The following is a 57,671-nucleotide window of genomic DNA, read 5'->3' on the forward strand; positions in this document are numbered from 1 at the left end:
CGCGATCGCCCGGATCGGCGACAGCCAACCACTGAACCTGATTTTCGTCGTGGAACCGGCAATTGCGGCGGCGCCGCAAGCACCTTTGGCTGCGCCCCCTGCACCGGTCGAGGCGCATTCCTCCGCCGCCGATGCCTCCGTTCCCGCACCGTCGCAGAGCCCGGAAGCCTCTCCGCCATCGATGAGGCCCTATCCGCATCAAGTTGAAGAAACCGTCGCGCATGCGCCCGCACCGCCCACAGACCCAAGCGATGAGGCGACAGGTGCCGGGAATGCCGCGTCGGGCTCTGATGCCCTCGATCGGTTTGAGTTCGACATCACGGCGCGTCCGGTCCGTTTTGCCTGGAAGATCGATTCCGGCGGGCTCTTCAGTGAAGTCTCGCCGGAATTCGGCAAGACGATCGGCCCCAATGCCGCCGATATCGTCGGGCGATCGTTCGAGGATGTCGCCACGGTCTTCAATCTCGATCCCGAGCGCAAGATCATCGATCTGCTGCACCGCCGCGATACCTGGTCCAGCAAGACCGTGATGTGGCCTGTCCAGGGCACCCCTCTTGTCGTGCCCGTCGATCTGGCCGCGCTGCCGACCTATTCGCGAGACCGTGCATTCGAGGGCTTCAGGGGCTTCGGCATCGTCCGCGTCGCCGAAGCTGTCGAAGATGCAGGTCGCCTTGGGCTCTCCCTCACGCCGCAGGCCAAAGTTTCGCCGACACCGCAGCCTTTCACACCGGAAGCGTCGCCACTGCCGGAACTGCCCACGATACCCACTCTCGATGTGCAGGACCCCGTCATCGAATTGCCGCTTCGCCGCCAGACCGAGGAAAGCCCGCCGGCGACGATCCCCGTGCCGTCCAACGACGACACTGCGCCACCAGCCTCGAACCATCGCGAACCGGATCCGATCGAGAACCCGTTGGAGGATCCGTTCCGCGGCGAGGTGCCGGCACTGCGTATCGTGGAAACACCGGCCAGGCGCTCGTCCGACAAGGTCATCGATCTCGACGAGCATCGCAGCCGCGGGCGCGAGGGCCTGTCGAAAATCGATCAGGCCGTGTTCCATCAGATCGGCGAGGAGCTCGGCCGTCGCCTGGCCAACCGTGATGCCGCCCGCAAGCATGGCGCGGATGCGAACCAAAACGCGGCGGCCCCGGCGGAGGCGAAGATGCCTGCTTCCGTGGCGCCCCCTCCCCCTGCCGAACCGGTCACAGCGGTGGAGCTCGTCGCGCGGGCATTGCCGACGGCAGTGCCGAAGGCCGAGCATGTCGCCGCCATCGCGCTGCCCGAGCCAAACCTGCAAGTTGTCGAGGCCAAGGAAGAAACGGCTGTTGAACCTTTAGCTTCCGACGCCGAACGGACCGCTCCGGACGGCACGGAGGTCGCGCCGGAACCATCGGTCGAATTCGCGAGCGAAGCGCCGAGACGTCCAGGCCGCACCTATCTCACGGCCGCATTCATCGATGCTTTGCCCGCAGCGCTGGCCATCCTGCGCGGCGAACGCATGCTGCACGCGAACTCGAATTTTCTTTCCCTCACCGGCTACGCCGGCAGCACGCATTTCGAAACTTCTGGCGGTCTCGATGCGCTGTTCCTCGACATGGAAGACAGCGCCCTTTCGGCGGTCGACCCAGCTACCAAGGGTCTTCGGCTCATGCGGCTGAACGGCGATCCCATCGAGGTCGACGCCAAGTTGCAATCGGTCGGCTGGGACGATGGCTCCGCGCTGCTGCTCGCGCTCGCACCGCTCCGCCAGGCGCCGCCAGCCGATACGGGGCAGGACCGTCGCACCGTCGCATCCAGTGCAGAAATCGAGATGGAGGAGCTTCGCTCCATTCTCGAAACGGCAACGGATGGCGTCGTGATCCTCGACGAGGATGGCTCGATCCGCTCCATGAACCGATCGGCAAGTGCCCTGTTCGACTATGAGAGCGACGAGACGCTGCACCAGCCCTTCGCCATGTTGTTCGCGCATGAGAGCCAGCGGGCCGTCCTCGACTATGTGGCAAGCCTTTCGGACAACGGCGTTGCCAGCGTGCTCAATGACGGCCGCGAAGTTATCGGTCGTGAGGCCTCAGGGGGCTTCATTCCACTTTTCATGACGCTGGGGCGCCTGCGGGGCTCAAACGGCTATTGCGCGGTGATGCGCGACATCACCCATTGGAAGCGGACAGAAGAGGAATTGCGGGCTGCCAAACGCAGCGCCGAAACGGCCAACGCCCACAAAAGCGAGTTTCTCGCCCGCGTCAGCCATGAGATCCGCACGCCTCTCAACGCCATCATTGGATTTTCGGAAATGATGTCGACAGAGCGGTTCGGCCCGCTGGGCTCCGCACGCTATCTCGAATACGCCCACGATATCGGCCGGTCGGGGCGTCACGTTCTGGATATCGTCAACGATCTGCTCGACATCTCGAAGATCGAAGCCGGCCAGCAGGACATGGATTTCTCGGCCGTCTCGCTGAACGAGCTTCTCGCCGAGGCCGTGTCGCTTCTCCAGCCGCAGGCAAATGCCGAACGGGTCATCATCCGCACCAGCCTGTCGACGGCACTGCCGGATGTCGTCGCCGATCCCCGCTCGGTCAAACAGATCGCGATCAATCTGCTGGCGAACGCAGTGCGGTTCACCCCGCCTGGCGGACAGATCGTCGTCTCGACGGTCTATGATGCCGGCGGTAAGGTCGTGATGCGCGTGCGCGATACAGGCATCGGCATGTCCCGCAGCGAACTTGATCATGCGATGAAGCCGTTTCGCCAGGGGCCGACCAGCCCGATGCGCCCGCGCGGCGATGGAACAGGGCTCGGCCTGCCGTTGACGAAGGCCATGGTGGAGGCGAATAGGGCGCATTTCGCCATCGAATCCGCGCCTGGCGAAGGTACGTTGGTCCAGGTGACCTTCCCTTCCCAGCGGGTCTTGGCAGACTGAGCATCTAAACGCCGCGCAAAAAAAAGGAGGCACGATGGCCTCCTTCAAGTCAAAATGCTGTTCGGCGGCTTGAGCAGGAACAACCAGCAGACCTATGGCGAATCGGCTGGTTGGGTCGCAACAAGTGGCTGCACTCAAGTTACACACAAGATGGCGCTTGCGACCTTACCAACTCCTTAACGGAATTTGTCAATTTTAACGGATCGGAAAGACTTGTCGTTGCTTGGTTAATTTGCCCGCAACGATCGGTTAACCATCCTGTTCCGAAATTCCCAGTCCTTTCAGTGACGGCCGCCAGCCACACAACTGATTTCGTCAGCTGCTGAGTTCCGGCAGGTCTGCGAACAAATCCAGCGCCTGCGGATTGGCGAGTGCCTCCTTGTTCTTCACCGGGCGGCCGTGAACGACGTCGCGCACGGCGAGTTCGGTGATCTTGCCCGATTTGGTACGAGGAATGTCGCCGACGGCGACGATCTTAGCCGGCACATGCCGCGGCGACGCGCCTTGGCGGATGCGCGAGCGGATCGACTTTTCGAGGTCCTCCGACAGGGTCTGTCCGGCGGCCATGCGCACGAAGAGCACGACGCGCACGTCCCCATCGAAATCCTGGCCGATGCAGATCGCTTCGGCGATCTCCGGCATCTGTTCGACGATGTTGTAGATTTCGGCGGTGCCGATCCGCACGCCGCCCGGATTGAGGGTCGCATCGGACCGGCCATGGATGATGAAGCCGCCATGCTCCGTCCGTTCGGCGAAATCGCCGTGGCACCAGACATTGTCGAAGCGATCGAAATAGGCCTCGTGGTACTTGGCGCCGTCCTTGTCGTTCCAGAAGCCGATCGGCATTGAGGGGAACGGTTTGTGGCAGATCAGCTCGCCCTTCTCGCCGACCACCGGTTCGCCGTCATCGTTCCAGACATCCGTTGCCATGCCGAGACCCGGTCCCTGGATCTCGCCGCGCCACACGGGCTTGGTCGGAACGCCGAGAACGAAGCACGCGCAGATGTCCGTGCCGCCCGAGATCGACGCGAGGTGCAGATCGTTCTTGATCCCCTCGTAGACGAAGGAGAAGCCTTCGGGCGAGAGCGGCGATCCCGTGGAGGTAAGCAGCCGCAGCGCCGACAGATCGTGATCGCGGCCGGGCGCGAGGTCCGCCTTGCGCACCGCATCGATGAACTTCGCGGACGTGCCGAAGACGGAGAAGCGCTCGGCGGCGGCATAGTCGAAAAGGACATTGCCGTCGGGATGGAAGGGCGAACCGTCGTAAAGGCAAAGCGTCGCCCCCACCGCCAGCCCCGAGACGAGCCAGTTCCACATCATCCAGCCGCAGGTGGTGAAATAGAAGAGCCGCTCGCCCGACCGGATGCCGCAATGGAGACCGTGCTCCTTCAGGTGCTGCAGCAGGATCCCGCCGGCCGAATGGATGATGCATTTGGGCACGCCGGTCGTGCCGGAGGAAAAGAGGATGTAGAGCGGGTGCGCGAACGGCAGCCGCTCGAAGGTGACAGCCTGAGGAGCGAAGGCTTCGATGAACTGGGCAAGCGTGGTCGCATTCTTCAATGCCCCGGCGACGCTGTCCGCCTTGCCGAGATAGGGAATGATCAGTGTCAATTCGGGCGCCAAGGCGGCTTCGATCGGCACGAGCTTGGCTGAAACGTCCTGCTCCTTGCCGTTGTACCAGTACCCATCGCAGGCGATGAAGAGCTTCGGCTCGATCTGGCCGAAGCGGTCGGTCACACCCCTTTCGCCGAAATCCGGCGAGCAGGACGACCAGATGGCGCCGATCGACGTGGCGGCCAGCATCAGCGCCACGGTCTCCGGCATGTTCGGCATCATCGCGGCAACGCGATCGCCGGGTCCGATCCCCATGGCGCGCATCGCCTGCTGCAGACGCGAGACCAGCGCGTGCAAATCATCCCAGGAGAGCCGCGTTTCGACCTTGTCTTCGCCGCGGAAGATAATGGCGTCGTCGTCGCCTGTCTGCGACAGCAGGTTTTCCGCGAAATTCAGCCGCGCCTGCGGAAAGAACGACGCTCCCGGCATGTGGTCGAGATGCTCCGCAAGCGCTTCGCCCTTCTCGCCCTTTACGTCGAAATAGTGCCATACGGACGACCAAAAGGCCGGAATGTCGGTCACCGACCAGGCATGAAGCGCCTCGAACGTATCGAACGTTTCGCCGGCGCGCGCACCGGCAAAGCGGGCGAATTCCATCATCCGGCTGGCGTCGATGTCAGCGCTCGATGGCGTCCAGAGCAGTTGGTTGTCGTCCGTCGGCATTCTTGTCCATCTCCCTTGGGCTCACGCGATACCCGCATAGCACTGTGCGGACCTCTGTTGAAGGAGCGGCGACCCCACCGGTTCCACGCCGGCGCTTTGATTGCATTTGGAGGGAGGAGGCTCTAACCACATGGAAGGATCATCGAATTCGGCTTTCTCGGAAACAGGCATTTGGTCGCTGACGACACATCCAGGCAAGGCTTCAGGCGCGTCCGATGGCTCCTTGTGCTCATCGTCGCCATCGCCCTCATCATCGGCGGGGCGCTAAGCATTCCCTTCTTCGTCTCGGAGCAGCGGATCGGCGAGCATCTTCGGATCGAGCTCGAGGACGCCACCGGCCACCGGGTCGATTTCGATCCGGCCGTGGAAGTCGTGTTCTTTCCGGTTCCGGGCATAAAGATCACCGACATCACGATTCATTCGGATTCGGATCCTGAACAGCCATTGCTCACCGCTGAGATCATGGAGGCCGATTTCGGTCTCGCATCCGTGGTTCTCGGCGATCCGGAATTCTCCGACATCGCCTTGCAACGCCCGGTCGCGCGCGTGGTGCTGGACGAAAACGGCCTCAGCAACTGGCATGATCCAGAGGATCTTTCGGCGACCGACGGAGGGGAACCCGGCGCCAACGGGGCCGAGTCCAGTCCATTCGCCTTCGACATGTCGCGGATCGGCAACCTGGAATTTCGCGACGGCACTCTCCTCTTCGACGACAGGCGCTACGAGCGTCGCGAAAGCGTCAGCGCGATCAATGGCAACCTGATCTGGCCGCGTGTCGGCATGGGCGCACGTCTGGAACTCGGCGGCGTTCTGCGCGGCGAGCCTGTGCGTATGGTCGTCAACGCCGACCGGCCGGTCGAACTGCTGAACGGCACGCCGGCGCCGCTGCGGCTCAATTTGTCCTCCGAACTGCTGACCATCAATCTGTCCGGGACGGCAGGCCTCTCTGGGGCATCGCCCTCCTTCAACGGAGATCTGGAGCTCTCCAGCCCGTCGGTGCGCAGAGCGCTGCAATGGTCCGGTACGGAACTGAAACCCGGCGAAGCCATCAGCGCGCTTGGACTGGAGGCCGAGATCCAGGCAGCCGCGGGACAGGTGAACCTCGCCAACGTCCTGCTCGACATCGACAACAACCGTGGCATCGGCGCGCTCTCGCTCAACTGGACCGAAGGCGCGCCACCTGCCATTTCCGGGACGCTTGCCTATAGTGCGCTCGACGTCGGTGCGTTCCTGAACGCGTTTGCACCGCTGCCGCTCGATGGCGGACAGCTGACGCCGTCGATCGACACCGGTTTTTTGCGTCAGCTCGGGCTCGATCTTCGCTTTTCCGCACAGACCGCGCGCATCGGACGCCTCGAACTGCAAAATCTCGCCGCGGCAGCGCGGATCGAACGCGGACGCGCCCTGTTCGACATCGGCGATGCCTCTGCTTACGGCGGCACCATCATGGGCCGCATCATCATCTCGGAGAACGGCTTCGATGGCGGCGGTGAAATCCAGCTGACGGCCGAGAACGTCGATTTCGGAGCCGCCTATCAGGCCGCCGGCGTAACCGGCCCGCTTCCGCGCGGCCGCGGCACGCTCAATCTCGCCGTCTCCTCCCCAACTCCCGTCTGGGCAACCACGGCGCGCGATCTGCAGGGCCGGCTGGAAATGGCAATCGGAGAAGGATCGATCCCCGGCTTCAACCTACAGACATTCCGCACGCTGGCATCTCAGGAACGGTTCTTCAGCCTTACGCGCGCTTCGGAGGGCGACCTGCCGTTCCGCTCCGCGCGCTTCGCAACGACTTTTGCAAACGGCACGGCAGAGATCGAAACGGCAGAAATCTTGTCCGGCAGCACGACGGTGACGTTGTCCGGCCTCATCCCGTTCGATCGCGGCAGTCTCGCGATGTCGGGAGCGATCACCGATGCACCGGCTCAGCCCGCTGAAGGCGCGGAAACACCCGCAGCACCGCCGGCCTTGCGGTTCTTCGTCGGCGGATCCTGGCCCGCCCCGGTGATCTCACCGGTGATGGGAAACTAAGCGACTGAAGCGGTTCCAGGTGAAGTGAGACCCGGTTCACCGATCGGAAATGTGAAGTTACGCCAGCCTCAGTTGGCACGGGCCAGTTGCTCGGCCCGCTCGCGCTGGACCATGCTGCGCTTGTTGATCACCGAAGCGATGATGACCGCTGTCGTCACAAGCGCGATCAGCACCGTGCACACCGCGTTGATCTCCGGCGTGACGCCGAGCCTGACCTGGCTGTAAATCCGCATCGGTAGCGTCGTCGCACCGGAGCCCGACGTGAAGCTCGCGATGACGAGGTCATCCAGCGACAGCGTGAAGGCAAGCATCCAGCCGGCGATCACCGCGGGAGCGATGACCGGCAACGTCACCGTCAGAAACGCCTTGAGCGGCGTGCAGCCAAGATCCTGCGCTGCCTCTTCGAGCGACCGGTCGAACGTCACCAGCCGCGATTGAACCACCACCGCGACGAAGCACATGGAGAACGTCGTGTGCGCCAGCATGACGGTGAAGATCGTGCGGTCGAGATTCATCGCGATGAAGAGCAGCAGCAGCGACAGGCCGGTGATCACTTCCGGCATGACGAGCGGCGCGAAGACCATGCCGGAAAACAGCAACCGACCGCGAAACCGCGTGACGCGGACGAGCACCACGGCTGCTAGCGTTCCGAGCAGCGTCGCCGCTGTCGCCGAAACGAGGGCGACGCGGAGCGTCACCCATGCCGCGTCGAGAAGCGCTTGGTTGCGCAGCATCTCGCCGTACCACTGGGTGGAAAACCCCGCCCATACCGTTACGAGCCGCGACGCGTTGAACGAGTAGATGATCAGAAGGATGATCGGGATGTAGAGGAAGGCGAAGCCGACCACCACCGACACGATGTTGAAGCCGGACCAGTGCCTGTTCATCGCGTATCGGCCTCGCGCGTCCGCGCCTGGTAATACTGAAAGATGACGATCGGCACGACCAGGATCAGCAGAAGCAGCGTTGCAACCGCAGAAGCGACCGGCCAGTCCCGGTTGGAGAAGAACTCCACCCAGAGCGTGCGTCCGATCATCAGCGTGTCCGATCCACCGAGGAGATCGGGGATCACGAATTCACCGACGGCCGGGATGAAGACGAGCATGCAGCCGGCGACGACACCGGGAAGCGACAGCGGGAACGTCACCTTCCAGAAGGCGGCGAGCCGGGTGCAGCCGAGATCCTGCGCCGCCTCGATCAGGCTCTCGTCCATCCGCTCCAGCGCCGCATAAAGCGGCAGCACCATGAACGGCAGATAGGAATAGACGATGCCGATATAGACGGCGATGTCGGTGTTGATGATGGCGAGGGGCTGGTCGATGACGCCGAGCCATTGCAGGAACTGATTGAGCAGGCCTTCACGCCGGAGGATGCCGATCCAGGCATAGACACGGATGAGAAAGCTCGTCCAGAACGGCAGGATGACAAGCATCACCAGAAGCGGCCGCCAATGCGCCGGCGCGCGCGCCATGCCATAGGCCAGCGGATAGCCGATCGCGAGCGCGAGCACCGTGGAGACGAAGGCGATCTTGAGGCTCGACAGATATGCGTTAAAGTAAAGCGGATCCTCGGTCAGCCAGAGATAATTGTCCAAGGACAACTGCCGCAGCTTTTCCAACCACCCGTCGAAGCCATCCGTCCAGCCGAAAACCGGCAGGTAAGGCGGGATCGCGATGTTGGTCTGCGAAAACGAGATCTTGAAGACGATAAAGAACGGAATGAGGAAGAAGATCAGAAGCCAGAGATAGGGAATGGCGATCAGAAGCCATCTGCGTGCCGCAGCGCCCATCGTCAGCGCTCCAGAACGACGCCGGCATCCTCGGCGAAGGACAGCCAGACGCGGTCGTGATAGGTGAAGACCTCCGAGCCGCTGCGCGACGCGTTGACGACGCTGGCCTTGACGATCTTGCCGCTGTCGAGCTTGACGTGGAAAATCGACATGTCGCCGAGATAGGCGAGGTCCCACACCTCCCCTTCCACCGCATTGACGCCAGACGCCGGCTTCGTGTGGGTGACTGAGATCTTTTCGGGACGCAGTCCGATCGTGAGCGTCTCGCCCACACCGCGCGATTGGCCGTCCACCGACCGAATGACGAACCCCTCCGGCGACTGCAATTCGGTCAGCGCCGCGTCGGAGCGGGTGACCTCACCGTCGAACAGATTGATGCTACCGATGAAGTCGGCGACGAACCGTGAATTTGGCGCTTCGTAAACCTCCGCCGGCGTTGCCACCTGGCGAATTTGCCCGGCGTCCATGACGGCAATGCGATCCGCCATGGTCATCGCTTCTTCCTGATCGTGCGTGACGACCACGAAGGTGAGACCGAGATCGTATTGCAGATCGGTCAGTTCGAACTGCGTTTCCTCGCGCAACTTCTTGTCGAGCGCGCCGAGCGGCTCGTCGAGCAGAAGCACCTTCGGCTGCTTGGCGAGCGCCCGGGCAAGCGCGACGCGCTGCCTCTGACCGCCGGACAATTGATGCGGCTTGCGACCGGCAAATTCCGACATCTTCACGAGCTTCAGCATCTGGGCGACACGCTCGGCGATGGCGGGTTTCGCCATCTTCTCCTGCTTCAGGCCGAACCCGACATTGTCGGCGACGCTCATGTGCGGAAAGAGCGCGTAGGACTGGAACATCATATTGAGCGGGCGGCGATAGGGCGGCACGCCCGTCAGGTCGACCCCGTCGAGAAGGATCGCGCCTTCGTTCGGCGTCTCGAAACCCGCAAGCATGCGCAAGAGCGTAGACTTGCCGCAGCCCGAGGCGCCGAGAAGCGCAAAGAACTCGCGTTCGTAGATGTCGAGGGAAAGGTCGTCGACCGCCGTGAAGTCACCGAAACGCTTGGTCACGTTTCGGATAGATATCATCGCCTTGGCGTTTGGGTCGGACCACGGCGCAAAAGAACGCCGAATATTGCCAAGGGATCTCATGCCGTTCTGCTGCCCGTAGTTTGCGGCCATTTGGCCAAGGGCGCGGGCGCGACCGATCGCGCCCGCGGATCGTGCTTATTGGCCGCTTTTGACCCGCGTCCAGGCGCGCGTGATCAGGCGGTTGGCCTGCGCGTCATAAGGCGGCTTGGTGAAGAGCTTTTCCTGCGCTTCGGCAGGCGGATAGATGGCGGGATCGCCGATCACGTCTTCCACCAAAAACTCCTGCGACGCCTCGTTACCGTTCGCGTAGTAGACGTAGTTCGACGCCTTGGCGATAACTCCAGGCTGCATCAGGTAATTGATGAATTCGTGGGCCTCCTCGACATTGCCCGCATCGGCGGGGATGGCGAGCTGGTCGAACCACATCTCCGCGCCTTCGACCGGGATCGCGTAGCCGACCTCGACGCCGGCCTCCGCTTCGGCGGCACGATCGCGTGCCTGGAAAACGTCGCCCGAATAACCGATTGCAAGGCAGATATCGCCGTTGGCGAGTCCGTTGATATACTCGGACGAGTGGAATTTCTCCACGAAGGGCCGGATCTGCATCAGGGCTTCTTCGGCCGCCGCGATATCTTCCGCAGACGTCGAATTCGGATCGCGGCCGAGATAGGCGAGCATTGCCGGGAAAATTTCGATCGGCGAATCCAGCATGTGGATGCCGCAATCGGCGAACTGAGCGGCGATCTCCGGATCGAACACGACGGACCAGCTGTCGATGCTGTCCTCACCGAGGATTTCCTGCACCTTGCCGACATTGTAGCCGATGCCGTTGGTGCCCCACATGTAATTGACCGAATAGGCATTGTCCGGATCGAAGACGGCGGTGCGCTCGGTCACCAGATCCCACATATTGCCGATGTTGGTGAGCTTCGACTGGTCGAGTTCCTGGTACACGCCGGCAGCGATCTGGCGCGACAGGAACGATGCCGTCGGCACGACCACATCGTAACCCGAGCCGCCGGCCAGGAGGCGGGTTTCGAGCATCTCGTTGGAATCATAGACGTCGTAGACGACCTGAATACCGGTTTCGGCGGTGAATTCCGCGAGAATTTCGTCGTCGATATAGTCAGACCAGTTGTAGACATTCACGACGCGGTCTTGCGCTCCGGCAGCCACCGTTCCTGCCAGCAGGATGGCGACTGTGCTCAAAACTCGGCTGTTCTTCATTATGGAGATTTCCCTGTTTGTCCGTTCTTGGCCCGTTTGTCCGTCTTCGCGTGACTGATGGATCGAGCACCCTGTTGGCTGAAAACTAGGCGGGAAAGCCGGGCCTCACAAGCTTAAATTGACGGCAGGCCGCGCCCGCTTTCCAAGCAGCCCCGCAGATCCTTCCAACCTGTGCAGCTCATTGAAAATCGAAAGCACTCAAGCCGGTGACCATTTCGTCGAGCCCGAGCGGGCGCGTTACGGGCGGCTCGGCGCGCGCAAGGCAACCCTGACGCTCGCAGAGCCTGCACGCCGCCCCGACCTTCGTGGTCTCTCGTGCCACCGAAGATCCCGCCGCACGTCTGAGGTCGATGGCGCCGCCATAGATGATGTCATCGCGAAATCCGATATCGCAGCCAAGCAGCAGCGCGGTGCGCCGCACCCGCTCGTTGAAGGCCGCTTGCGGCCCTTCGAGCGTGCGGGAAACGACGAGAAATTCGGCGCCATCGGTGAGTTCGACGGCATCAACGAGGATCTGGCCCGGCTGCGAGAAGGCTGCGTGGATATTGAGCTTCGGGCAATCGCCGCCGAAGCGCGCGTGCGGATAACCCTTGGCGCCTGAGCGCCGGAACTTGTGTCCGGCATTGTCGATTTCCAGCAGGAAGAACGGCACGCCCTCCTGCCCCGGTCGCTGCAGCGCCGTGAGCCGGTTGGCGACGTGCTCGTAGGACACGCGAAACCGCGACCTGAGAACATCGATGTCATAACGCGTACGCTGGGCTGCCGCGAGAAACGTGCCATAGGGCATCATCAGCGCATGCGCCGCATAGCGCGCGAGCTCGAAGCGGGCGAGCCGGCGCGCTTCGTCGCCTTCGAGGCCCAGCGTATCGAGCGCCGCGCCGATCTCGTCGCGCAGCGCGAGCTGGCACGCTTCCATGGCGATCTCACGCAACTGGTCGAACGGCGACAGACGTTCCGACAGGAAGAGCCGCATGGAATGCCGATCGTAGCGGCGCCGCAGATTGGGCATCGCATGAACCGGCAGAGCCCGCACGACGATGCCGTGCTCACGGCTCAGCCAACCCCGGATGGCGCCTGACAGATCCTCGCCTGGAGCCAACCGGTCATGGAAAGCCTCCGCGGCCTTGTCGATGGCTGCAAAATAGTTGGAGCGGCGTTCGAAGGTTTCGCGAACGACATCGATCGGCAGCTTGGCGCCCGCGGCGACCGTTTCATGTCCCTCGCGCGCCAGCAGGCTGGAGAGATCGGACAGGCGCTCCGCCTGCTCCCGATAGGCACGATAGAGCTTCACCATGCCCGCCGCCGCATTCGGCGCGGCCTCGGAAATCTCGATCAGTTCCTGGTCGCCGGGCAACTCACCGGCCAGAAGCGGATCGGAAAACACCTCCTTGAGCGCGGTCACCGAGGCAGGCGTTTCGCCCTGAAGCGCGTCCAGATCGATCTTGAACGTGCTGGAAAGCTTCAGCAGCAATTGCACGGTCAGCGGTCGCTGATTGCGCTCGATCAGGTTGAGATAGGAAGCCGATATGCCGAGCGCCTCGGCCATCGCCGTCTGGGTCATGTCCATGCCGTTGCGCAACCGGCGCACGCGCGGTCCGGCGAAAATCTTCTGATCGGCCATTTGTGAAGACCTTTACATTCAAGCCGACTTTACAGAATTGACAGATTTACAGAAGGCGCTTGTAAATTCAAGCACAGCATGACCCTTTTCACTATCGCATAAACCCTTATTTTCTGGCGACCTCCCGCAGCGCAATGTAAACCTTGTCACATCAACACAGCGCAACGGAGCGGCACAGAGATCGCCGCCTCCAGCAGTCGGAGAAGTGCCATGACAGATTTTTACAACCTCGTTCCTTCCGCTCCCGAAGGCCGCTTCGATGGCATCGAGCGCCCCTATTCGGCCGAGGACGTGAAGCGTCTGCGTGGCTCGGTGCAGATCCGCTACACGCTCGCCGAAAACGGCGCGAACCGCCTCTGGGATCTCATTCGCTCGGATGACTTCGTCAATGCGCTTGGGGCGCTGTCCGGCAACCAGGCAATGCAGATGGTTCGCGCCGGGCTCAAGGCCATCTACCTCTCCGGCTGGCAGGTTGCGGCAGACGCAAACACGGCATCGGCCATGTATCCCGACCAGTCGCTCTACCCGGCCAATGCAGGCCCAGAGCTCGCCAAGCGGATCAACAAGACGCTGCAGCGCGCCGACCAGATCGAGACATCGGAAGGCAATGGCCTGTCGGTCGACACCTGGTTCGCCCCGATCGTCGCAGACGCCGAGGCAGGCTTCGGCGGCCCGCTCAACGCCTTCGAGATCATGAAGGCCTATATCGAGGCAGGCGCCGCAGGCGTTCACTTCGAAGACCAGCTCGCATCGGAAAAGAAGTGCGGCCACCTCGGCGGCAAGGTTCTGATCCCGACCGCGGCCCACATCCGCAACCTCGACGCGGCGCGTCTTGCAGCCGATGTGCTTGGTGTCCCCTCGCTCGTCATCGCCCGCACCGATGCGGAAGCCGCAAAGCTCCTGACATCCGACATCGACGAGCGCGACCAGCCCTTCGTTGATTATGACGCAGGCCGCACGACGGAAGGCTTCTACCGGGTCAAGAACGGTCTCGAGCCGTGCATCGCCCGCGCCGTCGCCTATGCCGAACATGCGGACATGATCTGGTGCGAAACTTCCAAGCCCGATCTCGATCAGGCCCGCCGTTTCGCCGAAGGCGTGCACAAGGTGCATCCGGACAAAATGCTCGCCTACAATTGCTCGCCTTCGTTCAACTGGAAGAAGCACCTGGACGACGCGACGATCGCCAAGTTCCAGCGCGAACTGGGTGCGATGGGCTACAAGTTCCAGTTCATCACGCTTGCCGGTTTCCACCAGCTGAACTTCGGCATGTTCGAACTCGCCCGCGGCTACAAGGATCGCCAGATGGAGGCCTATTCGGAGCTTCAGGAAGCCGAGTTCGCCGCGGAGACCAACGGCTACACGGCGACCAAGCACCAGCGCGAAGTGGGTACGGGTTATTTCGACGCCGTATCGATGGCGATCACCGGCGGCAACTCCTCCACGACGGCCATGGGTGAATCCACCGAACACGCCCAGTTCCGCCCGGCGGCCGAATAAGATCGAAACCGCGTGGCGACGCCTCGCCGCCACGCCTCAAGCCTTCCATCAAATTGCGCCTAGGGCGCCTGAAAACGGAGATTACCGAAATGGCATCGATCTCACGCGTCAAGGAACGGGCTGAAGAGCAATCATCGGCCATGAGCGACGACCAGCAGAGCGCAATCCGCATGCTGGCCAACGACCTGCACCGCCTCAACCAGTCTGTCATGAAGGCCGTCGACGCCGGCGTATCCGTCGAACTGGTTCGCTCGGCCCGTCATCATTCCGAGGGCAATTGGGGCGACCTGATGATCCCGGTCATCGTCACGCAAAGCCGCTGACCTCCACCATCACGATGCGTGGCGAAAGCCCGTCGGCTCAAGCGGCCGGCGGGCCTTTGCGTTCCGCATGCCATGCGGCGCGGTCCCGCTCCTCTTCCTCCAGAAGATGCTCCTTCAGCATGCGGACATTGCGGGTATTGGCCTTGAACGCGACGTCGACGACAGTGCCGAGAACCGGAATGGCGCCGAAGATGTAGTCGAAAGCGATGTTGCTGATCATCTTGCGCTTGATGTGCCCCGGCACACCAAGCTTCTGTGCTTTCCAGTAGATCCAGCCCGCAGCGCCGGCGGCAACGGTGTCGCCCGCAACCGGCACGAGACCGAGCACGGCATCCCAGCCGAACCGAATGCCGAGGACGCTGAAATTGCGGTCGAACAACTTCTCGACCTGCTCGAGCCGCCTCAACAGTTCACGCCGCTCGCGCCCCTTGGGCGTATCATCGAAAAGTTCTGCGATCGCTGGTCCGTTGGTGCGGTCGTGATCGGCGACCTTTTCACCCGATGGCATCGGCATCTTCGACATTGATCCGTCTCCAAACGGCTTCGAGGATCGAATAGAGCGCGAAAGCCATGAGGCCGACGCCCATCGCACCCAGCAGGAACCCGCCGAAGGGCAGACCCTGAACGAAATCGAGCGCATCCTCGACACCGGGTGTGGGCGAACCTTCGTCGCCGGCATTCAGGCCGCGATAGAAAAGCAGGAACGCGACGACGAGAAACGAGAGCCCGCGGGCGGTCAGACCCGTGCGCGCGATGGGGTGTACGAAGTCCATTGCCCGAGGGGGCGCCTCAAAGTGTCGAGCGTAGCCCTTTCGCACTGCTTTCGCGATATGCGAGACGCCGACGCCGATGAAGACGGCCGTCAACGCCCAGGAGACCGCCTGGCTGCCGACGATGGATACGATGAAATCGACGATCTGCGATCCACCACCGCCCTCACCCTCGTCGCCCTGCGACCCGTTCCAGAGCCCGAATGTGAAGACCGCGAGAATGCCATAGGTCACGCCGGATGCGATGAGGCCACCGCGAATGGCAGCGCCCTTGAATCCCAACCCGTGATCGTCCGTATCGAAGATCGCCTGGATGAAGCGCCAGATGAGATAGGAGACCATGCCGCACATCAGAAGAATGGCCGTCACGTCCCCGAAGGGCGTAGCCAGGATCGTGCGCAGCGCGTCGCGCGATCCCTGCTGCTCGCCCGAGCCGATCGCGGCCAGAACGGCGAAGAAGCCGATGACGATGTAGACCAGCCCACGGGCGGCGTATCCAGTTCGGGCGAAGGGCTTGAACCAGACGTGGCGATGCGGAGACACCATTAAAGCGAGGCCTTGTCATTGCGGTGAAGATAGCCACGGGCCTGAATGCCCAGTTCAGCAAGCCGTCTGCGATTCTCGATCAACGCGACCGCGCACCAGACGATCGAGGCCCAGGAAAGTCCGAGCGCCCAACCGGCGATCACGTCGCTCGGCCAGTGGACACCGAGATAAACGCGCGTCAGCCCGATCGTGACGGTGATGACGAAGACGACAGTCGCGACATATATCACTTCGGCACGGCTGCGCGCATAGCGGATGAGCAGCGCGCCGAGCGTCAGATAGGTGACGGTCCCGACCATCGCATGGCCGCTGGGGAAACTTGCCGTGTGGATGACATCCAGTTGCTCGACGAGGTCCGGCCGCGGCCGCTCGAAGAAAGACTTGAGTACGGTGGAGAGGATCGCGCCACCTGCAACCGAGAACAGAACGTAGAACGCAGCCCAGCGCCTCGTCGCGACGCCGAGGTAGCCGGCGACGGCAAGAGTCAGAAGCCCGATCACCGGATAGCCGCCGAGCGCAGTCAATTCCAACGCCGTCTCTTCAAGCCACGGCGGACCGAGTGGATCGCTCGTATCCGCGGGATTGCGCAGAGCCAGAAGGAGGCTTTCGTCGAAATCCAGTCCCTCGCCCTCCATGATCTCTTCGGCGAGCTCGAGGAAAACGAAAATTCCGGCGCCCAGCACCGCCAACAATGCGATGGGCCACAACGCCTTCAAGGTCACTGCCGATCTTAAATCTGTCAGTCGCATGATTTCCCCTAGTCGATCCGTTGGAACGGATGGCAGGTTGAACGGTTCCGCCGAGCCCTTAAACGGCAGACGCCGGCGCGAAATCCGCGCCGGCGTCTTTGAATTTACACTCGAAGTGACGGGATCAGAACTCGGTCCAGCCATCGTCCTCCGTCGACGTTGCGGCCGCTGCGGCCGCGCCACCACCGCCGAAAGCACCGGCAAGCTTGCGCCCGAGCGCCCTTGCCGGAGATTCCCGGTTAACGCCGGCAGCGCTGTTGCCCCGGACGGGAATAGGTGCCGAAGGCCGACGCGCGACGGGAGCCGATGACGAGGCACTCGCAGCCCTGCGCTCGTAGCCTTGCGAAACCATCGAGCCGCGACCGGCCATCTCGAAACGTCCGACCAGACCGCGCAGCGACTGGGCCTGTTCCTCGAGGCTGACGCAGGCAGCATTGGTCTGCTCGACCATCGCCGCGTTCTGCTGGGTCACCTGGTCCATCTGGTTGACGGCGGTGTTGATCTCCTGAAGGCCAGCGGACTGTTCGCGCGCCGAGGTGACGATGGCCGCGATGTGATCCTTGATCATGTGCACATGCCGTTCGATCTGCTCGAGAGACGCGCCGGTCTTGTTGACATGCGCGACCCCCATGCCGACTTCCTCGCCCGACTTGCGGATCAATTCCTTGATCTCCTTGGCGGCAGCGGCCGAGCGCTGAGCAAGCTCGCGGACTTCCTGTGCCACGACGGCAAAGCCTTTGCCTGCTTCACCGGCGCGCGCCGCTTCCACCCCGGCATTGAGCGCCAGAAGGTTGGTCTGGAAGGCGATGTCGTCGATCACGCCGATGATCTGGCTGATCTGCGTCGATGATGTCTCGATCCGCTCCATTGCAGTGATGGCATCGCCGACGACAGCACGGGAATTGCGGGCCCCCGTCGTTGCATCCACGACCATGCGGTCTGCTTCTTCCGCCCGCTGTGCGCTGGCGCGTACCGTCTGCGTGATCTGGTCAAGCGCTGCTGCGGTCTCCTCAAGCGACGCCGCCTGCTGCTCGGTGCGACGTGACAGATCGTCTGCAGCCTTCGCGATTTCGCCGGAGCTGCCGCTGACCGACTGCGTGGCGTCGGAGATATCGGAAAGCGTTTCACCGAGCGATTTCACCGCCGCGTTGAAGTCGTCCTGGAGAAGCGCAAACGCGCTGTCGATGGTCTCGATCTGAACGGTCAGGTCGCCCTGCGCCAGGCGACGGAGCGCATCGCCGACGGTTTCCATCGCTTGCTCGCGGGCCTTGGCCGTGCGGACGGTCTCCGTCTCGTTGCGTTCGCGTTCCGCTTCGAAGGCGGCCCGCTGGCGAGCGGCTTCTGCTTCGGCTTCGCGCTTTTCCATGGCCGAAATCCGGAAATTCTCGAGCGCGTTCGCGACCACGCCGACCGTGTCGGCGCGGGCACGGTGCGGAACGCCGGTTTCAAGATCGCCGTCGTCCAGACGCTTGATGCGCGCCGTGAGGTCTCCGAGGGGACGTGTGACGATCGCTCTCAGTGCGAAAAGAAAGAGGCCAACGACCAAGAGAATGGACACGCCCTGCACCATGAGCGTCTGCATCCCGAAGCCGGCGCTGGTTGCAGCGAGCCCTTCCGTACTCCAAACGGTCGCGATGTGACCACGCGCATTGCCTTCACTGTCGGCTTCGAGCGGCGCGACGATCGTCACCTGCCCATCGCCGAGAGGCATGTCGTTCACGACGGTCTCGCTCGGCGGAGATGACATGACCGCTTCGATGGCCTGATGAGGGCCCGCCGGGTCGACGCCATCACGGGTCCAACCCGCAATTTCGCTACCAGCCGCATTGTAAACGAGGATTTGAACGAGATCGTGGTCGTCAGACGAGGCGTATCCCTTGTAAGCGTCCTCGACCGCTTCGGGCACGTTCCACTTGACGCCGCCCGCCGCGACCATACCGATCTGCTCGACCTCGCGGCTCCAATTGGCAAAGGCATCCTGACGCAAAGTCTGGCCGGCTGATTGATATAGCCACCATACCGTGGCGCCGAGGCCGATGAGGTTGACCGCGATGATGACCGCGGCGAGCTTCGTGGTCAGCGAGAGCCGGCCGAGAAAACTGACCGGACCGAGTGCTGCATCATTGGTTTTCATGTGTATGTTGTCCTTGGCGCGATCAGAGCTTGTTCAGGTTCAAAGAGACCGTGATCGCTCCAATGGGCTCGCCGGTGTCCGGGTCGATGATCGCGCTGTTCGCCTGGCTGATGACGAGGTGCGTATCGGGTTCGTATTCGATGTCGTCGATGAAAAGGCCGGCTTCCGGCTGAAGATACGTCTTCTGGAATTTGGCTTCGTCGCCCTGCCAGTAATCGGATGTCGGCGTGCTGACACCGACATTCATTCCCTTGCCGTCCATGACAATGATCTCGACGATCATCCAGTCGGCTGCGGACTGCTTCTGGCGCAGAAACTGAGAGATGGTGTTCTGGATCATGGCGTCGATCTGAGGACGCTCGATCTGACCGACTTCCGCGCGCCAGTCGGCGTCGGCACGATCTATGTCGGCTTGTGTCCATGCGGATGTCGTGCCGTTCTGCGCGCGCACAGCTTCGATGATTTCGGGGCTTTTGACCCACTCGGCCAGACTATCTTGAAAATACGCTTTGACCGCTTCTCGGTGGTCAATTCCGTTGGCGGATGCCTGGGACAATGGCGCAAAAGCTGCCCCCCAGAGCGCCGCGCACACTGCAAGCCTGCCCGTGGCGAGCAACGACATTCCCACACCCCTTGAACTCGGCGTGCATCAATCAAAGTGTATTTGATGAAAGTGCACAACCATAGACAAACAGACATGCCTATGATGGCGCGGCTTGGGACGTCATGTCGGCGCAAGTCGGAAACTCGCAACAGCCTGCTACAAATAATGCGCGAGCGTACTTGCCGAAAACTTAACGTAGGAAGGCGATAGATCGCATTTACAGTAGAATTTTGGGGATCCGGCCCGGAAATAAACGGGCCGGCAGACTGCGGGAGAGTGACTCTGTCTCGATGTCGCGAGACTTGAGTGTCGGCGTCAGAAAATTAGACTTAGCAAACCGATGACGACCAGAAGACCGATCAAGAAGATGACACCAACAGTGCCGCCGATAAATTTCAGCATGGGGATGATCCTTTTGCTTGCCCGTGATGAACGGATTAACGCGCAAGCGCCGCATTTGATCCGGCGGCGCGATCGGCCACGGATCAGATCGAGGATTAGGCTCAGGTCTTTCGCCCGTCACTTCGCCGGTCTATGCTCATATCGACATAAACTGAAACGGTGATTGATGCCTTCCAGAATCGAACTTCATCCGGACGCAGCAAGGACGGAACGTCCCCGCAAACGTCCAGCCTTCATCGACCAGAAACGTGGTGTAAAAGACTGGAAGCAAGCCAGCGAATGGCTGAAGTGGCGTGGTATCGAAGACATTGAATGCATAACGCCCGACATTGCCGGCGTGCCGCGCGGCAAGATGATGCCGACGTCGAAATTCACGTCCAACACGTCGCTATCGCTTCCCTCCGCATTGTTCAGACACACGATCTCCGGCGAATATCCCGAAGAGACGGGCGACTTCCGCTATGACCCGACAGATGGCGATCTGAAGCTCGTGCCGGACCTGTCGACGCTCTCGGTCGTTCCTTGGGAAACCGATCCCACGGCGCAGGTCGTTTGCGACATTGTCGATACCCAGGGCAACGAGGTCGGCTATACGCCGCGCAACGTTCTGAAGCGCGTCGTCAGTCTCTACCGCGAGCGTGGCTGGCAGCCGGTCGTCGCACCCGAGATCGAGTTCTATCTCGTCGCGAAGAATGATGATCCGGATTATCCGCTGCAGCCGCCGAAGGGTCGATCGGGCCGAACCATTGCCGGTGGCCAGGCCTATTCCATTGCAGGCGTCAACGAGTTCGACGAGCTGATCGACGACATCTACCATTTCTCCGAAGCGCAAGGTTTGGAGATCGATACGCTGATCCATGAAGAGGGTCCGGCACAGCTCGAAATCAACCTGCGCCATGGCGATCCGATCGAGCTCGCCGACCAAGTGTTCCTCTTCAAACGCACGCTGCGCGAGGCGGCGCTGAACCACAACATGTACGCCACCTTCATGGCCAAGCCGATGCAGGGCCAGGCGGGTTCGGCGATGCACATCCACCAGTCGGTCGTCGACATAAAAACGGGGCGCAACGTCTTCGCAGACGAGAAGGGCGAGGCCTCGCAAGAGTTCTTTTCCTTCATCGGCGGCATGCAGCACTTCGTGCCCAAGGCACTCGTCATGATGGCGCCATACGTGAATTCCTATCGCCGGCTGACTCCGGACATGGCCTGCCCCGTCAACAATGCCTGGGGCTACGACAACCGCACCACCGCCTTCCGCGTGCCAAGTTCCGATCCGAGCGCAAGGCGCGTGGAAAACCGCCTCCCCTCATCCGACACAAACCCTTATCTTGCGCTCGCCGCGTCGCTCGCTTGCGGCTATCTCGGCATGGTGCGCGGCGTAAAGCCTTCGGCACCAACCGCGCACACCGCCAATGAGGGTACGACGGTCGATCTCCCCCGAGGGCTGCTGGAAGCCGTGTCGTTGCTCGAAAGCGAACCCGCGTTTCAGGACGTGTTCGGCGCTGATTTCATCGCCACCTATTGCGGGCTGAAGCGCGGCGAGTTCGAAACCTTCATGCAGGTGATTAGTCCGTGGGAGCGTGAATACCTCCTGCTGAACGTCTGAGCGTTTCCAGGTGAAGTGGATACCGGTTCACCGTTCGGAAACGCGACAAATCAAAAACTCAGAGCAATTGAGCGATTCGACGAAAAGCGAAATTGCGCTGATCGGCCGGCGCGAAGCCACGACATGATGACGGAACAGACCATCGCCTATCAAAGCCCCATCTCGCCCGGCATCTCCTGGTACGAGGACGTGCTTGCCGAGCGGCCGTCCTTTCCAGCGCTTGATGGCTCCAGTCAAGCCGACGTCGTCATCGTCGGTGGCGGTTATACGGGTTTGCAGGCGGCCTATAATCTGGCCGTCGCCGGCGTCGATGTCGTCCTGATAGACGCTGCTCGTTTTGGCGACGGCGCCTCCGGGCGCAATGGCGGCCAGATCGGCACGGGACAGCGCGAAGACGTCACCACGTTGGAATCGCAGTACGGACTGGAGACATCTAAAGCGCTGTTTGATCTCGCCGAGGACGGCAAGCGCTACCTGATAGACTTCGCCGAGCGGCTCGGCATCGATATGGAGTTCCGTCCGGGCCAGCTCTCGGTGGCGCACAAGAAGCGCTATGTCGATGATTTCCGCTCCTATGTCGACATTCTGGCCGAGCGCTACGGCTACACCCAGGCGACGTTCATGCACGCCGCCGAGACCGCAGAACGCCTCGGGTCGACGCGCTTCTTCGGCGGCATGCGCGACATGGGCACCGGCCATATCCACCCGATGAAGCTCGTCGCAGGGCTGGCACGCGCCACCGATGCGGCAGGCGCGAAACTCTACGAGAATACGCGCGCGACGGGCATCTCCAGCGCCAATGGCATCATCACGGTCACGACCGACCGCGGCACGATCACTGCGAGCCACGCGCTTCTCGCCTGCAATGCCCATATCGGCGATCTCGAGCCGGTCACGGCTGCCCATGTGATGCCGATCCGCTCCTTTATCGGCGCGACCGTGCCGATCGACGCGGCGACGATCATTCCAGGCGGCGAAGCGGTCGACGACAGTCGTTTCGTGGTGCGCTACTTTCGCAAGAGCCTCGATGGTCGGCTGCTGTTTGGCGGACGCGAGGCTTACACATCGGAAAGCCCCACCGACATCAAGTCGCACATCCGCAAGCAGATCGCAGAAATCTACCCGGAGCTTGGCGATATAGACATGACCCATGCCTGGGGGGGGTCAGTCGCGATCACCATGCCGCGCCAGCCCTTCGTGCGCGAAGTGATGCCGCATGTGATCACGATCGGCGGTTATTCGGGCCATGGGGTGAAATTGTCGAACTACTGCGGCAAGCTCTATGCCGATGCGGTGCTGGGCGATCGCAGCCGGCTCGGCCAGTTCGAGCGTCTGAAGATCCCCGCCTTCCCTGGCGGGACGCGATTGCGCCAACCGTTGCTTTTCCTGGCGATGACATGGTTTTCGCTGCGTGACCGAATCTGACGTAAACCAAAAGTATCGCCACGCTCTGGCCTTTTTAAATCGATTAGATTAAAAGCCTCGACGACACCGATTGCAGGGACTTGATGCGATGAGCAGCCAGATCATTCCGGTCGATCCTTTCGACTATGTCGTGTTCGGCGGTACGGGCGACCTTTCCGAGCGCAAGCTCCTTCCGGCACTGTATCACCGCCAGGAAGCCGGCCAGCTGACCGAGCCGACCCGCATCATCGGTGCGTCGCGCTCCGAACTTTCCAACGACGAGTTCCGCGAGTTCGCACGCGCTGCGCTTGTCGAGCATGTCGGCAATGGCGGCCTTGATGAAGCCGAAGTGGAAAAATTTCTCGAACGCCTCTTTTACGTCGCCGTCGATGCCAAATCCGACAAGGGCTGGGGTGATCTCAAGGAACTTCTGGCCGAGGGCGAGGATCGCATCCGCGCCTTCTATCTCGCCGTTTCGCCTTCCCTCTTCGGTGATATTTCCCAGCATATCCGCGATCATGAGCTGATCACCGAGAAGACCCGGATCGTCGTCGAAAAGCCAATCGGGCGCGATCTCGCTTCGGCGCGGCAACTGAACGACACGATCGGCAGCGTCTTTCGCGAAGAGCAGGTCTTCCGCATCGACCACTATCTCGGCAAGGAGACGGTGCAGAACCTGATGGCGCTGCGCTTTGCCAACGCGCTTTACGAGCCGCTGTGGAATTCCGCGCATATCGACCACGTCCAGATCACGGTTGCCGAAAGCGTCGGCCTCGAAGGCCGGGCCGGCTATTACGACACCGCCGGCGCGCTGCGCGACATGGTGCAGAACCACATCATGCAGTTGCTCTGCCTCGTCGCGATGGAGCCGCCATCGTCGATGGACGCAGAGGCCGTGCGCGATGAAAAGCTGAAAGTGCTGCGCGCCCTTCGCCCGATCACCAGCCGCAACGTCCAGCAGATGACCGTGCGCGGCCAGTACCGCGCGGGAGCTTCGGCCGGCGGGCCGGTCAAGGGCTACCTCGACGAATTGGAGAGCGGCACCTCGAACACCGAGACCTTCGTCGCCATCAAGGCAGAGATCGGCAATTGGCGCTGGGCCGGCGTGCCGTTCTACCTGCGCACCGGCAAGCGCATGGCCGAGCGCGCCTCGGAAATCGTCATCGCCTTCAAGCCGATCCCGCACTCCATCTTCGACGAGAGCGCCGGCCGCGTCATCGCCAACCAGCTCGTCATCCGCCTGCAGCCAGACGAAGCGGTCAAGCAGTGGATCATGATCAAGGATCCGGGCCCGGGCGGAATGCGCCTGCGCCACGTGCCGCTCGACATGACCTTTGCCGAAAACTTCGACGTCCGAAATCCCGATGCTTACGAGCGCCTGCTGCTCGACGTCATCCGCAACAACCAGACGCTTTTCATGCGCCGCGACGAAGTCGAGGCTGCGTGGCGCTGGGTCGATCCGATCCTGAAGTCGTGGGACGATACCGGGCAGCAGGTCCAGGGCTATACGGCCGGAACGTCAGGTCCGAGCCAGGCGATCGCGCTGATCGAACGCGACGGCCGCACCTGGCATGAGCTCTGATCCGATGCCGGTGTCGCCGAAGCTCCACGAATTTGCCGATCGGGCTGCACTCGCCGAAGCGCTTGCCGACGCAGTCGCGGAAGCCTTGAACGCTGCCGTCAGTGCGCGGGGCCGCGCAACGCTCGCGGTGTCGGGTGGCTCTACGCCGAAGTCCTTCTTCAAGGCCTTGTCCGGCAAGGAGCTTGCCTGGGATCAGGTCACCGTCACGCTCATCGACGAGCGCTTCGTGCCGGAAACGCACGAGCGGTCCAACCAGAAGCTCGTGGTGGAAAACCTGCTCGTGGATCGCGCCGCACGCGCGCGCTTCGTGCCGCTTTTCAACGATGCGCCGGAGGTCCACCTCGCCGCGGACCGCGCATCGGGTGTGATCGACGCCTTGCCCCGACCGATCGACGTCGCCATCTTGGGACTTGGAACGGATGGTCATACGGCATCTTTCTTTCCGGGCGGCGACCGGCTGGCAGAAACGATCGACCCCGACATGCCGACGGCTGTTATTCCGATCGAAGCGCCCGGCGCCGGCGAACCGCGATTGACGCTCACGCTGCCCCGGATCGTTGAAGCGCCGCTTCTGGTGCTTCACATCGAAGGCGCCGAAAAACGCCAGGTCCTCGACCAGGCGATGGCCGGACAAGACGCGAACGACATGCCGATCCGCGCCGTGTTCGCTCATGCGCCGGCACCGATCCAAATCTACTGGGCGCCCTGACGCCCGATCTTCGCCCGGCTGAAGTCAGCCGAACCGAACTGACAACGGGATAGCGAAACCATGGCTGCCGATACACGCATCGAAACGATCACCCGCCGCCTCGTCGAGCGCTCCAAGCCGACTCGCGAAGCCTATATCGACCGCGTCCGCCGCGCGGCCAGACAGGGCCCGCACCGCGCGGCGCTCGCCTGCGGCAACCTCGCCCACGGCTTTGCCGCCTGCGGCCCCAACGACAAGGATGCGCTGGCCGGTGACCGCGTGCCGAACCTTGGCATCATCACGGCCTATAACGACATGCTGTCCGCCCACCAGCCCTACGAGCGCTTCCCGGACATGATCCGCGAGGCGGCACGGGAAGCCGGCGGCGTCGCCCAGGTTGCCGGCGGCGTGCCTGCCATGTGTGATGGCGTCACCCAGGGCCAGCCGGGCATGGAACTGTCGCTCTTCTCGCGAGACGTGATCGCGATGTCTGCCGGCATCGGCCTGTCGCACAACATGTTCGACGCAGCGCTTTATCTCGGCGTCTGCGACAAGATCGTGCCGGGCCTGATGATCGCGGCGATGACTTTCGGCCATCTGCCGGCCGTGTTCGTTCCGGCGGGTCCGATGACAACCGGCTTGCCGAACGACGAAAAGGCCCGCATCCGCCAGCTCTTCGCCGAAGGCAAGGTCGGCCGCGAGGAGCTGCTGGAGGCGGAATCGAAGTCTTACCACGGACCGGGCACCTGCACCTTCTACGGCACCGCCAACTCCAACCAGATGCTCATGGAAATCATGGGCTTCCATCTGCCGGGGTCGTCCTTCGTCAACCCGAACACACCGCTGCGCGATGCGCTGACCAAGGAAGCGACCCGCCGCGCCCTCGCCATCACCGCACTCGGCAACGACTTCACGCCGGCGGGCGAGATGATCGACGAACGCTCGATCGTCAACGGCGTCATCGGTCTGCACGCGACCGGCGGTTCCACCAACCACACCTTGCACTTGGTCGCCATGGCCCGTTCGGCAGGCATCAGGCTCACCTGGGAAGACATCTCAGAGCTCTCGGACGTGATCCCGCTGCTCGCCCGCGTCTATCCGAACGGCCTTGCCGACGTGAACCATTTCCACGCGGCCGGCGGCATGGGCTACCTGATCGGACAATTGCTCTCGAAGGGCCTGCTGCACGACGATGTGCGCACCGTCTGGGGCAAGGGTCTCGAACCCTATGCCATCGAAATCGGAATGGATGACGCAGGCGCAATCGAGCGCCGCCCGGCGCTCAAGGAAAGCGCCGAGCCGAAGATCCTTGCGACCGTGGACGAGCCGTTCCAGTCGAATGGCGGCCTGAAGATGCTCAAGGGCAATATCGGTAACGCCGTCATCAAGATTTCGGCCGTGAAGCCGGACCGCCATGTGATCGAGGCACCGGCAAAGATCTTCCACGACCAGCAGTCGCTGATCGATGCGTTCAAGGCAGGCGAGTTGAACCAGGACTTCGTGGCCGTGATCCGCTTTCAGGGACCGAAGGCGAACGGAATGCCCGAGCTCCACAAGCTCACGCCGTCGCTCGGCGTGCTGCAGGACCGTGGCTACCGAGTGGCGCTCGTCACCGATGGGCGCATGTCGGGCGCATCCGGCAAGGTGCCCGCCGCGATCCACGTCACGCCCGAGGCGGCCGATGGTGGCCCGATCGCGCGAGTGCGTGAAGGCGACATCGTCCGTGTCGATGCCGTCACCGGCGAATTGTCGGTGCTGGTCGACGCTGCCGAATGGGAAATGCGGGAGGCCGTCACGGCCGACCTCACCGAAAATGGCTTCGGCATGGGTCGCGAGCTTTTTGCGGCCTTCCGCGCAGTCGCCGGTCCCGCCAGCGAAGGCGCGAGCGTCCTTTACTGAAACAAAGACGCGCGGCTCTGGTCATAATGCCAAAGCCGCGCGTCCTTCCCAGGCCCCGTCTGAAATCGATAGGTTCAGTTCGGCAAGAGGACCGCATCAATGACGTGGATCACGCCGTTGGACTGATCGACGTCTGCCGTCGTGATGATCGCCATTCCGCCATTCTCGTCGCGCACGGCAAGGCCGTTACCGGATTCCACCACCGTCAGCGTATCTCCGCTCACGGTCGTCAGTTCCAGCTCACCGCCTGCCGCCTGAACGTCACGCAGAAGCTCGCCGCCCGAGAGATCGCCGGCGACGACGTGCGCAGTCAGCACCTTGACGAGCTGATCCTTGCTCTCTGGCTGAAGCAGACCTTCGACAGTACCGGCCGGCAGAGCCGCAAAAGCGTCGTTGACGGGCGCGAACACCGTGAACGGGCCTGCGCTCGAGAGGGTTTCGACGAGGTCCGCAGCCTGCACGGCGGCGACGAGCGTCGTGTGAATGGGGGAATTGACCGCGTTCTCGACAATGGTGCGATCTTCAAACATCGCTGCACCGCCGACCGTCGGATTAGACTGCGCATAAGACGCACCAGTAGCGAGCACCGCGACGATAGCCGCGGCCGCTGAAATCGACTTGATCATGATAGCTCCGTTTGGGTTCGGTCCTGTCAGCCAGGACTTGAGATTATACGGAGATGCATGCCGGAAGTTTCAAATCCCGCCTTTCGACGGGCAGCGCGTTAGGATCGATAGCTCTGCCCGCCCTCGTCGAAGAGATGAAGACGATCCCGATCCGCGGTGAAACGCACCGTCTCGCCGCGCCGCGCCGGCTGGTTGCCGGGAAGCTTCACGACGATCGGCTCGTTCTCGACCAGCCCCTCGATGTAGTAGAGGGTCACCTCGCCGAGCGCTTCGGACAGGGCGACCCGCCCCTCGAAAAGATAATCGTCCCCGCTCGCGACCGTCAGGTCCTCCGGCCGGACGCCGAATTTCGCCGGCTTGCCCTGCTGTGACGGATCGGTCGCGATATCGAGCTTGGCTGCCTTGCCGCCGGTCAGCGTCACGGTGGTCTCAGCGCCGGCCTGTTCGATCCGCGCCGGGATGATGTTCATGGCAGGCGACCCGATGAACTGGGCGACGAAGAGGTTGGCGGGCCGGCTGTAGAGCTCCATCGGCGACCCGACCTGCTCGATCCGGCCAGCGGACAGCACGACGATGCGATCAGCCAGCGTCATCGCTTCGACCTGGTCGTGCGTGACATAGATCATCGTTGTTTCAGGCATGGATTCATGCAGCTTGGCGATCTCGATGCGAGTCGCCACGCGCAGTGCGGCATCGAGGTTCGACAGCGGCTCGTCGAAAAGGAACACCTTCGGATCGCGGCAGATGGCCCGCCCGATGGCGACGCGTTGCCGCTGACCGCCCGACAGCGCCTTCGGAAGGCGGTCGAGATACTGGGTGAGCTGAAGAATGTCGGCTGCGGCACGCACACGCCGGTCGATTTCCGTCGTGCTTTCCTTGGCGATCCGCATGCCGAAGGCCATGTTGTCGTAGACCGTCATGTGCGGATAGAGCGCATAAGACTGGAACACCATCGCGATGCCGCGCTTGGATGGCGGGATGTCGTTCACCACTTGCCCGCCGATCGAAAGCGTGCCCCCGGAAATCTCCTCGAGACCTGCGATCATCCTGAGAAGCGTCGATTTTCCGCAGCCGGATGGGCCGACGAAGACGACGAACTCGCCCTCCTCAATGTCGAGATCGACACCATGGATCACATCCACGCTGCCATAGGACTTCTTGATGTTATTGAGCTGTACTGCGGTCATCTCGCTCCCCCGTCCGGGCGAATGGCCTTCGGGCCACCCGCACTCGACGTTTCCTCTCGATCCTCAGTCCGACTTGCCGAAAAACGCATCGAAAGCACCCAGATGGACGATGCCGTCGCGGTAGAGGCCCGAAAAATCATGATCGCCCATCGCCTGGATGCGAGGGTTGTCGAGCTTCAAGTCCCGACGCTCCTCAGACAGATTGAAGACGCACAGGATCGTCTCGTCTCCGGCCTTTCGCTCGATGATCAGGATACCGTCTTCGGCCTTCAGGATAGACATCGTGCCGACACGCAGGGCCTCATGCGCCTTCCGGAATGCCAGAAGCTTCCGGTAATGGTTCAGCATCGAGCCCTGGACATGGTCCTGCTTGTCGACTGCGAGGCCGAGATGCTCGCCCGGGATCGGAAGCCACGGCCGGCCGTTTGAGAACCCGGCGTTTGCATCGTCGCCGTCCCAGACCATTGGCGTGCGGCAGCCGTCACGACCCTTGAACTTGGGCCAGAAGCGGATGCCGTAAGGATCCTGCAGCTGGTCATAGGCAATGTCGGCTTCCGTCAGTCCCAGTTCTTCGCCCTGATAGAGGCAGAGCGAACCGCGCAGCGATGCCATGAGCCCGGCAAGCAGCTTCATATAGGCCGTGCGGTCGCGCACATGGTCGCCCCAGCGGGTCGCCGGGCGCACGACATCGTGGTTCGACATCGCCCAGCACGGCCACGCGTCTTCCGAAGCCTGGCGCAGCGTTGTAAACACCTCTTCGACACTCTCCGCCGTCGGTACTTCCGGCGCCAGGAAATCGAAGGCGTAGCACATCTGCATCTTGTCGCCGCCGCCGGTATACTCGGCCATCAGTTCCAGCCCGCGCTGGCTGTCACCGATTTCTCCGACAGCCGCGATCGCCGGATACTCGTTCATCAGCGCGCGCAAGCGGCGCAGGAACTCGACATTCTCCGGCTGGCTCTTGGAATAGAGATGTTCCTGCCAATTGTAGGGGTTCACCGCGGGCGCAGTCTTTGCGTTGCGGCGCTCCACCGGCAGGCTCGGATTGTCGCGCAGCTGCCGGTCGTGAAAGTAGAAATTGATCGTGTCGAGCCGGAAGCCGTCCACGCCGCGGTCGAGCCAGAAGCGCGCCACATCGAGCACGGCCGCCTGCACCTCTTCATTGTGGAAGTTGAGGTCCGGCTGCGAGGTGAGGAAGTTGTGCATGTAATACTGGCAGCGCGTGGAATCCCATTCCCACGCGGTGCCGCCGAAGATCGACAGCCAATTGTTGGGTGGGCTGCCGTCGTCCTTGGCGTCGGCCCAGACATACCAGTCGGCTTTCGCATTGTCCTTGCTGGAGCGGCTTTCGACGAACCAGGGATGGATGTCCGCCGTGTGCGAAATTACGAGGTCGATCATGACCTTGAGGCCATGGGCATGGGCCGTGGCGATCATTTCGTCGAAATCGTGCACGGTGCCGAACATCGGATCGACGCTCAAATAGTCGGAGACGTCGTAGCCGAAGTCTTTCATCGGCGAGGTGAAGAACGGCGAAATCCAGATCGCGTCCACGCCGAGCGATGCGATGTAGGGGATGCGCTGCGCGATCCCGGCAAGGTCGCCGACGCCGTCGCCGCTCGTGTCCTGGAAGGAGCGCGGATAGATCTGATAGATCACCGCGCCGCGCCACCAATCCTGGTCAGCGGCCTTTTCGGTGAGCAATGTCGCGTTTTCGGTCAAGTTGTTCATGGCAATCGTCATTTGGGAGGACTATCCGCCTTTCACGGAGCCCGCGAGGAGGCCGCGGACGAGGTAGCGTTGAAGGGTGAAGAACACGGCGAGCGGCACCAGGATGGTGATGAAGGCAGATGCCGTCAGGATTTCCCAGTTGCCGCCGCGTGATCCGAGAAGGTTGACCAGACGCCCAGTCAAAACGAGTTCGCTGTCCTGCGCGCCCAGGAACACCATGGCGACGAGCAGGTCGTTCCAGGTCCAGAGGAACTGGAAAATCGCAAAGGAAGCGAGCGCCGGAAACGAGAGCGGCAGCACGATCTTCGTGAAGATCTCGAAGTCGCTTGCCCCGTCGACACGCGCCGATTCCATGATCTCCCGCGGCAGCCCGGCGATATAGTTGCGCAGGAGATAGACCGCGAGCGGCAGACCAAAGCCCGTATGCGCAAGCCAGATGCCGAGATAGGTCTTGGCCGGCACGCCGAGGAAGGCACCGATCCCGTTATACATTCTGAGAAGCGGGATCAGCGACATCTGCAGCGGCACGACCAGCAGGCCGACGATGACGGCGATCAGGATCGCCCGGCCCGGAAACTTCATCCAGGCGAGCGCATAGGCTGCAAAGGCCGCGATCAGAATCGGAATGATCGTCGCCGGGATGGTCACCGTCAGCGAGTTGATGAAGGAGCGGCCGATGCCTTCGGACGCGAGCACCTCGCGGTAATTGTCGAGCGTGAAACGTGGCGGAACGGTGGTCGTGAAGAAGATGCGCGCGCCGCGCGGCAGTTCGAGCTCACTCTGCGACGTGATCGCATAAGTGCCATCCTCGGCGACGGTCAGCACGCCACCTTCGCGCAGCTCCGCTTCGGCGCCGGGCTCGTATTCCGTGGGGTTAAGGCCCGACGTGCCGAACGCCGACACGGTGCCGCTCCCCTCGCCGAAGACATTGCCCTCGAGGATGAAGACGCCGTCGCGCTCGACCTGGTCGTCAGAGGTTCCAGTGCGGGCCTGCAGGTTCTGGGTGGAGCCGGCGAGCGCCGTCCACCAACCCGAGATCGCCAGTTGGTCCTTGTCGCGGAAGGACGAGATGAAGAGGCCGGCCGTCGGCAGCGTCCAGAGGACGACCAGCAGCAACACCGAGAGATGAACGGCCCAGGTGAGCGGGGATTTTGCGGAACCGGCGCCTCCCATATCAGCGGCCCTCCATTTCGGCGCTGGCCCGGCGAATGTTCCAGACCATGATCGGGATGACGAGCAGCATGATCACCATGGCGATCGCCGCGCCGCGTCCGAAGTCGCCGCCACCGCGAAACATCCAGTCGAACATGAGATTGGCGAGAACCTGCGTGTTCCATTGCCCGTTGGTCATCGCCAGCACGATGTCGAAGACCTTGAGAACCAGGATCGTGATCGTCGTCCAGACAACCGCGATCGTGCCCCAGATCTGCGGGATCATGATTTTGAAAAAAATCTGGAAACCGTTGGCCCCGTCGATCACCGCCGCCTCGATGGTCTCGTCGGGAATGCCGCGCAGTGCAGCCGATAGAATGACCATCGCAAACCCCGTCTGGATCCAGACGAGGATGATCATGAGGAAGAAGTTGTTCCAGAAGGGGATCGTGATCCAGGCCTGCGGCTCGCCGCCGAAATAGACGACGAGCGCATTGAGAATGCCGATCTGCTCGGAGCCTGCGCCGCGGTAGTCGTAGATGAATTTCCAGATCACCGACGCGCCGACGAAGGAAATGGCCATCGGCATGAAGATCAGCGACTTGGCGATGTTGCCCCACCAGATGCGATCCGTGAGCGCAGCGATGACGAGCCCGAGAAACGTCGACAACGCCGGCACGAAAAGCAGCCAGAGCATGTTGTTGAACATGGACTCGCGGAAGCCCGGATTGTTGACCATCCAGACATAGTTGGAGAGACCGACGAAGTTCCGGCCCGACCGGTCGTGCAGAGAAAGTCTGAGGGATTCGAAGACCGGATAGACGAGGTAGATCCCGAGCGCGAGCAGCGCCGGCGCAAGGAAGAGCCAGGGGCGGATGGCATCGACGCGTCGCATGTTGCGCGCAGCCGTCACGGCATCGCGTCCCCGCGACGGAAAGGCCGCGTCGAGCAGCCAGTTCGAGCCGAAGAAATAGAGCGCACAGCCGAGAACACCGACAATGACGGTGAGGAGTGCGCCTGCGAACTGTTCCATGCGATCAGCCTCCCCTTTGGCCGCCCGCTTCGGCTGCCATGGCTTTGGTCTGGGTATGCTCTTGCCCGCGCATCTGCATCATGCCGCGCGTCGAGCTGGCCGGCTCCCTCGAAAGGGAGCCGGCAGCCTTGGTCGTGTTACTTGATGGAGTCCCAGGAATTCTGAACCGCCGTCGTCACGTCTTCTGCCGACGCGCCGCCGACATAGTCGATCATCGCCGTCCAGAAAGCACCCGCACCGATGGCGCCCGGCATCAGGTCGGAGGCATCGAAGCGGAATGTCGTTGCTTCCGTCAGGATCTCACCTTGGCGACGCAGCGCATCATTCGCGTAGGCATCGAGATTGGCGCCGGTGTAGGGCGTCAGGAAGCCCGACTGCGCCATCCAGACCTCATGGGCGATCGGCGTCTGCAGGAACTCGATGAAGGCGCGGCCGGCTTCCGTGTCCCGTGTCAGCATAGCAAGCGTGCCGGCACCGAGAACCGGACGGCCGAGATCGTTTTCAGCCGATGCCGGCAGGTAGAAGAAGTCCGCATCGAGACCGAGCTCGGTACCTTCGGGGAAGAAGGACGAGATGAATGATGCCTGGCGGTGCATGAAGCACTCCGGCGGCGATGCAAACATGCCGTTCGGGCTTTCACGGAAGTCGGTCGAACCGACAGCCTGGCTCCCGCCCTGCACGAAATCGTTATTCTTCGCGAAGAAGCCGAATTCCTCGATCGCGCCGATCACGGCAGGATCGTTGAAGGCGATCTCGTTGGTGACCCACTGGTCGTAGACTTCAGGCGCCTGGGTGCGCAGCATCAGGTCTTCAACCCAGTCAGTGGCGGGCCAGCCCGTCGCACCGCCTGAACCGAGCCCGATGCACCAGGGCGTATAGCCATCGGCAGCGATCTGCTCCGTAAGAGCTTTCAGATCCTCGTAGGTCTCGGGAACCTCGTAGCCGGCATCGGCGAAGTTGTCCGGAATGTACCATACGATCGACTTCAGATCGATCTTGTAGGGAAACGCATAGAATGCCTCGCCATCGGGCCCCTCATAAGTGCCGAGATCGACCCAGCTTTCGCCGGCGGCATAGTTTTCGAGCAGCCAGTCAGAGGCCTCGTCGCCAAGCGGCGTCAACTGCCCCTTGGATGCGAGATCGGCGATGAGGCCCGGCTGCGGCAGGATCGCGACGTCCGGCGGGCTGCCCGCTTCGGTGTCGATGACGATTTGCTGCTCGTAATTTTCAGAAGACGAATAATTGACCGTGACACCGGTCGCTTCCTCGAAATAGGCGGCGACGCTTTCGAAAAGCGCCTGGTCCTCGCCACGCCATGGTCCGAAGATCGTCAAGGTCTCGCCATCGAGGTTGTGCGCTTCGGAAAATGCCTCGAAGCTTTCCCAGTTGAAACGATCCTCTTCGCCAGGCGCAAAAATCAGTTCCTGAGCGCTTGCGGAGCCGGCCGTCAAAGCCACGGCGGCAACGCTCATCATGAGCCAGTTCTTCATCGGGTTCCCTCCCAGTCAGTTCACTCGTCTGAACGCGTTCTTTCGATCAGAGACCATAACGTTGAGCAAATGGCCACCGCTACGAGCGGCCAAAAATCCAAAGCGCTTTGGCCGAAGCGACAAGATTTGATGCCGCGGTCCAAGTCAAGGCACCTTATCAATAAACTCCTGAATTACGCCAATACCGATCCATTTTCAGTAGCATATGATGAATAAGCGCGTATCATCGCGCCGTGATCTGAAGCACCGCCGAGACAAGGGCACGTCTCGTCCCGACGCACGGCAGTGCGCTGGCCAAAGCGCTTTGGTGCAATGCAGCATGCCGGGCCTGAGGGAGTGACGGCCGTGAACCTGAAAGAGTTGGCCAAGCATCTGAGCCTCTCCCAAACGACGGTCAGTCGTGCACTGAACGGCTATCCTGAAGTCAATGAGCGCACGCGTCAACGCGTTCTGCAAGCCGTGCAGGCGACCGGGTACCGGCCGAACCGCGCGGCCCAGCGTCTGGCCACGGGCAAAGCCGGCTCGATCGGCGTGATCATGCCGTCCAGCCCGGGGCGCGATACCGACCTGCACTTTTCGGAATTCCTGTCAGGCCTCGGCGAAGTCTGCGTGTCGGAAGACATCCTGCTCGTGGTCCATCCGAGCCGGCCGGAAGATGAGGAAGCCACATTCCGCAAGCTCGCGGCCAGCGGCAGCGTCGACGCGATCTTCCTTGCCTATACGCGTCGAAACGATACACGCATCGATCTTCTCAAGTCCCTGAAGCTCCCGTTCGTCGTCCACGGGCGCGCGACAAGCGATGGGCCGCACGATTATCCGCTACTCGACATCGACAATCACGGCGCCTTCCGCGATGCCGCGGATCTCCTGTTGCAACTGGGACATCGCCGGATCGCGCTTCTCAACGGGCCTGACTATCTGACCTTCGCGATCGCGCGGCGCGCGGGGCTCGAAGAAGCGCTCAAGAGCCGCGACCTAAGCCTGAACCCGGCGCACTGTCAGGAGTTCGCCATGACCGAGGAGAACGGGTACCGCGGCATGGTCCGCTGCCTGGAGACGGACGAGCCTCCAACGGCCGTCTTGTGCTCGAGCATGCTGCTGGCACTCGGCGCCGTCCGTGCGATCAACCAGCGCGGCCTGAAAGTCGGTCGCGACATCTCGCTGATCGCGCATGACGACGTCTTCCCCTACCTGAAGCCGGAAAACTTCACGACGCCGCTGACGACGACGCGCTCTTCGATCCGGGCTGCCGGTGCGCGCATCGGCGAACGGCTCATCGACGCCGTAGCCCGCTCGACGCTCGATCAGCAACAGGAAGTGTGGCCGGTAGAGCTGATCATGCGTGCCTCGACCGGTCCTGCCCCGACCGAGCTGGACATCGGTCGTCAGCAGCGAACGGGCTGAACCACCAGTTCTTTCCTTCAGAACACCGGCGGTTCGCGGCCTGCGGCCCGGTGGGCCGCGATCAGCGTATTGGCCATCAGCATGGCGATGGTCATTGGGCCGACACCGCCCGGCACCGGCGTGATCGTGCCCGCGACCTCTTCGGCCGCCTGGAAATCCACGTCGCCGACCAGGCGCGTCTTCCCCTCGCCGCGTTCCGGTGCAGGAATGCGATTGATGCCGACATCGATCACGGTGGCACCCGGCTTGATCCAGTCGCCCTGGACCATCTGCGCACGGCCCACCGCAGCGACCAGGATGTCCGCACGCCGGCAGTGGGCAGCGAGATCTTTCGTTCTCGAATGAGCGGTCGTCACCGTTGCATTGGCCGCAAGCAGAAGCGCCGCCATCGGCTTGCCGAAAAGGTTCGACCGGCCGATGACCACGGCGTCGAGGCCTGAGAGATCGTTGCCGTGGACGCGGCGCACGAAAACCATGGCGCCGGCCGGCGTGCACGAAATCAGCCCTGTCTTGAGGTCGCCGGTCATCAACTTGCCGGCGTTGGCAACGCCGAGCCCGTCGACGTCCTTGGCTGGATCGATCGCCTGGATGATCGCGTCGGCATCGAGCCCTGCCGGCAGGGGAAGTTGGACGAGGATGCCGTGCACCGACTTGTCTGCGTTGAGTTTCGCGATGAGAGCCGCAAGCTCGTCCTGGCTGGTCGTTGCCTCCAGCGTGAACTGGCTCGACCGGAAGCCGCACTCTTCAGCCGTGCGGCTCTTGGATGACACGTAGACGTGGCTTGCCGGGTCGTCGCCGACGATGATGACCGCCAGCCCCGGCGTCACGCCCGTCTCACGCACGAGCGCATGGGTTTCCGATTTCACCCTGGCGATCACGCCCTTGGCGATCTCTTTGCCATCGAGGATTTGCGCCGTCATCCTGGTCTCCGCATTGTGCGTCAGCCAGGCGTTGACGCTATCGCGACGAGAAAATCAACTGTCGAGTCTCGAAATTCGGGCTCTAGGCTCAATGGGCAGCAGGTTCTTCCGCCGCCGCGGGCTCAGTCGCCGCAGCCGCCGCTGCAGGCGCGGCCGGACGACGGCGCTGAGCGTTCGAGCGGATTTCTTCCTTAGTCAGGTAGTCCACCTGCTCGATGATGATCTCGTGGAAGATCTTTTCCCCGACGCGCGCGTTCAGCGCATCGCGCACCCCTTCGCGGAACAGCGTCAGATCGAACGTCTCCATCGCCGTGAAATCGATGTTCGGGTTGCCCATCAGGTGTGTGTAGAGCTCGTCGGTGATCAGCGTCTGCGGCTCGATCGAAAGCTTCGAAAGTTTCTCTGGCTCGGCAGTGAAGACCAAGCGAGCGAGGAAATAGCCCTGCACGGCGCCGTCGCGAACGACCGGAACCGAAATCACCTCACCGCGCACATAATCGAGCCCACCGAAGAACGGAGGCGGCACGGCGGCTTCCGCTTCGTTGGTCGAGGATGTCTGGATCGCGAAATAGACCGCGCCGAGTGTGACGGCGCAGATCCAGACGGCGGTGAGCGCAAGCTTGATCATTGTGCCGCGGGCCTGAAGATGTCCATGGAATAGGTGCCATCGGCTTCGGCAGCCTGGGCGGCCTCGTTGATCAGGTCCGTCACGTCGCGCACGGCTTCCATATGCGCTTTGACGCGTGTGGCATTCGTGTCGACCACGCGACGAAGACGGATCAGACGATCCCCAGCGGCGCGAGGAAGCTCTGCCGGTTCGAGCGATTTGATCAGCAGATTCAGTTCATAGAGGCAGCGGCTCTTCTGTGCGTTTGATGCGGTGATATCGAAACGAGCGTCGGTGCCGATGAGCGAATTCTCGCGCTCCAGTACGGCTTCCAGCCGGCCCAAGACGCCGGAGATTCTCAGTTCAGTGCCGTTGGTTTCCATGTCTGGCCTTTTCATTGTTATCGGCAAAGCAAATGGTTGACTGAAGCTTAGGCGAATTTGTCCGCAGCTTCAGTGCGTTCCTGTCCCTCAAGATCTTTCCAGTCGTTCAGCGTCGTCCGTTGCAGCTCTTCAAGCATCATGGTCGCGCGGTCGCGTGCAGCGTCCGGTGTATGCGGCGATACCATTCGGCCCTCGGCCGTGATGCGTTCGCCATTCGGTGCAAGCTGTTCGGCAATGCCGATGCCGCCGCCCTCGGAAATCATCCGGCCGAGCTGTTCGGCCATCATGCCTTTCCAGATTTCGCCCGCCGTCCCCTCGCCGAACATTTCCTCGGCATCCTGTGGAAGCATCGATTTGACGAAAGTCTGCAACACCATGGCCTCGAAGTCCCGATAGGTCTTCATCGCATCGTCGGCCGGCGACATTCCGCTGCGGTCGATGCGTGAGGCTGAGCTCCCATCGCGAGCGATCGAAAACTCGATCGACGCCGACTGCGCACCATTGGCGGCCTTGGCCGTCAGTGCGCGGTGAGCTTCGCGCACGCTCGACGGATCTGCTGCGTTGATCACGTCGAGAACGATGTCGCTCGCGGTGGAGATAGCCAAGATATGCACCGTCGCTTGAGCGCTGCGCCGTCCATCATGGACAGGCCTTCAGTGCTGGAACGTTCCGGCGCGATCTGCATCGACGCACCGTCAAATCAACATGGCGTGACTATGGTCGATGAAACTTACGGGAGGCTTGAGCGTCGATTGCACCAATGCATTCAAGCAGTTGCTCAAGTTCTAGGTCCTGCTTCTCCCGCTCGACGACTTCGAGCGCCTCGGCCGTCACTTCGTCGAGACGATCCGCCTTGGCCTTCTCGGAGATCACCTTCTTCTGCTGCAATTGCATGCGCCCGGTGAGAATCTGGTCGCGGATCTTGAGTTTGCCGATCTGCACGCCGTAGAGCTTGGAGAAGTTTGCGTGCACAGGTGCCGGTGAGGCAAGCGCGCTCACAAGCGCATCGATCTTGTCGGCGACGAGAGCGCGCTCGCGCATGATGTCGGCAAGCTCGACGTCGGCGACGCGCTCCATTTGCCGCTGCACGGTTGCAAGGCGTTTCAGTTTTGCGTGCCGGTCGATCATCGCCTCACCGCTCCATGAAGATCGGTTCGAAACCGGCGCCATAGAGCCGGAAGAAATCGGTCGACCCGAAATAGATCAGGATCAGGCCGCCGGCGATCAGGAACGGCAGCGAAATGAAGTAGACCGGAATCTGGGGCGCAAGCTTGTTCACGAGACCCACGGCGAGGTTGAAGACGAGACCGTAGATGATGAACGGGCTGGATAACTGAAGCACCAGCCGGAACGAAGCGAGCAGCGTGTCGGTCAGCGATACCAGGGCCAGTTGGGAGTCGAAAGCGAGGCCGAGCGGCATGAAGTCGTAGGAACTGGTCAGCGACACGATCACCACATGATGGAAATCCAGCATGAACAGCATGAGGATGCCGGTGAAGCTGATCAGTCGAGACAGGTCGGTGTGCTGCTCCATGTCCTCGATGCCGCCACCCGGCATGCCGTTGAAGCCGATGACCATGGAGATGACCGAACCCGCGAACTGGAGCGCGGCTACGTAGTAGCGCGCCAGAAGGCCTATGACCGAGCCGATGAGAAGCTCGACCCCGACGATGCCGATATAACCCGGGCCGCCTTCCGAGACGCGGGGATAGATCTGGTCCCACATGAGCGGCGCGAGCGCAAAGGAAATGCCGATCGCAACCAAGAGCCTGATTTGCAGAGGCACGCGAATGGTGCCGAAGCCCGGCAGCAGCATGAAACAGGCACCGATCCTGCAGAACGCCGCGAAAAGAGCGAGAACCGAGCCTTCGGGATCGGTGATCAAGAGATCGAACCCAGAACCTTGATCTCGAGTCCCTTGGCGATCTCCACATGCGAAATGACGGGCATGGTCGCAAAGAGGCGTTCGATGATCATGCGCACGTAAGGCCGCGCATCGGGCGCAGTGACGAGCACGAAAGGACGACCCTTGTCCAACTCCTCGCGGATGACCTTCGTGGCCTGATCGCTGAATTCTTCCAGATGGCGCGGATCGATATCGAATTCGACGACCTCGCCCTTGTTGTCCCGCTTGAGCGCCTGGTGGAAGGCGAGATCCCAGCGGTTGCCAAGACGTAGCACGCGCAGGACGCCGTTCTCGGCCAGATCGCCGCACAATTGCTGGGCCATCCGGATGCGCACGTGCTCGACGATCTGCTCGGTCTTGCGCACATGCGGCGCGAGTTCAGCAACCGCTTCGATGATGAGATGCAGGTTTCGAATCGAGACGCGCTCGGCAAGCAGCAGCTTCAGCACGGCCTGCAGGCCCGAATAGGTCATGTGCGACGAGCAGATTTCGTCAGCGAGCTTCTTGTACTCGGGGTCGAGCCGTTCGAGTAGAACCTTCATGTCCTTGTAGGACAAAAGCTGCGGCAAATTGTTGCGAATGACTTCGCTCATATGCGTCAGCACGACGGAAACGTTGTCGATCGGCTGAAAGCCTTCACGCTTGAGGTCTTCGGTGAAGCTTTCGGGCATCGAAATCGCGGGCATGCCGAAAGCGGGCTCGCGGATATCGTCGCCCGGCACGCTCGGCATGCGGCCGGCCTGCTTGACCACCATCACCTCACCCACCCGCAGCTCGTTTGCGGCAACGACCGTTCCGTGGATGCGGATCTGGTAGCCCTTCTGAGGCACCGAATAGTCGTCGCTGACCTTGATCTCGGGCACGACGAAACCGTACTGCATCGCGAACTTCTTGCGCATTTTGCCGACGCGGAACGCCAGTTCCTGATGCGCGCCGAGCAGCCGCGACGAGACGTGCTTGCCGAGCAGAAGCTCGACTTCGGCGGTCTTCAGCACGGACTTGACCGAGTCCTTTTCCTTCGCCTGCTCTTCCATCTTCGTGCTGCGCTCGACCTCGGCCTCCGCAAGCTTCACCGCTTCGATCTGCCGTGGAATGACCCAGCCACCAAAAGCCATGACGCCGCCAAGCGCCACGAATGGAAGGAACGGCAGGCCTGGCATGATCGCGAGCACGAACATCAGCACGGCCGCGACGATCAGCGCCTTCGGATAGTGGCTGAGCTGACCGATGACGGCCTGATCGGCCGAACCTGTCGTGCCACCGCGTGCCACCAGGAGGCCAGCGGCCAGTGAGACGATCAGCGCGGGGATCTGCGTGACGAGACCATCGCCGACGGACAGGCGCACGAAGACGTCGGCCGCTTCGCCGATCGGCATGTCGTGGCGCGTATAGCCGATGATGATGCCGCCGAAAATGTTGATGGCGGTAATCAAAAGCCCGGCAATCGCATCGCCGCGAACGAATTTGGACGCACCATCCATCGAACCGAAGAAGGAGCTTTCCTCTTCCAGCTCCTTGCGGCGGTGCTGCGCTTCCTTCTCGTCGATGATGCCCGCCGACAGGTCGGCATCGATCGACATCTGTTTGCCGGGGATCGCGTCCAGCGTGAAGCGGGCGCCGACTTCCGCGATGCGCGTGGCGCCCTTGGTGATGACGATGAAGTTCACGACGATCAGAATCAGGAACACGATCAGGCCGATGACGAAGTCGCCGGACATGACGAGGTTCGCAAAGCCATGAATCACGCTGCCCGCGGCATCTGTGCCTTCATGGCCCTGGGACAGGATGATACGGGTCGTCGCGATGTTCATCGCAAGCCGCAGCATCGTCGCAATCAGAAGAATCGTCGGAAACGACGAGAACTCGAGCGGACGCTGGATCCACAGCGAGACCATAAGGATCAGGACCGACAGCGCGATCGAGAACGCGAGGCCCATGTCGATGAGGATAGGTGGAAGCGGCAGGAACAGGATCGCGAGGATCGCGACGATCCCGAGCGCGAAGCCCACGTCGCGGCCTTGCTTCTTGGGAAATGCCGGAGAAAGGGCCTGGATTTGCGCCATCGTCACTGCCGTCCGCTTCGGGCCGGTCGCACGGACGCGTCATGCGTCGGTGTTAGAGACCGCCAGGAAGAGACCTAACGAGCGAAGCTTGTGCGAGCATTTCGACGGGCCGCGGGAGGCCCTGACTAAAAGCCGCTCTCAATGCGCGAGAAGACGATATTGGTGAAAAGCGAAATCTGCGCCCCGACGAACGGCGCCGAAATGGCGACGGTGACGAGGATCGCGACGATCTTTGGAACGAAGGTCAGGGTGATTTCCTGAACCTGCGTAAGGGCCTGAATGAAGGCGATACCGACACCGACGACCATGGCGACGAGCACCGCCGGCCCAGAGGCCACGATGATCGTCCAGATGGCATTCTGAACCAGTTCGAGAGCGTCTGCTTCATTCATGGCACGATGCCTCAGCTGATGGAAACGCCCGACGTCACATCGATCTTCTTGCCGTCTTCGAGGATCGCAGTGATCCCGTCGGCACGCAAGAGAACCTCCTTGACGACGCCCGAGGTCAGGCCGTCTGTCGAGGTCAGCGTCCGACCGATGACGGCGTTGGCCTCCGACAATGCGGACGATTGAAGCAGCATTTCGAGCCGCCTGTTCGTCTGGATCGTCTGCTCGACCTGGGAGAAGGTCGCCAGCTGTGCGATCTGCTGGGTCGAATCCATCGGCTCCGTCGGATCCTGGTTGCGCATCTGCGCGACCAGAAGCTGAAGGAAGTTGTCGTAGTCGAGCATGGCGTTCTCAGACGCCTGCTGCGATTTGGGCGTCGCCGTATTCGTCGTCGCGCTACCTGTCGCCCCTACCTCCATGGCGCAATCTCCTTCTGGATCGCGGTGATCGTTGCCGGCGTCATCTCGGGGGTGTTCAGAACATCATCCTCGAGGGGGTAGAGCTTGCGGATCATCTTGAGCGCTTCAAAAGGCTTCTTGCCGGAAACGACTTCGTCGATCAGCTTCAACTGCGTGCGGATTTCTTCGTTGTGGAAGCAGTTCAAGAGCATCATGATCGACTTCTTGAACATGTTCATCGACTGATCCGCCCCTTCCGGGTTGATCAGCATCATCTGCACGATGAAATAGAGCTGCCTGAGCGGCGTCGTCGCATCTTCCGGCTGAAGAACATGGTTTTCCAGAAGGAACGTGACGTCGTTGAGGAACTCGAGTGATACCTTGCGGTCGACCCTAAGGACGGCGCCGTTGATGAAGATTCTTTCGCCGCTCTTCAGCGAAATCCGGAGCGAACTCTTCATTTCAATCCATCCCTGATGATCGACGAGATGTCGATGATGCCTTCGAAGTTCTCGGACTCGCCCTTCCGGATCTTGTCGCTCTCGCGCAGAATCCAGAAGCCGACGGAGATCAGATTTGCCTTGAGCGAAAGGTCGAGCTCATTGTCCGGCGCGTTCAGGTCTTCGATGAATCGCATCCAGACGCGATTGGTGAAGTAGAGAGCCTCGATCGCATCTCGGGATTTCGGTCCCGCCCTGCGCGCGCGCTCGAGAAGGCCGATGGACCTGTCGAGAACCTGCCGCTCCCGGTCCTTCGATTCAGCAACATCATCCTGCTGTATCTCGGCATAAGAAAACTGATACATTCAGCTCGCCTTGTCATGTGTTGCGCCAATGCCGGAACGGCACGAGCGGCTAGAGGAAGTTCAACAAGCTCATCTGCTGGATACGCGCGGTCAGCGCGTATGACGCTTCCATCTGGGTGAGCAGTGTATTCATGCGTGTTGCAGCCTCGTAGGGATCGACGCCTTCGAGTTCGCCGATATAGACCGCAACGATATCTTTCTGGGTACGCAGGCTCACATTGGCCTTCGTCACCCGCATCTCGGCGACACCAAGCTCGGCGCGCTGCTCGTCGATCGACGTGATCGCGCTGCCGGCCATGCTGATCACCGAGTCGCTGAGCGCCGCCCGCGTCTCGCTGTTCCAGTTCCCGCCGACGAGTTCGCTGCCGACGACGGCGGCCATGGCGAATTGCCGGAAGCCCGTGTTGTTGGCGTTGGTCGAACTCTGGATCACCTCCGAACCGTTGATCCGGTTCGTCAGATTGGTGTCGGATGCGCTCGACCAGTTGGTGTTCCATTCGGGACCCTCGAACATCGCTTTGACGTCGGTATCGAGGAAATCCGTGAGATCGGCTGCCGTAATCGTTTCCGTCTGTGGATCGTTCTGGGAGAAGCCGAAGCGATTCTGAAACAGATCATCAAACGCAGCTTTGGCAGGGGAGCCAGGCGCGAAATAGTCGTTCATCGGCCGAACGTCGGTATTCACTCCGGCAAAGAGATATTCGCCGCTGTTTGACGTGTTCGCCAGCGCTGCGAAATTGCCGAGTGCACCGTTGATGGTCTGCTGCGCGACTTTCACCAGTGACTCGTTCTCGCCGTCACTGAGCGTGATCAATGTATCCAGCATCTGCTGCGCACTCTCAGACATCTGTCCGAGAACGACCTGCGAAGACGACAGTCGCTGACCGACCAGAGCGTTGGTATCGAGGACGGCGTCGATACGCGCAACTTCGCGGTTGAGCGAGATCGAGCGCGTCGACTTCGAGCCGAGGGCCAGGCCCACATCAGCATATCGATTGGTGACGACTTCCTGCTGCCGATCGGTCACCTCCGCCTGTGCGCGCTGGATCGCGAGGCGGACTGCGTTCTGCATTGCGCTGGTCGAGACGAAGGTTGTCTTCATGATCTTAGCCCGACACTCTCAAAAGCGTGTCAATCATCTCGTCCACCGCAGTAATGATGCGGGTGGATGCCTTATAGGATTGCTCCAGCTCCAGGAGCTTGGCCATCTCTTCGTCGATGTTGACGCCGGTGGCATTGGAAAGCGCCTGGGTGGTTCGATAGTAAGAAGCGTTCTTGTTCTCGGCAGCCGTGTTCGCCTGCTGGCGCAGGCTTTCCATCCAGCCGACCGAGCTTGCACCGAAATCGATCAATGACGCGCTGTTGCCGATCTGGGCGTTCACATCGAAATTCACGGGCAGGGAAATCTGCGTCACCAGACCTTCGACCAGCGACGAGAAGCCAGCGCCACCATCGACATTGACAATGTAGTCTGCGCCGTTAGCTCCGCCGTCACGAAGCAGGAAAGCGTCGCCGGCCGGTTGGATGTATGCCGCATTGACCGAAAGCGACATCGCCATGCCGGGCACGATCGTGCCGTCCGCCGGGATCGTGCCGCTACCCCAAGTGAAAAGACCTGGCAGATCAACACCGCCGGACTGCGAAACTTCGCGGAATGTGGTGACCAGCGCGCGCGACATCTCGTCCAGTTGCGCCTGGTAGGTCGGCGCGATGGAATCACGAACTTGGATCAGTGCCCCCAACGAGCCGGATGCGGTCGTTGCGCCGCCCTCGCCCGCATTGAGCGGTACACCATCGATCAGGACCGCATTTCCAGTGGTGGTCGCGTCAAACCCGTTTGTGCGTTGGAAGGTCACGTCGCGCGGCACGGTTTCGAAGAGCGTGGCGCCCTCCTTGGTGTAAAGCGCGATGTCGTTGTTGGGACGCTTCACCACCGTTACGCCGATGATTTCGGAAATGCGCTTCAGCAGCCCGTCGCGGCTATCCAGTGCATCGGACGCGTCATCACCGCTGCGGGTCGCATTTCTTATGTCGTTGTTGACGACCTCGAACTCACCGAGCAGCTTGTTGAGGTCCTCGACCTGCCGTGAAATTTCGGTGTCGGTTTGCAGACGCATCTTCTGCAGATCGATGGACGACTGGCGAATGCCGTCGGCGACGAGAATCGCATCCGACACCGCTGCCTGGGCGGCGCTCGTGTTGCTTGGCTGCGAGGCGAACAGCTGAAGCGAGTCTCGGAGCGACCCCATGAGAGCAGCTGGCGCGTTCTCGAAATCATTGCCGCCGATCAGCGCCCGGATCTGGTCGATGCCGTCGAGCAGCGCGTTCTGACCGCTGGCCGACGATGTCGACACGAGACTGTCGCGAAAAAGAACGTCGTTGGTGGCGCGCGAGATGTTGACGACCTGTGCGCCCCACCCGTTGCTCGCAAGCGTGGCGGATCGCCGGACATAGTTCTCTGAAGCTGCATTCGAGATATTTCGAGACACGATCGACGTCTGCGTCGATGTGTTCGATAGGATCGATTGAGCCGTATTGAGTGCCGATGTCAGAGACATGCCAAAACCTTGAAAGACGAATTATCGTTTCAGATTGACCAGGATTTCCATCAGGTCCGAACCCGTCTGGAAGACCTTCGAATTGGCCGTATAGCTGCGCTGGGATTCGATCATGCTGGTGAGCTCTTCCGCGATATCGACGTTGGAGCCTTCCAAAGCACTGGAGATGACCGAACCGAAATTGCCGCTCTCGGCGAAACCGGTGACGATCACGCCGGAATCGACGCCCTGAGTGTAGACGTTACCAGCCAGCGGCTGCAGCTTGTCCGGGCTCTGAACATTGGCCATGGCCAGGCGATAAAGCGGCTTGAGGTCGCCGTTCTCGTACTGGCCGTAGACGATGCCGTCTGAGCTGATTTCGACGCTTTCGAGCTTGCTCGGCGCACTGCCGTTCACACCGGCATCAGCGACGTCGTAGGGATAGCCGAGCGCAGTCATCCGGCCAATGTCCATGTCTATGATCGGCGAAGTGGGATCAAGCGGATTCAAACTGAACTGCATGCTTTCCGTGCTGGTCAGCTGACCAGCTTCGAATACCAATTCCACGGGCTCTGAAGGCAACGGAACATTTAGTTCACCACCACCGTCACGGCGTCTTACATTCATTTTCCAGATTTCAGGAACATTGTTTTCCGGATCGGCTTCCTGGGTTTTGGTGTAAACCAAGTCTACCAGAACTGTGTTGCCGACATTATCAAAGACCGCAAGCGAACTGCTAACCGTCTCACCGGGAAGTGCGCCCGACGGCAAATTGCCGGCGAAATTGCCTTCGGTTGATGCCGTTGCGCTCAAATTGCCCTGGCCGATATTGACCGGTGACAGCCCATCGAAACCGTTGACGACGGTCTGAGGTGTTCCGTTGCCATCGTAAGGGTAGCCGAGCAGCGTGAAACCGGCGGCGTTCACCAGTTCGCCGCTGCCATTCGGCACGAACGAGCCGGCACGTGTGAGGAATGGGTCGCCATTGCCATTTTCAACGATGAAGAAGCCAGGGCCCTCGATCGCGAGATCGGTTGCCGAGGACGTGAACTCAAGCTCACCCTGCTTGTTCACGTTGTAGCGAACGTCTGTCGTCACTGCGCCGGAATTGTAGGAGCCGGAAGAGCCTGGAAGGATCAACGACGAGAACTCGGTCGAGGCCCGTTTGTAGCCTGCCGTATCGGAGTTCGCGATGTTCTCTGCAACCGTGCTGAGCCGGTTAGCCTGCGCGTTCATTCCCGATACGCCGGTGCGCATCATGCCGTTGAGACTCATCGATCAGACCCTTTGTAGATTGCTTGGGAACGATGCTATGGGCCCTGGCTTGCGCGAACCTGACAGAGGTCGCCGCCGGGCCGAAAGATCGGCTAGTCCCAGTCGATGCAGTAGCCGAGGAATCTCTTGGAATCGATCGGGTCGACGCCGAGCTTGTTGCGCAGTTTCTTGCGCAGCTTGCTGATGTGGCTTTCGACGACATTCTCTTCGACGTCTTCGTCGAAGATGCCGTAAATGGCATTGAATATCTGTCCCTTGGTGACACGCTTGCCACGGTTGGCGACAAGATACTCTAAGATGCGCCGCTCTCTGCGGGGCAGCGCGAATGTGTTGCCTTCGATTTCCGGGTCGCGACCATCCGAGAACACACGGATCGAGCCGATGTCCGTATGGTTGACCATCGACTTCAAGCGTCGGCGGATGGCTGCCGCACGCGCCAAAATTTCCCTGGGATGAACCGGGTTGCGAACGACATCGTCGACGCCGCTGTCATAGAGAGCCAGCGTGGCTTCGAGAGAATGCGTATCGTTGACCGCGATCACCGGTGCTGCGGACCGGCTGCGAATAGCCCGAGGCAGTTCGAAGCTTGAATTTGACTTGCCGATCAGAAAGGCCTCGACCGCATCGAGATCCGTATCCGCCGCCGTGTGAACCCACGCCTGAAACTCACGAGGCTCAAAGCTTGCGGACGGCACACCCTCCCGTCCGAAAAGCGATTTAAAGCCTTCCGTCACGAGCTCTCGCTCGTCAACCACAACGATCATTGTCGCCCCCGAATCACCGCACCCATCGCGTTAACCACGTTTTACGAATCGTGAGATTCTGGAACAACTACAGGAAATATTAATGCATTCTGGCAGTTGCGACGGGGCTGCGTGCTGATTTGATACTAGATGTAGTGACCACACCCCTCTACGGCACAAATTTCCTTTGGAAAAAGTTAACAACGCCTAAATTTGGCCTTGCCGGCCACAATTCGATGAACTGTTTGCTAAATCAATTTTAGGTTGAATTTCCAACTTTGAATGTCACGTGCAGAATGCACGGGCACCCGGCGTCCACTGCCCGTAGCCCGTCGCCACCAGATTACTGATGACACGGCACACGTAACGCTTCTGGGCGGGGTCGTTGTTGGGGCCGGCGTGGTAGCGCGCGACTGCCATCGTCCAACTTTCATGCCGCCCTTTCAGCTCGTGCAGAAACCGCGCCGCATAGCGAACATTGGTATGCGGATCGAGCATGGCATCGACCGAGACGAACTGGTCGCGGTGATAGTGATGGTTGATTTGCATGCAGCCAAGATCGACGAGCACTTTCCCTTGTGACAAAGCGTCGTTCAGGACACCCACCGCTTCGCTCTTCGATCGTGCGAAATGAGCTTTGCCTTCGACATTGAGTGCGAAGGGCTGTAGCGAGCCGCGCATCCCGGTTTCAGTCAATCCGACGGAATAGAGAATGCCGACAGGAATGTCGTAAGCTTCGGCGGCTTCGGCGATCTCGGCTTCGCAGCTTGCCGCTGAAGCCTCAGTCACCTGGCTAGAGATACACATCGCCAGAAGCAGTGCGATCAGTCCTGCGCGCATCGGCATCTCCCTGCTCCCGTCCAGAACCGCGGCGGCTATCGCTGCCGCCTTCGCCACGCTGTTGCCCGGCCGCGGAATGCTGGCTGCTCCCGCCTTCCGCCTGGCCCTGCTGTCCGGCTGCACCGCTGGCGGTTGCGCCCGGGTTTGCGCTTTGGGTGGAGCGATCGCTGCCGACATGCTGGACGACGACGTTTTGAGCATCGATGCCCTGCGCCTTAAGGGCCTTGGCCAGGCCACTCTGGTCATCCGACAGCTGCCGATACGCCTCGATCGTCTCGACTTTCAATTCGATGGTCAGATGACCGCCGCTCATACGGAATGTGGCGGTAACCGTTCCAAGCTCGACTGGGTTCAGCTGGATCTTCAACGTGTTGCTGGCATTGCGCGCCGTATCGAGCGTCGTGGCGGATGTAGAGGCCACGTCGCGCAGCATCGCGTTCCATTCGCCGTTCTCCGTCACGGTGCTGATGATGCCTGCCGTGGACGTCTGTCCTGCTGCCACGCCGAGAAACTTGCGGCTTTCCAAAATTGCAAGGTCGACGCCGCTGCGCAACAAATTATCTGCGCGTTTCTGCCGACCACCGAGATCGGCAAGACGGTCTGCAGGGGTCGTGGCGCTTGTCTTCGGCGCGGCTTCGCTCGACCCACGGCTGCCATCGATCCCGAAAAGCGTTCGCGGCAGATCCGGATCGAGCCCGTCAGCGTTGGCGCCCCGAGATGCACCATCGAGACGGATGGGACCGTTCTTCGTTCCGTCAGGCTGCGTGTCGCCTTTGACCATTCCCTGCGCGATGGAGCGAGCCACGGCATCGATCACCATAGTCGGCACGTCGCCCTTGCCACCAACCTTGCGGAAGACATCCATTTCGCCGTCGGCGACCTGTGTGGAACCAGATTCCGGTAGCGCGCCGGCGTCCGGCCCGTCCCTGGCGATATGACCTTCGGCTGCTGTCGCCTGCACATTCGTGGTGGCGCCACGCGATTGAAGCCAGGCACTGATCGTGTCCGACTTCGACAAAGCTTGCTGCAAGGAGGACGCGGCGTTCACGCCGCTGCCTTGCAAAGCCTGCGTGCTCGGAAGATCCAGGGGATCCTGGGTCAGGTCTGTAGCATCGGCCGAATCTGAAACGGCGTCGATCGCCCGACCTTTGTCTTCGATCAGGTCCTGCGAGACGAAGTCATCCGGTTTTGACGCGTCCGTGGCCCGGCTATCGGCGTTGGCTGCGTTCTCAAAAATCGCCAGCAGGGAACTGCGATCTTGGCCGCCGATATCCCGCACACCGGCCGCTTCCCTGCCCCCGCGGGGCGCGCTGGTGATATCCACCTCGATGTCGCCTTTTCCATTGGATGAGGCCTCGGCGCGCGCCTGGCCGTTGCCTGCACCTCCGCGCTGCCCCTTGGAGTCCTTCGCAGACAGACGATCGATCGCTTGGCTGAAGACGTCGCCTGCGTCCTGACCCTTCTGGCCGCCGCTTCGGCCCTTGGCCGTCTGATCGTTCCCGATTGCGGGCAGTCCGATTCCCAAAGGTCCGCTCATCGATCCTCCTCCAGCAATGCGTCGATGCTGTCCAGGAGCGCACGGCGATTGTCGACGAAGCCGTCGACTTCATCTTTGGCGGCATCGGTCGGAGCATCGGCAGTTTCGGGTGCGCCCTCAGCGCTCGGCATTAAGGCCGGTTGCACGATATCAGGGGCGACGTTGGCATCGGGCTCGATCGACACCGATACGGGCTCGGCAATCGCTTCCAGCGATGGTGGGCGGGTAACGGCAGCCGCGATCGAGGCAGCAGCCGAGCGCAACGCTCTGTCGCGTGGCGACAACGCCGCTTCATCGATGTTTGAGACCGCTTCCGCAACGCTGCCCACGTCGTCGCCCGGTATACCCGCAGCGCCGGAATAGAGATCCGCCAGCGCCTTGACCTTGTCGTCGGCTTCTCCAAGCCCCTCGGCAGCAGCCGACGCTTCGAGAGCCAGGGTCCGGTTGCCGTTGATGGCTGCTCTGCGTGCGATGCGCAGATAGATCGAGCGCTGCCGCCCTTCATCCATGAAGGCCAGCGTCTCGGCGATCCGCTCGCTCTTCACGTCGTCCGGGTGGGACAGCACCAGTTCGACGAAGAGGTCCGCGAACTGGCCAGCATAGGGGGAGTGCAGAAAACGCCGAGCATAGCGCTCGGCACGCTTCAATCCTTCGTCGACCATGCCCAGCCGAACGGAAACTTCGACCGAACGCCGCAGCGCCGCTTCCTCGATGATCGAGCCTGGAGACAGAAGCCTGGCCCAATCGAAGAGCGGTATGGAATCCGCCGGACTTGCAAGAGCTGCTGCATTGGCCGCAACGAGCGTCAGATAGGGCTCGATGCGCGTTCCCTGATAATGCACGAGAATGTCGCGCAAGGGTTCAAAGACCCCGCGTCCGCGACCGCGCAGATGTTCTTCGAGAAGCGGCATCAGGCGCGGATCGAAGCCCGCTTCCGGGAACCGGCGCGCAATCAACGGCAGCGTGGCAGGATTTCCACCGCTGAGCGCGTAGATGATTGCCGCGTCCATGCCCTGCTGATCGTAGAACGTCTCGGCATCCGCTGCCCGCAAACGTTCATCGATCACTGTCAGAAGATGTCGTTGCATTTCGATGGCCGAATGATCGCCCTTGATTACGGCGTCCTGGACGAACTGCAATGAGCGAACCATGGAGAGCGGCGTCGGGCCAGCCTCCATGGCCTGTGCCTTGAGTGGCACGAACGCCGTGGCCGCAACCGCGACTATGGCGAGCCAGCGCCGTGTCATGGAAGGATCTCGCTGGCATCGGCCTGGACGAGGATCTCGATGCGGCGGTTGGCGTCGGCCAAAGGATCGTCAGGCAGTTTCGGTCGGCGATCGGCAAAGCCCGACACCTGCACGATGCGCTCTTCTTCCAATCCGCCACGCACGAGCATGTAGTAGGCGCTATGGGCGCGCGCCGTGGAAAGTCGCCAATTGTCGTTGCCTTCGCCGCGGAAGGGATGCGCGTCCGTGTGGCCGCGAATGACGATCTGCCCGTCACGCTCCGCGAGCAGTGCGCCGATGCGCTCCATGGCCAGCACCAGTTCGCGTTGCGGCACCGGTGACCCGCTGGCAAACATCGTGGCATCGACCTGGTCTGTCATGCTGATCAAAAGCCCGCCTTCGGCCGGCGTGACCTCCAGGCCTTCTGCGAGCTTGCCGCCGACGCCGGCGATCTGCTGCTGGATTTCGGTGCGCAATTCTTCCGCTTCGGCGTTCGACTGCGTATCGGTTTCGGCCGCAGGACTTGCTGCCGCCATTTCAGCAGGGGGCGTTTCGGATGACGGCGCAGCCTCGGCCGGACCTTGGGTTTGTACCGGCTCTGGCACCGCCACCGGAGCAATCACGACATCTTCGCTGGCTGCCGGGTCGGCAGGAGTTGCGGTTGGCGCGAGCGCTTCTTCGATCAGCGCAGCATCGTCCGAGATTGCCTGCGGCGTGACAAGCGCCGTTTCCTGATCGGTCGGATCGAGGTTGATCTCGCCGAGGGACTGCTGAGACCAGAAATCGGGATCGAAGGGATCGCGGTAAGCTTCGCCGCCTGACGCGCCGGACGCCGGACCTGACGTCTGTGCACCGCCCTCGCCCGCATCGGAAATATTGGCCTGCTGTCCCGTTTCACGGGCAATCTCGGCCAGCACGGCATAGGGGTTTTCGAAATAGTCGGATTCGGAATATTGCGTTTCTTCGCCAGCAGTCGCGTTGCGGTCCGAGCCCTGCTCGGCGCTCGCACTATCCGTCGTTCCTTCGCCCTGCGTGTCGATGGCAGGACGATTGGTCTCGCCTTCGGAAGACTGCCCCTCATCCTGGATGCTGCGGTCGGCCGGCTTTTCATCCATAAGCTGGATGGGGTTGAAATAGCTTGCGACCGCTGCCTTCGTCTCTTCATTGGCGGCGTTGACAAGCCACATGACGAGAAAGAACGCCATGAGCGCCGTCATGAAGTCGGCATAGGCGATCTTCCAGGCACCGCCGTGATGCCCTTCTTCCCCGCCATGGCCGCCGCGTCGAACGATAACGATCTCGCGTTCGATTTCGGGCCGGTCGCTGTCTCCGCTCATGCTACGGCCTCCTTCAATGCTTCTGACCAGTCAGCGAGACGAGTCGCGAAGACCGTGCCGTCGAAATTTACGATAATGTCCATGTCGTCGCTTTCCTCGAATGCGAAGGCGACACCCGCATCCTCGAAATGCAGCGCCAACTGCTCCTGAAGGCCCTTCGGACCGGACACCGAAACGCTCGCTTCCGGACCATTTGCGATCGCCGCCTGGATGGCGCGGGCAAGCTCATCGACAACGCGTCGGCGGATGATGGAATCGAGGAACGGCGCCAGCACATCGCTGACTTGCTCGCCGATCGTCTCCGATAGATCGCCGGCGATGCCGTCCAGCTTCGTCGCGATCGTCGTCGCGTAGTCCTGCTCATAGGCAGTGCGGATCGAATCCATTTCTTGCCGATGTTTGGCACGCTCGGCCTCGAGCGCATCGGATAACGCCGCCTCCGACCGTGCAGCTGCCGCTTGCTCGCCGCGCTGGAAAGCAGCCGTCAACTCAGCATCGAAGTCCCTGTCCGGGAGCATCGGCGATTGTTCGATGCGCAATTCCTGCGGCTCGACGGTGCGCAAACGAGCCGCGTGTCCACCGCGAACCTCGTCCGGCGCACTAAAATCGCGCAGATAATCAGCAATCGAAACCATCAATTAGAACCAGCCCGAGCAGACACGCAATCAGCCGGACATACACTCCGCCATGCATGCCATTCGAGATTGTTCTAGGGGGCGAAGCTTGCGTGAGGGTGGTTGAAGGGACGCAACGATACTGGGGCAACCGCGACGGCTAGAGGGAGGTCAAGCCCGCGTGTCCATTTGCCTGATCTGTTCGACATTGAGGAAGTCCGAATTGTTCCCGCTGTGGTATTCGAACCCGACCCGCACTGGCACACCGGCCTCTCCGAGCGCATTGGTCGTGTAATTGAGATCGCTGTGGTGGAACTTGATCGTTGGGCGCAGGACGAAATGATCGTCGAATTCGAGGGTGAGATGGCTGTCGTCCGCCGGGCACATGATCTCGTGAAGCTTCTCTCCAGGCCGAATGCCGATGATCGCGGCATCGCGTGTCCCGCTGTAGGCTTCGACCAGATCGAGAATCCGGACTGACGGGATCTTCGGCACGAAGATTTCGCCGCCATACATCCGCTCGAAGTTCTTAAGGACGAAATCGACACCGTCCTGAAGCGTGATCCAGAAGCGCGTCATGTCTTCATGCGTTACCGGCAGAGGCGTCCGGCCTTCCGCGATAAGCTTCTTGAAGAATGGCACCACCGAACCCCGCGACCCCACCACATTGCCGTAGCGCACGACCGCAAAAGTCGGTCCGCGTCCGCCGGTGATATTGTTGGCCGCGACGAAGAGCTTGTCGGAAACGAGCTTCGTCGCTCCGTAGAGATTGATCGGGTTGGCCGCCTTGTCCGTGGAGAGCGCGATGACTTTGCGCACGCCCGCCTGCATCGCAGCGGAGATGACGTTCTCCGCGCCATTGATGTTGGTCTTGATGCATTCCATCGGGTTGTATTCGGCAACCGGGACGTGCTTCAGGGCAGCGGCGTGAATGACGAAGTCGATTCCGTCCATAGCTTGGCGAAGCCTTACCTGGTCACGCACGTCGCCTATGAAATAACGCATCGCAGGATCGCTGTAGGTCTGCGCCATCTCGTATTGCTTGAGCTCGTCACGCGAGAAGATAACGATGCGCGAAGGCTTGTAGCGTGCAAGAATCGTCTCGGTGTATTTCCGGCCGAAGGATCCGGTGCCGCCGGTGATGAGAACTGCCTTGCCCGTGAACATCCGCTGCCCGCTCTCCGCTTTGCCCTGTGCGCGATCCTCCAGCACGCAGCCCACCGCCACTGCTGATTCGCCCCGCCTTCGTGACTAGCACGACAATTGCCGAATTGCGCGTCTGGAGCACCCTGGATACAGGACGTTCATCAGCAAGGTTTCACATTTGAAATCTGCGGCCAGTTCTGGCTATTGGTCATATCGGGCCGAGCGAATCGGCCCATGCCGAGGTGATCCCTTGCCCTTCGTTCCCTATGGTCGCCAATCGATCGACGATGCCGATGTCGCAGCCGTTCTCGCCGTCCTGCGATCGGATCATCTGACGCAAGGACCGGTGGTCGATGCCTTCGAGCGTGCGCTTGGCGAAACCGTCGGCGCGCGTCATTGCGTAGCGGTCAACTCCGCGACGGCCGCCTTGCATATCGCATGTCTCGCACTCGGTGTCGGGCCTGGCGACCTCGTCTGGACGTCGCCCATCTCCTTCGTCGCCTCGGCCAACTGCGCGCTCTACTGCGGCGCGGAGATCGATTTCGTCGACATCGATCCGGTTACGCTGAACATGAGCGTCGATGCGCTGCAGGAGAAGCTCCGTTCGGCGGAAGCGGCCGGACAATTGCCGAAGGTGGTGATCCCGGTTCATCTGTGCGGCCTGCCCTGCGACATGCCCGCGATTGGTGCCCTGGCTCGCCGATACGGTTTCAAGGTCATCGAGGATGCGAGCCACGCGATTGGCGCGCGCGACGGCAGCGATCTAGTCGGCGCCTGCACTCATTCCGACATCGCGGTCTTCTCGTTCCACCCCGTCAAGATCATCACCACCGGTGAAGGCGGCTGCTGCATCACGCAGGACGCGGACCTCGGCAAGGCACTGCTCCGGCTTCGGTCTCACGGGATCACGCGCGACGAAAACGACATGTCCGGCCTGTCCGATGGGCCTTGGTACTACGAGCAGATCGATCTCGGCTTCAATTACCGTATGACCGAACTGCAGGCCGCACTCGGTCTGTCGCAGCTTCGCCGATTGAACGACTTCATCGCGCACAGGCACCGTTTGGCGGATCGTTATGACGAGGATCTGCGCGCGCTTGCCGTCGATCTGCCGCGCCGTCCGGCCGACAGCCTGTCCAGCCTCCACCTCTATGTCGTTCAGTTGCGGCTCGACGAAATCGCGCTCTCGCATCGGCAGGTCTTCGAAGGCCTGCGCCAACGCGATATCGGCGTGAACCTCCATTACATACCGATCTATCGCCAACCCTATTACCGGGCCCTCGGGTTCCGGCCCGGTCACTGCCCGAATGCCGAGGCCTACTACGCGCGAGCCATCTCCATCCCGATCTTTCATGGGATGACGGAGCCACAGCAGGATCAGGTCGTCGCAGCCTTGAAGGAAGTCTTGCGGTGAGACTGGGGCTGATACCGGCCCGCGGCGGCTCGAAACGCATTCCGCGCAAGAACATCAGGCCGTTTTTCGGCAGGCCGATCATCGCCTACTCCATTGAGGCTGCGCTCGCCTCTAGAAATATCGATCGGGTCATCGTCTCGACCGACGACGAAGAGATCGCTGAGGTCGCCCGTGCCGCCGGGGCGGACGTCCCTTTCATGCGCACGCCGGAACTGTCCGACGACCACGCCACGACGCTCGCCGTCATCGCCGATGTGATCGAGCGTGTGGAAGCGGAAGGCGTGGCGGTGGATGCGGTCTGCTGTCTCTACGCGACTGCACCGTTCGTCACAGCTTACGATCTGGATACCGCCTTCGGTCTGTTTGAAGGGAACGATACCTCCTACGTCTTCGCGGCGACCGATTATGCCTATCCGATCCAGCGCGCCTTGCGACTGCGCAATGGTCGGCCGGAAATGTTCAATCCCGATCTGGCGTCGACCCGATCCCAAGATCTTGAACCCGCTTACCACGATGCAGGCCAGTTCTATTGGTGCCGACCAGATGCAGTCCGCGCGAACCGCCCGGTGCTCGGCCCGGATGCTGCACTCTATCATGTCGAAAGGTCGCGCGTGGTCGACATCGACACGCCTGAGGATTGGAAGATGGCCGAGGAGTTGTACCGCCTCCGCCTCGCTGAGCTTAGCTCATGAGTGGCCAACGCTCTCGCACGATGGCGATACGCGTCGATGCTTCGCTCGTCATCGGGCTGGGGCATATCATGCGATGCCTGACGCTGGCGAATGCGCTCACCGAACAAGGCTTCGAAAGCGTCTTTTTCGCGCGTGTCATGATCGAGGACATGAAAAGGAAGCTTGGCGAAGCCGGCCATCGACTGGTCATGCTTCCGGAGGGCGGACCGCAGCCGGGCCCGACACCCTACGGCTCTTGGCTCGGGACCACCGAAGAGCATGATGCCGAAGTGCTCGGCGGTCACATGAAGGCCCTCCAACCACAAATCATCGTGGTGGATCACTACGCGCTCGGCATCGCGTGGGAGCGCGCCATGCGCTCGTCGACGGACCAGTCACCTCTCATTTTGGCGTTCGACGATCTCTCTAGACCGCACGATTGCGACATCGTGCTCGATGCAACGCTCGGTAGATCTCCCGACGACTACGCCGATTTGGTGCCGGACCATTGCCGTGTCCTGACTGGACCGCGTCACGCGCTGTTGCGGCCCGACTTTGCGGCCGAGCGTCCAGCCTCGCTTCGACGGAGAGACGAAGCCTTTGCGGCGGGCACGAGCGTTCAGGCACTTCTCATCTTCATGGGCGGCGCCGACGGCGAGAATTGCACCGGCTGGACGCTCCGGGGCCTTTGCGAACTGCCGTTATCGCCGGACGTGGAACTACATGTCGTGACCGGCCCCGCCTATCCCCACCAGGACGGCTTGATGCGATATGCGGAGCAATCCGGTCGCAGCATCACTCTTCACCGAAATGTCTCCGACATGGCCGCGCTGATGAGCGGCATGGATCTCGTCCTCGGCGCGGCCGGCAGTTCGTCCTGGGAACGCTGCTGCCTCGGCGTGCCCGCCATCAACTTGGTCCTGGCCGATAACCAGAAAGAGGCGGCGCAAGCGCTTTCCAGGACTGGAGCCTGTGTCGATGGTGGGGTCTACGAGCCCCGAAACGACCCACGCGGATGGGCCGAGGCCAAGGTGGCTCCGCTGCTGAAGCCTGCCGCCACACACCCGATCAGCCTTGCGGCACGCG

The 57,671-nt window shown here is 61.6% G+C and carries 51 protein-coding genes and 1 pseudogene (2 of these 52 running past the window's edge); 13 read left to right on the forward strand and 39 right to left on the reverse strand.

The genetic code is table 11. The annotated features are described in order from the left end of the window. On the forward strand, positions 1 to 2,920 hold the 3' portion of the coding sequence (locus GC125_RS18905; protein ID WP_199864648.1) for a sensor histidine kinase. The gene continues 602 nt to the left of window position 1, outside the view; 2,920 of the gene's 3,522 nt are visible here — the last part of the coding sequence; its start codon lies off the left edge, out of view; the stop codon is at positions 2,918 to 2,920. 315 nt (positions 2,921 to 3,235) lie between these two features. Here the strand turns inward: GC125_RS18905 and GC125_RS18910 are convergent, their stop codons facing one another. Continuing rightward, a complete protein-coding gene (locus GC125_RS18910) occupies positions 3,236 to 5,197 on the reverse strand; it encodes an acetoacetate--CoA ligase (RefSeq protein ID WP_151987086.1) in 1,962 nt (653 codons plus the stop codon). A gap of 171 nt (positions 5,198 to 5,368) precedes the next feature. Between GC125_RS18910 and GC125_RS18915 the strand changes: the two genes are divergently transcribed. Next, a complete protein-coding gene (locus GC125_RS18915) occupies positions 5,369 to 7,225 on the forward strand; it encodes an AsmA family protein (RefSeq protein WP_151987088.1) in 1,857 nt (618 codons plus the stop codon). Between the two features lie 68 nt (positions 7,226 to 7,293). Here GC125_RS18915 and GC125_RS18920 read toward each other — a convergent pair whose 3' ends face one another. The 5 genes from GC125_RS18920 to GC125_RS18940 all read right to left on the reverse strand — a co-directional run bounded on the left by GC125_RS18920 (position 7,294) and on the right by GC125_RS18940 (position 12,944). Then, positions 7,294 to 8,112 carry an ABC transporter permease subunit gene (locus GC125_RS18920; RefSeq protein ID WP_151987090.1) on the reverse strand — a complete coding sequence of 273 codons (819 nt, stop codon included), beginning with the start codon at positions 8,110 to 8,112 and terminating at the stop codon, positions 7,294 to 7,296. Continuing rightward, positions 8,109 to 9,014, reverse strand: a complete 906-nt coding sequence (locus GC125_RS18925) for an ABC transporter permease subunit (RefSeq protein WP_151987092.1) — start codon at positions 9,012 to 9,014, stop codon at positions 8,109 to 8,111. Before GC125_RS18925 ends, GC125_RS18920 begins: the two co-directional genes overlap by 4 nt. A 2-nt stretch (positions 9,015 to 9,016) precedes the next feature. Further along, positions 9,017 to 10,186: an ABC transporter ATP-binding protein gene (locus tag GC125_RS18930; RefSeq protein ID WP_502706075.1), complete on the reverse strand. Its 1,170-nt coding sequence runs from the start codon at positions 10,184 to 10,186 to the stop codon at positions 9,017 to 9,019. A 45-nt stretch (positions 10,187 to 10,231) separates the two neighbouring features. Next, positions 10,232 to 11,323: a polyamine ABC transporter substrate-binding protein gene (locus GC125_RS18935; protein ID WP_151987097.1), complete on the reverse strand. Its 1,092-nt coding sequence runs from the start codon at positions 11,321 to 11,323 to the stop codon at positions 10,232 to 10,234. Positions 11,324 to 11,501: 178 nt separating this feature from the next. Beyond that, positions 11,502 to 12,944 (reverse strand): helix-turn-helix domain-containing protein, encoded by a 1,443-nt coding sequence (locus GC125_RS18940; RefSeq protein ID WP_151987098.1) that lies wholly within the window; start codon positions 12,942 to 12,944, stop codon positions 11,502 to 11,504. Positions 12,945 to 13,154: 210 nt separating this feature from the next. Between GC125_RS18940 and aceA the strand changes: the two genes are divergently transcribed. Next, the gene (gene aceA, locus GC125_RS18945) at positions 13,155 to 14,444 is read left to right on the forward strand and encodes an isocitrate lyase (RefSeq protein WP_151987100.1); all 1,290 of its coding nucleotides are present in this window, start codon (positions 13,155 to 13,157) and stop codon (positions 14,442 to 14,444) included. Between the two features lie 89 nt (positions 14,445 to 14,533). Then, entirely contained in the window at positions 14,534 to 14,767 is a 234-nt protein-coding gene (locus GC125_RS18950) for an SMc00767 family acetate metabolism repressor (protein WP_126008630.1), read from the forward strand. A gap of 37 nt (positions 14,768 to 14,804) precedes the next feature. Here GC125_RS18950 and GC125_RS18955 read toward each other — a convergent pair whose 3' ends face one another. The 6 genes from GC125_RS18955 to GC125_RS20435 all read right to left on the reverse strand — a co-directional run bounded on the left by GC125_RS18955 (position 14,805) and on the right by GC125_RS20435 (position 19,972). Further along, positions 14,805 to 15,290 carry a DUF4112 domain-containing protein gene (locus GC125_RS18955; protein ID WP_199864649.1) on the reverse strand — a complete coding sequence of 162 codons (486 nt, stop codon included), beginning with the start codon at positions 15,288 to 15,290 and terminating at the stop codon, positions 14,805 to 14,807. Continuing rightward, positions 15,262 to 16,083, reverse strand: coding sequence for a DUF1206 domain-containing protein (locus tag GC125_RS18960; RefSeq protein ID WP_151987104.1), 822 nt, complete (start codon positions 16,081 to 16,083; stop codon positions 15,262 to 15,264). The genes GC125_RS18955 and GC125_RS18960 overlap by 29 nt, the downstream gene beginning before the upstream one ends. Further along, positions 16,083 to 16,832, reverse strand: coding sequence for a phosphatase PAP2 family protein (locus tag GC125_RS18965; RefSeq protein ID WP_151987106.1), 750 nt, complete (start codon positions 16,830 to 16,832; stop codon positions 16,083 to 16,085). Before GC125_RS18965 ends, GC125_RS18960 begins: the two co-directional genes overlap by 1 nt. Before the next feature lie 124 nt (positions 16,833 to 16,956). Next, positions 16,957 to 18,966: a methyl-accepting chemotaxis protein gene (locus tag GC125_RS18970; RefSeq protein WP_151987108.1), complete on the reverse strand. Its 2,010-nt coding sequence runs from the start codon at positions 18,964 to 18,966 to the stop codon at positions 16,957 to 16,959. 22 nt (positions 18,967 to 18,988) lie between these two features. Continuing rightward, a complete protein-coding gene (locus GC125_RS18975) occupies positions 18,989 to 19,588 on the reverse strand; it encodes a hypothetical protein (RefSeq protein ID WP_151987110.1) in 600 nt (199 codons plus the stop codon). A 297-nt stretch (positions 19,589 to 19,885) separates the two neighbouring features. Next, positions 19,886 to 19,972: a small membrane protein YohP gene (locus GC125_RS20435; protein WP_126012834.1), complete on the reverse strand. Its 87-nt coding sequence runs from the start codon at positions 19,970 to 19,972 to the stop codon at positions 19,886 to 19,888. 244 nt (positions 19,973 to 20,216) lie between these two features. Between GC125_RS20435 and GC125_RS18985 the strand changes: the two are divergent. The 5 genes and pseudogenes from GC125_RS18985 to edd form a co-directional block, all read left to right on the forward strand. Next, a pseudogene (locus GC125_RS18985) lies at positions 20,217 to 21,578 on the forward strand (glutamine synthetase family protein); the annotation flags it as partial. A 126-nt stretch (positions 21,579 to 21,704) separates the two neighbouring features. Further along, positions 21,705 to 23,003: an NAD(P)/FAD-dependent oxidoreductase gene (locus GC125_RS18990; protein WP_502706112.1), complete on the forward strand. Its 1,299-nt coding sequence runs from the start codon at positions 21,705 to 21,707 to the stop codon at positions 23,001 to 23,003. A gap of 88 nt (positions 23,004 to 23,091) precedes the next feature. Then, a complete protein-coding gene (zwf, locus tag GC125_RS18995) occupies positions 23,092 to 24,564 on the forward strand; it encodes a glucose-6-phosphate dehydrogenase (protein ID WP_151987114.1) in 1,473 nt (490 codons plus the stop codon). A 10-nt stretch (positions 24,565 to 24,574) separates the two neighbouring features. Beyond that, complete coding sequence (pgl, locus tag GC125_RS19000; RefSeq protein WP_151988087.1) at positions 24,575 to 25,273, forward strand: 6-phosphogluconolactonase; 699 nt, start codon at positions 24,575 to 24,577, stop codon at positions 25,271 to 25,273. A gap of 60 nt (positions 25,274 to 25,333) precedes the next feature. Continuing rightward, the gene (gene edd / locus GC125_RS19005; RefSeq protein ID WP_151987116.1) at positions 25,334 to 27,151 is read left to right on the forward strand and encodes a phosphogluconate dehydratase; all 1,818 of its coding nucleotides are present in this window, start codon (positions 25,334 to 25,336) and stop codon (positions 27,149 to 27,151) included. A 74-nt stretch (positions 27,152 to 27,225) separates the two neighbouring features. Here the strand turns inward: edd and GC125_RS19010 are convergent, their stop codons facing one another. The 6 genes from GC125_RS19010 to GC125_RS19035 all read right to left on the reverse strand — a co-directional run bounded on the left by GC125_RS19010 (position 27,226) and on the right by GC125_RS19035 (position 34,370). Beyond that, positions 27,226 to 27,777 carry a fasciclin domain-containing protein gene (locus tag GC125_RS19010; RefSeq protein ID WP_151987118.1) on the reverse strand — a complete coding sequence of 184 codons (552 nt, stop codon included), beginning with the start codon at positions 27,775 to 27,777 and terminating at the stop codon, positions 27,226 to 27,228. A gap of 98 nt (positions 27,778 to 27,875) precedes the next feature. Continuing rightward, positions 27,876 to 28,964, reverse strand: a complete 1,089-nt coding sequence (locus tag GC125_RS19015; protein WP_151987119.1) for an ABC transporter ATP-binding protein — start codon at positions 28,962 to 28,964, stop codon at positions 27,876 to 27,878. Positions 28,965 to 29,027: 63 nt separating this feature from the next. Next, positions 29,028 to 30,695, reverse strand: coding sequence for a beta-galactosidase BglA (gene bglA / locus GC125_RS19020; protein ID WP_151987121.1), 1,668 nt, complete (start codon positions 30,693 to 30,695; stop codon positions 29,028 to 29,030). A 21-nt stretch (positions 30,696 to 30,716) separates the two neighbouring features. Beyond that, entirely contained in the window at positions 30,717 to 31,868 is a 1,152-nt protein-coding gene (locus tag GC125_RS19025) for a carbohydrate ABC transporter permease (RefSeq protein ID WP_151987123.1), read from the reverse strand. 1 nt (position 31,869) lies between these two features. Beyond that, positions 31,870 to 32,880: a carbohydrate ABC transporter permease gene (locus tag GC125_RS19030; protein ID WP_151987125.1), complete on the reverse strand. Its 1,011-nt coding sequence runs from the start codon at positions 32,878 to 32,880 to the stop codon at positions 31,870 to 31,872. 137 nt (positions 32,881 to 33,017) lie between these two features. Then, positions 33,018 to 34,370 carry an ABC transporter substrate-binding protein gene (locus GC125_RS19035; protein ID WP_151987127.1) on the reverse strand — a complete coding sequence of 451 codons (1,353 nt, stop codon included), beginning with the start codon at positions 34,368 to 34,370 and terminating at the stop codon, positions 33,018 to 33,020. Positions 34,371 to 34,682: 312 nt separating this feature from the next. On the opposite strand from GC125_RS19035, the gene GC125_RS19040 reads away from it, so the two are divergent. Further along, the gene (locus GC125_RS19040) at positions 34,683 to 35,774 is read left to right on the forward strand and encodes a substrate-binding domain-containing protein (RefSeq protein WP_151987129.1); all 1,092 of its coding nucleotides are present in this window, start codon (positions 34,683 to 34,685) and stop codon (positions 35,772 to 35,774) included. 17 nt (positions 35,775 to 35,791) lie between these two features. Here the strand turns inward: GC125_RS19040 and folD are convergent, their stop codons facing one another. From folD to pseB, 21 genes are all read right to left on the reverse strand, one after another. Continuing rightward, positions 35,792 to 36,694: a bifunctional methylenetetrahydrofolate dehydrogenase/methenyltetrahydrofolate cyclohydrolase FolD gene (gene folD / locus GC125_RS19045; protein WP_151987131.1), complete on the reverse strand. Its 903-nt coding sequence runs from the start codon at positions 36,692 to 36,694 to the stop codon at positions 35,792 to 35,794. An 88-nt stretch (positions 36,695 to 36,782) separates the two neighbouring features. After that, complete coding sequence (locus GC125_RS19050; RefSeq protein ID WP_151987133.1) at positions 36,783 to 37,322, reverse strand: hypothetical protein; 540 nt, start codon at positions 37,320 to 37,322, stop codon at positions 36,783 to 36,785. Further along, positions 37,319 to 37,684, reverse strand: a complete 366-nt coding sequence (locus GC125_RS19055; RefSeq protein ID WP_151987135.1) for a hypothetical protein — start codon at positions 37,682 to 37,684, stop codon at positions 37,319 to 37,321. The genes GC125_RS19050 and GC125_RS19055 overlap by 4 nt, the downstream gene beginning before the upstream one ends. Positions 37,685 to 37,731: 47 nt before the next feature. Beyond that, positions 37,732 to 38,289 (reverse strand): rod-binding protein, encoded by a 558-nt coding sequence (locus GC125_RS19060; protein ID WP_151987137.1) that lies wholly within the window; start codon positions 38,287 to 38,289, stop codon positions 37,732 to 37,734. A 109-nt stretch (positions 38,290 to 38,398) separates the two neighbouring features. Then, positions 38,399 to 38,812 (reverse strand): hypothetical protein, encoded by a 414-nt coding sequence (locus tag GC125_RS19065; RefSeq protein ID WP_151987139.1) that lies wholly within the window; start codon positions 38,810 to 38,812, stop codon positions 38,399 to 38,401. Between the two features lie 4 nt (positions 38,813 to 38,816). Continuing rightward, entirely contained in the window at positions 38,817 to 39,569 is a 753-nt protein-coding gene (gene fliR, locus GC125_RS19070; protein ID WP_151987141.1) for a flagellar biosynthetic protein FliR, read from the reverse strand. After that, positions 39,566 to 41,653 (reverse strand): flagellar biosynthesis protein FlhA, encoded by a 2,088-nt coding sequence (gene flhA / locus GC125_RS19075; RefSeq protein WP_151987143.1) that lies wholly within the window; start codon positions 41,651 to 41,653, stop codon positions 39,566 to 39,568. Before flhA ends, fliR begins: the two co-directional genes overlap by 4 nt. 125 nt (positions 41,654 to 41,778) lie before the next feature. Continuing rightward, positions 41,779 to 42,045, reverse strand: a complete 267-nt coding sequence (fliQ, locus tag GC125_RS19080) for a flagellar biosynthesis protein FliQ (protein WP_126008586.1) — start codon at positions 42,043 to 42,045, stop codon at positions 41,779 to 41,781. 11 nt (positions 42,046 to 42,056) lie between these two features. Beyond that, positions 42,057 to 42,461, reverse strand: a complete 405-nt coding sequence (gene flgD, locus GC125_RS19085; RefSeq protein ID WP_151987145.1) for a flagellar hook assembly protein FlgD — start codon at positions 42,459 to 42,461, stop codon at positions 42,057 to 42,059. Continuing rightward, positions 42,452 to 42,901 (reverse strand): flagellar biosynthesis repressor FlbT, encoded by a 450-nt coding sequence (gene flbT, locus GC125_RS19090; protein ID WP_151987147.1) that lies wholly within the window; start codon positions 42,899 to 42,901, stop codon positions 42,452 to 42,454. Before flbT ends, flgD begins: the two co-directional genes overlap by 10 nt. Then, the gene (flaF, locus tag GC125_RS19095) at positions 42,898 to 43,245 is read right to left on the reverse strand and encodes a flagellar biosynthesis regulator FlaF (RefSeq protein ID WP_151987149.1); all 348 of its coding nucleotides are present in this window, start codon (positions 43,243 to 43,245) and stop codon (positions 42,898 to 42,900) included. Before flaF ends, flbT begins: the two co-directional genes overlap by 4 nt. Before the next feature lie 49 nt (positions 43,246 to 43,294). Next, positions 43,295 to 44,347 carry a flagellar hook-associated family protein gene (locus tag GC125_RS19100; protein ID WP_151987151.1) on the reverse strand — a complete coding sequence of 351 codons (1,053 nt, stop codon included), beginning with the start codon at positions 44,345 to 44,347 and terminating at the stop codon, positions 43,295 to 43,297. A gap of 4 nt (positions 44,348 to 44,351) precedes the next feature. Then, the gene (gene flgK, locus GC125_RS19105; RefSeq protein ID WP_151987153.1) at positions 44,352 to 45,803 is read right to left on the reverse strand and encodes a flagellar hook-associated protein FlgK; all 1,452 of its coding nucleotides are present in this window, start codon (positions 45,801 to 45,803) and stop codon (positions 44,352 to 44,354) included. A gap of 21 nt (positions 45,804 to 45,824) precedes the next feature. Continuing rightward, a complete protein-coding gene (locus GC125_RS19110; protein ID WP_151987155.1) occupies positions 45,825 to 47,057 on the reverse strand; it encodes a flagellar hook protein FlgE in 1,233 nt (410 codons plus the stop codon). Between the two features lie 92 nt (positions 47,058 to 47,149). Beyond that, positions 47,150 to 47,821, reverse strand: a complete 672-nt coding sequence (locus tag GC125_RS19115) for a winged helix-turn-helix domain-containing protein (protein WP_151987157.1) — start codon at positions 47,819 to 47,821, stop codon at positions 47,150 to 47,152. A 264-nt stretch (positions 47,822 to 48,085) separates the two neighbouring features. Continuing rightward, entirely contained in the window at positions 48,086 to 48,640 is a 555-nt protein-coding gene (locus GC125_RS19120; protein WP_199864650.1) for a transglycosylase SLT domain-containing protein, read from the reverse strand. Then, on the reverse strand, positions 48,594 to 50,177 hold the full coding sequence (gene fliK / locus GC125_RS19125; protein WP_151987161.1) for a flagellar hook-length control protein FliK: 1,584 nt from the start codon (positions 50,175 to 50,177) through the stop codon (positions 48,594 to 48,596). The genes GC125_RS19120 and fliK overlap by 47 nt, the downstream gene beginning before the upstream one ends. Beyond that, a complete protein-coding gene (locus GC125_RS19130) occupies positions 50,174 to 51,424 on the reverse strand; it encodes a MotC family chemotaxis protein (protein WP_151987163.1) in 1,251 nt (416 codons plus the stop codon). Before GC125_RS19130 ends, fliK begins: the two co-directional genes overlap by 4 nt. Next, positions 51,421 to 52,740 (reverse strand): MotB family protein, encoded by a 1,320-nt coding sequence (locus GC125_RS19135; protein WP_151987165.1) that lies wholly within the window; start codon positions 52,738 to 52,740, stop codon positions 51,421 to 51,423. Before GC125_RS19135 ends, GC125_RS19130 begins: the two co-directional genes overlap by 4 nt. Further along, positions 52,737 to 53,375 carry a hypothetical protein gene (locus GC125_RS19140; RefSeq protein WP_151987167.1) on the reverse strand — a complete coding sequence of 213 codons (639 nt, stop codon included), beginning with the start codon at positions 53,373 to 53,375 and terminating at the stop codon, positions 52,737 to 52,739. Before GC125_RS19140 ends, GC125_RS19135 begins: the two co-directional genes overlap by 4 nt. Positions 53,376 to 53,525: 150 nt before the next feature. Then, positions 53,526 to 54,521, reverse strand: a complete 996-nt coding sequence (gene pseB, locus GC125_RS19145; RefSeq protein ID WP_151988089.1) for a UDP-N-acetylglucosamine 4,6-dehydratase (inverting) — start codon at positions 54,519 to 54,521, stop codon at positions 53,526 to 53,528. A 229-nt stretch (positions 54,522 to 54,750) separates the two neighbouring features. Between pseB and pseC the strand changes: the two genes are divergently transcribed. The 3 genes in view from pseC to pseG are tightly spaced (each overlapping or abutting the next) and all read left to right on the forward strand, a layout consistent with a single transcriptional unit that may run on beyond the window. Further along, a complete protein-coding gene (pseC, locus tag GC125_RS19150; protein ID WP_151987169.1) occupies positions 54,751 to 55,914 on the forward strand; it encodes a UDP-4-amino-4,6-dideoxy-N-acetyl-beta-L-altrosamine transaminase in 1,164 nt (387 codons plus the stop codon). Then, positions 55,911 to 56,606 carry a pseudaminic acid cytidylyltransferase gene (pseF, locus tag GC125_RS19155; RefSeq protein ID WP_151987171.1) on the forward strand — a complete coding sequence of 232 codons (696 nt, stop codon included), beginning with the start codon at positions 55,911 to 55,913 and terminating at the stop codon, positions 56,604 to 56,606. Before pseC ends, pseF begins: the two co-directional genes overlap by 4 nt. Then, a protein-coding gene (pseG, locus tag GC125_RS19160; protein WP_151987173.1) for a UDP-2,4-diacetamido-2,4,6-trideoxy-beta-L-altropyranose hydrolase crosses the window boundary here: on the forward strand, positions 56,603 to 57,671 show its 5' portion. It continues 86 nt past the right edge of the window; 1,069 of the gene's 1,155 nt are visible here — the first part of the coding sequence; the start codon lies at positions 56,603 to 56,605; the stop codon falls past the right edge of the window. The genes pseF and pseG overlap by 4 nt, the downstream gene beginning before the upstream one ends.

Source organism: Rhizobium sp. EC-SD404 (assembly GCF_902498825.1).
GTDB lineage: Bacteria > Pseudomonadota > Alphaproteobacteria > Rhizobiales > Rhizobiaceae > Georhizobium.

Excerpts from the sequence above, each read along its gene's own strand:
- GC125_RS18910 (WP_151987086.1), bottom strand. The coding sequence starts at position 5,197 with ATGCCGACGGACGACAACCAACTGCTCTGGACGCCATCGAGCGCTGAC.
- GC125_RS18920 (WP_151987090.1), bottom strand. The coding sequence starts at position 8,112 with ATGAACAGGCACTGGTCCGGCTTCAACATCGTGTCGGTGGTGGTCGGC.
- GC125_RS18925 (WP_151987092.1), bottom strand. The coding sequence starts at position 9,014 with ATGGGCGCTGCGGCACGCAGATGGCTTCTGATCGCCATTCCCTATCTC.
- GC125_RS18930 (WP_502706075.1), bottom strand. The coding sequence starts at position 10,186 with ATGGCCGCAAACTACGGGCAGCAGAACGGCATGAGATCCCTTGGCAAT.
- GC125_RS18935 (WP_151987097.1), bottom strand. The coding sequence starts at position 11,323 with ATGAAGAACAGCCGAGTTTTGAGCACAGTCGCCATCCTGCTGGCAGGA.
- GC125_RS18940 (WP_151987098.1), bottom strand. The coding sequence starts at position 12,944 with ATGGCCGATCAGAAGATTTTCGCCGGACCGCGCGTGCGCCGGTTGCGC.
- aceA (WP_151987100.1), top strand. The coding sequence starts at position 13,155 with ATGACAGATTTTTACAACCTCGTTCCTTCCGCTCCCGAAGGCCGCTTC.
- GC125_RS18950 (WP_126008630.1), top strand. The coding sequence starts at position 14,534 with ATGGCATCGATCTCACGCGTCAAGGAACGGGCTGAAGAGCAATCATCG.
- GC125_RS18955 (WP_199864649.1), bottom strand. The coding sequence starts at position 15,290 with ATGTCGAAGATGCCGATGCCATCGGGTGAAAAGGTCGCCGATCACGAC.
- GC125_RS18960 (WP_151987104.1), bottom strand. The coding sequence starts at position 16,083 with ATGGTGTCTCCGCATCGCCACGTCTGGTTCAAGCCCTTCGCCCGAACT.
- GC125_RS18965 (WP_151987106.1), bottom strand. The coding sequence starts at position 16,832 with ATGCGACTGACAGATTTAAGATCGGCAGTGACCTTGAAGGCGTTGTGG.
- GC125_RS18970 (WP_151987108.1), bottom strand. The coding sequence starts at position 18,966 with ATGAAAACCAATGATGCAGCACTCGGTCCGGTCAGTTTTCTCGGCCGG.
- GC125_RS18975 (WP_151987110.1), bottom strand. The coding sequence starts at position 19,588 with ATGTCGTTGCTCGCCACGGGCAGGCTTGCAGTGTGCGCGGCGCTCTGG.
- GC125_RS20435 (WP_126012834.1), bottom strand. The coding sequence starts at position 19,972 with ATGCTGAAATTTATCGGCGGCACTGTTGGTGTCATCTTCTTGATCGGT.
- GC125_RS18990 (WP_502706112.1), top strand. The coding sequence starts at position 21,705 with ATGACGGAACAGACCATCGCCTATCAAAGCCCCATCTCGCCCGGCATC.
- zwf (WP_151987114.1), top strand. The coding sequence starts at position 23,092 with ATGAGCAGCCAGATCATTCCGGTCGATCCTTTCGACTATGTCGTGTTC.
- edd (WP_151987116.1), top strand. The coding sequence starts at position 25,334 with ATGGCTGCCGATACACGCATCGAAACGATCACCCGCCGCCTCGTCGAG.
- GC125_RS19010 (WP_151987118.1), bottom strand. The coding sequence starts at position 27,777 with ATGATCAAGTCGATTTCAGCGGCCGCGGCTATCGTCGCGGTGCTCGCT.
- GC125_RS19015 (WP_151987119.1), bottom strand. The coding sequence starts at position 28,964 with ATGACCGCAGTACAGCTCAATAACATCAAGAAGTCCTATGGCAGCGTG.
- bglA (WP_151987121.1), bottom strand. The coding sequence starts at position 30,695 with ATGAACAACTTGACCGAAAACGCGACATTGCTCACCGAAAAGGCCGCT.
- GC125_RS19025 (WP_151987123.1), bottom strand. The coding sequence starts at position 31,868 with ATGGGAGGCGCCGGTTCCGCAAAATCCCCGCTCACCTGGGCCGTTCAT.
- GC125_RS19030 (WP_151987125.1), bottom strand. The coding sequence starts at position 32,880 with ATGGAACAGTTCGCAGGCGCACTCCTCACCGTCATTGTCGGTGTTCTC.
- GC125_RS19035 (WP_151987127.1), bottom strand. The coding sequence starts at position 34,370 with ATGAAGAACTGGCTCATGATGAGCGTTGCCGCCGTGGCTTTGACGGCC.
- GC125_RS19040 (WP_151987129.1), top strand. The coding sequence starts at position 34,683 with ATGCAGCATGCCGGGCCTGAGGGAGTGACGGCCGTGAACCTGAAAGAG.
- folD (WP_151987131.1), bottom strand. The coding sequence starts at position 36,694 with ATGACGGCGCAAATCCTCGATGGCAAAGAGATCGCCAAGGGCGTGATC.
- GC125_RS19050 (WP_151987133.1), bottom strand. The coding sequence starts at position 37,322 with ATGATCAAGCTTGCGCTCACCGCCGTCTGGATCTGCGCCGTCACACTC.
- GC125_RS19055 (WP_151987135.1), bottom strand. The coding sequence starts at position 37,684 with ATGGAAACCAACGGCACTGAACTGAGAATCTCCGGCGTCTTGGGCCGG.
- GC125_RS19065 (WP_151987139.1), bottom strand. The coding sequence starts at position 38,812 with ATGATCGACCGGCACGCAAAACTGAAACGCCTTGCAACCGTGCAGCGG.
- flhA (WP_151987143.1), bottom strand. The coding sequence starts at position 41,653 with ATGGCGCAAATCCAGGCCCTTTCTCCGGCATTTCCCAAGAAGCAAGGC.
- fliQ (WP_126008586.1), bottom strand. The coding sequence starts at position 42,045 with ATGAATGAAGCAGACGCTCTCGAACTGGTTCAGAATGCCATCTGGACG.
- flgD (WP_151987145.1), bottom strand. The coding sequence starts at position 42,461 with ATGGAGGTAGGGGCGACAGGTAGCGCGACGACGAATACGGCGACGCCC.
- flbT (WP_151987147.1), bottom strand. The coding sequence starts at position 42,901 with ATGAAGAGTTCGCTCCGGATTTCGCTGAAGAGCGGCGAAAGAATCTTC.
- flaF (WP_151987149.1), bottom strand. The coding sequence starts at position 43,245 with ATGTATCAGTTTTCTTATGCCGAGATACAGCAGGATGATGTTGCTGAA.
- GC125_RS19100 (WP_151987151.1), bottom strand. The coding sequence starts at position 44,347 with ATGAAGACAACCTTCGTCTCGACCAGCGCAATGCAGAACGCAGTCCGC.
- flgK (WP_151987153.1), bottom strand. The coding sequence starts at position 45,803 with ATGTCTCTGACATCGGCACTCAATACGGCTCAATCGATCCTATCGAAC.
- GC125_RS19110 (WP_151987155.1), bottom strand. The coding sequence starts at position 47,057 with ATGAGTCTCAACGGCATGATGCGCACCGGCGTATCGGGAATGAACGCG.
- GC125_RS19115 (WP_151987157.1), bottom strand. The coding sequence starts at position 47,821 with ATGATCGTTGTGGTTGACGAGCGAGAGCTCGTGACGGAAGGCTTTAAA.
- GC125_RS19120 (WP_199864650.1), bottom strand. The coding sequence starts at position 48,640 with ATGCGCGCAGGACTGATCGCACTGCTTCTGGCGATGTGTATCTCTAGC.
- fliK (WP_151987161.1), bottom strand. The coding sequence starts at position 50,177 with ATGAGCGGACCTTTGGGAATCGGACTGCCCGCAATCGGGAACGATCAG.
- GC125_RS19130 (WP_151987163.1), bottom strand. The coding sequence starts at position 51,424 with ATGACACGGCGCTGGCTCGCCATAGTCGCGGTTGCGGCCACGGCGTTC.
- GC125_RS19135 (WP_151987165.1), bottom strand. The coding sequence starts at position 52,740 with ATGAGCGGAGACAGCGACCGGCCCGAAATCGAACGCGAGATCGTTATC.
- GC125_RS19140 (WP_151987167.1), bottom strand. The coding sequence starts at position 53,375 with ATGGTTTCGATTGCTGATTATCTGCGCGATTTTAGTGCGCCGGACGAG.
- pseB (WP_151988089.1), bottom strand. The coding sequence starts at position 54,521 with ATGTTCACGGGCAAGGCAGTTCTCATCACCGGCGGCACCGGATCCTTC.